Raw genomic sequence first — 55223 nt, 5'->3', positions numbered from 1 at the left:
CCATCTACGCCTTTTAAGCTTTAAAAAGCATGGCTTGCCACGTAAAGGAAAGTCTCTCACCGAAATCTCATCGAAAAAACCTTTTGATCTCAGTTTTTGACCACTAAACTCTATTGGTGCAATATTCTTTTCTTTCAGATAGATATAATAAGAATCTGTTATCGTCTCTACTTTATCCAGTTCAAAGTAGTCGCTAAGCCCCTCAGGAAGTATTATTGATAGTAATGTAGAGTCCAAAATATTGTCTTTCTACAAAAATAATTAAAAAATATTCCTCCCCAACTTTTACGCTTGATCCGTTATTTTTATAAAAACAGAAATAATGAGCAAAAAAAATCCTGTTTATCATTTGATAAACAGGATTTTAATAATTTAAAGAATAAAATTATTTGCTAAATGATGCTAATACAGCATTATTTTTTACCACTTGGCTATGTTTAGGTTCTTGAGAACGACTTCCATTTTCAATGTTAGTAGCATTCTTAAGAAATTGTACTTCCAAGCGTGAAACTGTTTTATTTCTTCTGTCTTTTCTTTTTAAACGAGTTACTGCCATGACTTTTTCTTTTTTTAAATTTTTAAACGAGGTCGAGAGCGGATTCGAACCGCTGTAGAAGGTTTTGCAGACCTCTGCCTAGCCACTCGGCCACTCGACCCTTGTTTTAAGGAACGCAAAAATAGTAAAATTTTAATATCAGGCAATTATTTAAGTGTATTTCTTTTAATTTCGGCACAACAGATAGCCGCAGAAATTCCCACATTTAAGGATTCTGTTTGTCCAGAGCCAGGAATAGTGACCGGATGAGTAATTAAATCAAGAATATCTGAAGAAATTCCTTTACCCTCACTTCCAAAAATTAAGAACCCTTCTTTAGGCCAATTAATATTAAAAACATTTTCTCCATTTAAAAGTGTTCCATATTTAGGAAGCGTACTGTTTTTTAGAACAGCTATTAAAGGTTGATAGCTGATATTTACCCGAGCTAAAGAACCCATGGTAGCTTGTATAACTTTAGGGTTGTAAACATCAACAGTGTTTTCAGAACAAATTATTTCTCTAAAGCCAAACCAATCTGCAGTTCTAATAATAGTTCCTAAGTTTCCTGGATCTTGCACTCCGTCTAAAACAATAATAATATCTTTGTGCTTAGTAATCTGAAAATGAGGGATTTCTAAAATAGCTAAAATTCCTTGAGGGGTTTGTAAAGTGCTTATTTTTTCTAATTCATTTACAGTAACTTCAAAAACTTTTTGCTTATGAATTGATTTCGGCAAATTTGAAATCATATCTTTAACGCAATAAACAGAATGAATAACATAATTAGAGTTTATAAACTCTGATATTGCCTTAAATCCTTCTACTAAAAAAAGCTGATGCTCTTTTCGGTACTTTTTTTGATAAAGAGATTTAATTAAACTTATTTGAGACTTTGAAAGCATATAGATCTTATCCTTTTACAATTATAATCTTTTTTACAATTATAGTGTTGGGCTGTCGCTCTACCAAAAGATTAAAAGAAAATGAATCATTGGTTACAAAGCTTACCGTTAACGGAATTGATGATAGATTTTCTGAACAAGCAAAATCTTATGTTTCTTTAGATATCAGACCAAATTCGCCTTTTAACTTATGGGTTTATAATAATTTTAATAAAAAAGGAAAGAAAAAATTAGGAGAGCCACCTCATTTATTAGATAGCTCATTGGTAGAAGCTTCAAGAAAACAGATAGAAGGTTTTTTAAATATCAAAGGTTTTTTAAATGCTAAAGTAAGCAGCGACATAAAAATTAAAGATAAAAAAGCCGAAATAACTTATAACACAAATGCGGGTACCGAGTTTAAATTCAGGAATTTAACTTTTGACATCCCAGACTCGGCTGTAAAAGCTATTTATTTGGCTAACAGAGAAACCTTTACCCATATAGACTCTGGTGCAAGGTATGATGCTGATAGTTTATCTTATGAGCGTGAGAAAATTCACACCTTAATGAAGCAAAATGGCTACTATGATTTTGTGCGCCAATATGTGAGACCTACCGTTGATACTAATTTTAATAAAGGAGTTGCTGATGTTAAGTTGGGAATTATTAACCCGCCAAACGGAGGCAAGCATCAGGTTTATACTTTAGCCAATACCATTATAAGGATTCAACCTAGTAGTAATATTATTTTAAGTGAAATGGTTCCCGATACCATGGTGGTAGATTCACAATATAAGTTTTACGATTATTCACATTTTTTTAAGCCTAAAAAAATCACTCCATATATATTTCTGAAAGAGGGAGAGCAATACGATATTGATAAAGCAGAACTTACTACACAGCGCTTTTTTGATTTAAATGTTTTTAGAAATGTAAATATTGATTTTAGAAAACTAGCAGATAGTACAAACAGGTTACTTGGCTTAATTGATATTATTCCTTTAAAGAAAAAATCGAATAGAATTGATGGAGAATTTACCTTTAATTCGAGTATTACAGGGGTGAATTTAGGTTTAACCTATCAAAACAGAAATATTTTTGGCGGAGCCGAATTGTTTGAGGTAAAACTTAGAGGTGGGCTTCAGTTTGATAAAAACAAAACAGGAAACTTAGCAGACAGGTTATTGAGTAGAGATTATCAAATTGGAGTAAGCTTAACCATTCCTAAGCTGTTATTGCCATTTGAAATTCCATCTTTGGGAAAAAATGGAGTACCAAGAACAAGAATTAGCACCAGTTTTCAAACTTATAAACTAACAGATACCTATTTAAGAAAAAGTTTAGGAACCAACATCACCTATGAGTGGGTTGAAACTAAATATAAACTCCATTCTTTAACACCGGTTAACATACAGTATTCTCAAGGAGATATTAGTCCTATTTTACAAAAACAGCTTCAAGATCAGGGAGATGCTTTTTTTGTAGCTACGCTTAGATCTCAACTTATTTCAAGCAGTTACTATAATTATACTTTAAACTTAGCTAAACTAAATTCTTTAGGTAATTTTATATTTTTTTCTGGTAATGCAGAGCTTGGTGGTAATACTGCTGCCATGCTTGCTAATATTAGTAAAAAAGAAAAAGACGGCTCTAAAGTGCTTTTTGGTGTGCCATATTACCAATTTGCTAAAGCAATTGCAGATGTAAGATTTTACAAATTTTTAGGTGGAGAAAAACAGTTTATTGCTCGTATAAATCCAGGAATAGGCTATGCTTATGGCAATGGGCAAACGTTACCTTTTGATAAACAGTTTTTTGCCGGGGGATCTTCTGGGGTAAGAGCTTGGCAAGCCAGAACGCTTGGGCCGGGTAATTACAATAGAGCTTCATTACCTTCAGATTCGGCTAGAAACAACCTTAGAAATTTAGATCAGGTGGGGGATATTAAATTTGAGGGAAACCTAGAGTATAGATTTAAGTTATTAGATAATTTTATTGGCGCAAAGCTAAAAGGAGCTGCTTTTGTTGATTTTGGAAATATTTGGCAGCTTAGAGATAACGGCTTGGAAGGGTCTACTATTAAACTTAATAAACTATTTCAACAAACGGCAATAGGTACTGGTTTTGGGTTAAGGTTTGATGTATCTTTCTTTGTTTTTAGGTTAGATGCAGGCTTTAAATTTAAAGATCCGCAGTTTACAGGTTCAGATCAGTATGTTGTTAAATATTGGTTTGATAAGGCCGGTAAAAAAGTAATTAAAGATAGGTATGCCTTTAATAATTCACCTGATAAATACTCCCTTACGCAAATACAGTTTGGTGTAGGTTTGCCCTTCTAAAAAATATTTTTTAGACCATCAAAAACTGACTCAAAAAAAGTTGGAGCAGAGAGGCCTTTACTGTAGTTAAAATAAACTAAAGCAATTAAAATAAATACCATTAAGCCTATTAGTTTTCTAAACATATAGCCAATAAGAACCAGCCCAATAGGTAAGGCTAAAAGCAAATACCAGCTAATTTTGTAAGGTTTTAAATCATTGTTTTGCTTTTGTACAAAATATAAATTAGAGTGGCTACCAAACTCATTAATATGTTTGATAAATACAAACGCCGATTTTTCTATCTGAAGTGGGCAAATAGCTACTCCATTATTAAAGGTTAATTCTTGTTTAAAGCCATTTACAGAAAAATTAAAAGTACCATTTATGCTTTCTAAGGGATTATTTAGAGAATCTGAAGCGATAATGGCGAGTTTTTCATTTTTTAATAGGTTTTCTTTTACCACAAAATAATTAATAGTTTGTGTACTTGTTTGGCCAAATAAGTTTTGGACTATTAAGAAGCATAAAATTGTAAAAAGGTATTTCATTATTCGGTTGCTCTTTTGTTATAAATTAGATATCCAATATGGAAAAAAACACCAAATCTTTTTGCTTGGTCATCATAATAATTAAAATTTAAACCCACCGGTCCAATAGGGGTATGGTACACTAAAGCGCCATTTCCAATAAACCTTCTTTTAGCAAAATACGTTCCTGTTTGATTTTGTTGATTGTTGGTTTTGTAGGGTTGAAAAAGATAAGCTTCCAGTCTCAAATCAAAATTTTTCTTTATATTAAAAACATTTCTTAATCCTCCGGCTAAAAAATTATCAGCTCTTAAATTTTCTAAAAATAGTGTTTTAGAATCTTGTAAAGGATAAAAAGCGGTGGTGTTTAAGAGATTATTTTTAAAAGTACTAAAGATGGGTTTATTACTAAAAACACCTTCAAACAAATATCCTAAAGAAAATTTAGGGCCAAGTGGAAAATATTTTTCAGACTTTATTTTTACTCTATACCATTGTCTAAATTTTTCTGAAGGTTGGATAGAAGGATATGAGGGGTCGTTTCTAAGAATATTTCCAGGCTCATATTCTTCAATACCTTCAAAATGAGTTAATCCAATGCTTAACATATAGCCTTTAGAAGCATATTGTTTACGATTTAGTTGATAACGTTCATAATACATTCCCAAAATTAAACCCTCAAAAATAGATTGATCTAGGATATCTCCGGTGGTAAAATTATCAGTTGGGCTATAGGTGTTTCCGGTGTGAATATAGCCCGCAATCAGCTCAATTTTTGAGTTTCTGCCGGTTGATAAGCCTGTTTTTAGCGCTAACTTTCTGTCAAATTGTTTAATAAAAACAGGCTTATTATTTTCTAAAAAAATCTCACTCGATTCAAAATAATTCCAGTTGTTATAAGTGAATTCAGATTCTACATAAAAAGGTTTTTTCTTTGGAATATCAATCCTAAAGGTTCCTTGTACAGATTCATGAAATCTGCCAGAATAAAAGTTGGCACCAACAGTGTAGGAGTTTTTACTCAAAAAATTATATTGTAAACCAATATATGCGTTGCTAACAGGTCTGCTAGCTATACTTCCTCCAAAGTTTATTTTGAAATTTTTTTCGGGTTGTACAATCAATTCAAATTCATAAGCATTTTCTGCAGGTAGGTAATTAAATCTGGGATAAACGGTTTCAAAATTATCATCACCTAATAACTTATAATAACCTTCTTTTATATCTTTTAAATTAAGTTCTGTTTTTCCATAGCTGAATACATTTCTTACATAAGCTTTTTTTCTATCATCAACACCAGAAACTTTGATGTTTTTAAACGTGAGGTAAGGATTTTTATCAATAAATGCTTTTCGTTTATTACTTACAGTTAAGGGATCTACCCTTCGTTTTATTTTTTCTTCTATTTTAGACAGCTCTAAAATGGTAGCATCATAGCCCTGTTTTATCAGTTCTTTTACCGGAGAAAAATTTATAATGTTATAGTCTTGAAGGTTAGGCTGAATGTAAATTCCGTTTTCTCCCAAAGAAGTGGAATCAGATTTACTTAAAAAAAGGTAAATCAAAAACTTACTCATCAATTTTTCATCATTACTTTTTGGATAAGTATTAAAGTTTTTAGAAGAAACATTAGACCCAATAATTATATCTGGGGCAAATTCTGTTTTCATTACATCAACTGGGAAATTGTCATACAATCCGCCATCAAAAACATATTTATCATTCACTTTTATGGGTCTGTAAACCAATGGTACAGTAAAAGTTCCTCTAACGGCTTCTGCTAAATTCCCATTTTTCATCGGAATCATTGTTTGAGAAAGAACATCAGAGACTATGCATCTGTAAGGAATAAAAAGTTGGTCGAAATTGTCTTTTGCATTTGCAGATGCTTGTGCTAATAATTCAATTAAAGCAAAGTTTAAAGGAATATCATTAATCAGGTTTGATCTAAATTTGATGTAAAAGCTAGTGTCAATTTGTAATTTAGCAGTAACAAATGAAGGGTTTTCAGGTTTCTTCTGAAAGAAATAGCTGTAATCACTATCGTATTTTCCGCTAACCCAATCCTGAAAATCAGAACTTAAAGCTATATACTCTATTTCTTTTGGAGAATATCCGGCCGCATACATTGCGCCTACCACACCGCCCATAGAAGTGCCGGTAATGTAGTCTATTGGGATGTTGTTTTCTTCTAAAGCTTTAAGAACGCCTATATGAGCTAAGCCTTTTGCACCACCGCCGCTTAATACCAAGCCCACCTTTTGCGCACTACACACAAAAGAAAAAGTAATAAAGCTTAAGCAAAGGATTAATTTTTTCAAGTAATTAAAATTAAGCTTTTATTCTGTTTAAGGGAAGAACATTATTTTTCAAAAGTGGAAGGAGTAAGATTTTAAATTTTAAGGCATAAAAAAAGGCTGTCTTTTGAACAGCCTCTTCTTTGAATTTTTTAAACAATGCTTAGAAAGCGTAACCTACAGAGAATGATAATACTCTGTTGTTTTGTTCAACATTTGTTGTGCTTGTGCTTGTTGGTCTTAAGTTAGTTAAACCCAATCCGTATCCTGCTCCAAAGTTTAAACCAGAATTTAATTGGTAACCTGCTAAAAAGTTAACTCCAAAATCTAATGCTTTTAAATCATCACCACTGTTATCTCCAATACTCAACTTTCTTTCGCTTGTTGTACCAGAAATAGTTTCTCTTTGAGCAGAAACATTAAAACCAGCGTATGGGCCACCACCTATAAAAAGATGACCAGGACCTGCAGGTAAATTTGCTAACAAGTTTACCGGAACTTCTATTGCCAATACATTGTCTTCTACTTGGGTAGTTCCGTTGTCAAAATACTTTGCTCCTTTACCTTGAATAGAAATTCCAGGCTGGATCGAAAATAAATTAGAAACAGGTACATCAGCATAGCCGGTTAAATGGAAGTTGGTAGTGGTTTCTGTTTCGTCAGAAGTGTTAGCATCATCATTAACATACTTGTACTTTGGTAAACTTAAACCACCTTTTAAACCAAATCTTGATTTTACTGAAGATGAAGTTGTTGTTGTTTGCGCAAATGTTGCTCCGCCAATTACTAAGGCAAATGCAACTAAAAATATTTTTTTCATAATCGTTCAATTTTATTCACCAATTTTAAATGGTTAGAACGCCTTATTCAATCATTAGTCCAAGATTGGTGAAATGAGGAGGAAATAGCATCAAAAATCTCATAAAGAGCTATTTAATGTAAATTACACCTGTTTTATGCAATGTATAAGGCTATAAAAAACTGTAGTTTAATGGCTACAAAAGTCTGATAATCTCATCAAATTGGTGAGAATTAAAGACGAAGCGTTACTTTGGTTAATAAAAAATTAAGCTTTAAGAGGCTTTATTAATGGGAGTTTTATAAAAAAAATGGAGCCTGATGGGGAAGAGGTAAAGCCAATTTCTCCGTTATGTAATGCAATAATTTGTTGGCAAATTGATAAACCCATTCCAAAAGATTTTTCACCAACTGTACCTTTTCTTTTAGTTACTGCAAAAGGTTTGAAAATCTCGCTTTGTAAATGCTCTGGAATTCCAATTCCTTGATCTTCAATACTTATAATTATATGCTGGTTTTCTATCTTAGCATTTACATAAATTAGAGTTTCTGTGTGACTAAATTTACTTGCATTAACAATCAGGTTAGAAACTACTCTTGAGATTTTTTCTCTGTTTGCAAAAATGAAAACATCTTCATCGGGTTTGTTTAAAACAATAGTTTGTTTTTTCTCGTCTGTTTTAAATTTAAGAAGAGCAACAGAAGTACTTAATATTTGCTGAACACTAGTTTTTTCAAATGGTATTTTATTGTTTCCATCTTCTGTAAATTCAAGAATTTCACTAATCAGTAAAAGGGCATCATTAGAAGCGCTTTCTATCATATCAACCATTTCTAGTTCAGAACTATCTAAATCTTCCATCTTCATTAATCTGCTAATAGAGCAAATTCCACCAATCGGATTTCTTAGGTCATGAGCAACTATTCTAAGTATTTGATCTTTTTCTAGGTTTTTAAGTTTTAATTCTTGCGACTGTTTATTTATTTTTTCATTAAGTTCACTTAATATTTTAACAGTTTTTTTAGATTTTTTCCAATAAAAGTATATCAATACAATTATGGCCAACGTCATGGTGAAAAGAATAATAGCCGTTGTTAAGTAAATAGATTTTAAGCTCTCTGTTTTCTTTAATGCGGTGTAATTATCTTGATTTTCAATGTAGTTTAATTGTTCATTGATGTTGATTTGGTTAAGCGCTTTATCTTGTTTCTGCAATTTCTCATTTAAGCGATAATAGCTTCTTAAGTTTTGATAAGCTTTTGCAGTATCTTTTCTAAGTAAATAATAATCAGAAGTGATTTTGTAAAAGTTTGATTGGGATTTAATTCTTTTCAGTGTATCTAAACCGGGGATGATATTTTTAGATAATATTTCAAATTGATTGAGCTTATTAGCGTTTACATAGGCTTTTGCTAAATTAATTTTTTGTAAAAAAGCATCTTCTTGGTCGTTCCCTTTTTGATCATTTATAGCAATGCTAGATTGTAACAGCTGAATAGCTAAATCAAAGTTTCCTTTTGCATTCTCGGCCTGTCCCATATTGCCAAAAACAACACCTTTTGCTACTTTGAAATAGTTTTTTTGAGGTTTAAATCTTTCTTCATTGTCTAATAAAAGATTAATAACTTTATCATAATAGAACAAGGCAGAGTCAATTTCCCCGGCTTTAAAATAGCTAAATGCGGCATCATTTAAAATTTCTTGTCGCCTGTAAAAAGATCTGAAGTTTGAATCACAATTAGCAGATTGCTTAAATGACTCTAGAAATGTTTTAGCCGCTTCTTTGTAATTTTCTTGGTTAAAAAATACGATACCAATTCTATAATTAAATTGGGCCATATCACAAATGTTCAAGTTCTTATCTGCAATTTGCCTACCTAAGTAAAGCCATTTATAGGCTTCTAAATAATTTTTTCTGGCAAAATAAATATCATTAAGTAAAAAATAGGCTTTGGCGTATTCCTTAGGTATTTCATCAACTGTGGCGGTATTATATAAAATAGGCACAACCTGATCTATATAAAACTTAGCAGAGTCTAATTTTCCTGTGGCTAAATAAGAGTTAGCTAAAAACTCTAACCTAATAATTTGAGATATTTCGCCAGCTTCAGGATCATTCTTTTGTATAGAATCTAAAAAGGCAAAAGATTTGCTATCTCCCTCTTTACCTTGAACAAGGAATGCTGAGGATTCAATTTCATTAAAATATTTAATTTTTTGATGAATTTTAGCTTCTTTGTTTTCACACGAAGAAAAAACAATTATTACAGCTAATAAGAGCAGTAAAATAGGCGTGGATAAGAATTTATTAGATTTCTCTCTGGGTAAAAGTAAAATCATTTTTGATGAATGAATTAATTTTAATTCACTCTAAAGATATTCAAAATATTAATAGGCAGAGAGAAAACTATTTTATTTAAGCAATGTTTAGTGCACCCGACAGGAATCGAACCTGTACCGTAAGAACCGGAATCTTACATTCTATCCATTAAACTACGGATGCAATATTTAAATATAAGGTTTAAACGTTAAACCTAAAGTGCATAATGTCGCCATCTTCCACCACATAAGTTTTACCTTCAACACCTAATTTACCCACTTCTTTACAAGCATTTTCTGATCCGTATTGTACAAAATCAGCATATTTGATGACTTCCGCTCTGATAAAACCTTTTTCAAAATCTGAGTGAATAACTCCAGCGGCTTGTGGTGCTGTAAATCCTTTGGTGATGGTCCAAGCTCTAACTTCTTGCACACCAGCAGTAAAATAGGTGTATAAATCTAGCAATCTGTAAGCTGCAATAATTAATTTGGCTACGCCAGATTCTGCTAAACCTAAATCTTCTAAGAAAATTTTACGTTCTTCATAATCTTCTAATTCGGCAATTTCAGATTCTATTTTAGCAGATATAATTAAAACCTCGGCATTTTCATTTTTTACCGCTTCTTTCACTAAATCCACATATTTATTACCTGTATTTACTGATGCTTCATCAACATTACAAACATATAATACTGGCTTAACAGTCAATAAACTTAAATCTTCAATAAACTCAAAATCTTCTGAAGAAATAGGCGCAGTACGGGCAGCATTTCCTGTTTCTAAATGCGTTTTAACAATGCTAAGCACTTCGTAAGTTTTCTTAGCGTCTTTATCTCCACCAGTTTTAGCCATTTTCTCCACTTTCTGGATTCTTTTGCTAACGGTATCTAAATCTTTAAGTTGTAATTCAGTATCAATAATTTCTTTATCTCTTATAGGATCAACAGATCCATCAACATGAATTACGTTTCCATCATCAAAACATCTTAAAACATGTATAATGGCATTAGTAGCTCTAATGTTTCCTAAAAATTGATTGCCTAAACCTTCACCTTTTGAAGCTCCTTTTACTAAACCAGCAATATCTACAATTTCAATATTATTAGGTACAACTCTTTGAGGTTTTACCAATTCAGATAATTTATTCAATCTTTCATCCGGAACAGTGATTACTCCAATATTTGGTTCGATGGTGCAAAACGGAAAGTTAGCCGCCTGAGCCTTTGCATTAGATAAACAATTAAATAAAGTAGATTTTCCCACATTTGGTAATCCAACAATTCCGCACTGTAATGCCATATAATATGATTTGAAGATTTGAAAATTTAATAATTTGAAAATAATTTAAGATTTAACTTAACAGTCCTTAATTAAATAACAGACTAAATAAAATAAACTAAATACCACCAAATTTGCGCAAAGATAATATTTCAACTTATAAATATGGAGATAAATAAGAAAGGAGAAATTTTCAAATAATAGAAAAATATTTATATTCAACTATTATTTAACTTAAAAAACATAAAATGGAACAAAATGAAATTACCTCTTCAATCCCTCAAGAAGAACCAAAACAATTAATTATTGATAGTCAGTTAAAATTCTTTTTAAAAGAAACTGCAAAATGGGGTAAATTCCTAAGTATTGTGGGCTTTGTTTTATGCGGAATTATAGCTTTAGTGGCCGTTTTTATGATGTTTTTAGGTGGAGCCATTTCTACTGTGATGAGTAAAATGGGTGTAATGGGCAGCATGATGAGTGGATTTATAGGGTTTATTTATTTATTGATGGCTCTACTTTATTATTTCCCATCTAAATATTTGTTTGATTTTTCTGTTTACATTAAACAAGCGCTGCTTCTTAATGACCAAGAATCGCTTACTTATGCATTTTCCAGAATGAAATCTTTATATCGTTTTTGGGGAATATTGATGATTATATTACTATCATTTTATGCAATAATTATTTTATTTGCAGTATTGGTAGGCGGTTTTGCCGCCTCACAATTGCAAGGCGTTTAAATTATTCCGTATAACGAAGCTCCTTTTTTGCCCAAAAGATTAACCTTATCATCCACTTTTTCATCTGCAATTAGGGGAGGTGCATGGTGAGGTTTTATTCTTGCATCTATAATTAAAGGACCCTTACATCCCCAGTGTTTGTGTTGAGTAAAACTGTTGATACCATAAATATCATGCGATGGATTACTTCTTGTAAAAGTTACCCAAACAAAATTATTCATGGTTTTTGCTGTAAAATCAGCATCGTCACACAATATTAAAAGTGGTAAACCATTTAAATCTTGATCTTTTAAATAATCGTTTAAAAGATCAATTTCTTTTTGCGTAGTAACTTCATCAATATATTTTGGAGATTCTACCGCTAAAACTCCTGGCATCACCATTTTGTAATTCTCAAATGGTCTTGGTGTAGAGAAATTTGCAGGTAATTCGGCAAATAATTTTCTTTTAATTTCTCCGGCAACGGTAATAGCAACTTTAGACCCTGCATTTAAATCAGAACCACTATAATCTAAAGTATCAATAGTTGTTTTGGTATGGAAATGCAAATCTCTGCTTAAATCAACACGTTCTAAAATGTGTTTAATATAGCTTTCAATATCATGAATATCTAAATCAGGATTATCTTCTTTGGCACAAATAAATAAGTATTTAGCCAAGCTGAGCTGGTTTTTCCCAAAAATATGATTGGCAATAGTAATAATTTCCTGCGGTTTACGCTCTTTTAAATAAGGCGTATATCTTTCGCTGCCCATAGCAAACAGAAGTGGATGCACACCCGCAGCATCAACCGCATTTACGGCATGTAAACCGGGAATTTCTTTTGGAATAGCTGCTCCAGTAATATCATGAATCAATTCACCAAAACTGGTGTCTTCTTGCGGAGGCCTGCCAACAACCGTAAAACTCCAAATAGGGTCTTTTTTATGATAAACATTATGGACTTTTAATAAGGGAAAAGGATGTTTTAAGCTGTAATAGCCTAAATGATCTCCAAACGGACCTTCAGGTTTATTAGCCATCGGTTCTACCGTTCCAGTAATTACAAAATCAGCATCAGCAGAAATGCAAAAACCTTCTGCATCATAAAAATAACGGAAACGCCTGTTGCCTAAAGCGCCAGCAAAAGTCATTTCAGATAAACCTTCTGGTAGCGGCATTACCGCAGCCAAAGGGTGGGATGGAGGGCCGCCTACAAAAATACTCACCTTTAAAGGTTGTTCTTTTGCATTGGCTTTGGTTTGGTGTACACCAATTCCACGGTGTAACTGGTAATGCAATCCAATTTCTTCATTTAAAATATAATCATTGCCGCCTAGCTGAATACGGTACATACCTAAATTGGCATTCATAATACCAGGCTGGTCAATATCTTCGGTATAAACCTGTGGCATAGTCACAAATGGACCGCCATCCATAGGCCAATTTACAATTTGCGGAATATCGCTTATTTTACATTTAGCAAAATTTACAGGAGCAAAGTTTTTACCCACTTTCATAGGCAAGGCCGAAAGCGCTGTTAAAGAAACTTTAGCATATTTTAATGGACTTTTAACTGCTTTTATAGGGTCGTTTTTAAGCTCTACTAAGGTTTTAATGTTATCTAACGTATCTCTAAACATAAATTTGCTACGCTCAATGGTGCCAAATAAATTAGAAACAGCAGGAAAATTGCTTCCCTTTATATTTTCAAAATACAAAGCCGGACCTTGCTTCTCATACACTTTTAAATGAATAGCGGCAGCCTCTAAATAAGGATCAACTTCTTCTTTAATTCTAATGAGATGACCATGTTTTTCAAGGTCGTTAACGCAATCTCTTAAACTTTTATAACCCATACTTCACAAATATCATATTATGAAAATTGTTTTGGCAATTTATTATTTTAATTGTTCGAAGAGCAAGGTTCGATATATTTTTAAATTTTGTTTTGCGTTGTTATCTGCTGCGAGAGAGGAATTCTTTCATTCTTCAAAAAAATACTGATTCAATTCTGTCTAATAAATATTCAAAAGATAGATTAATCTCTTAATTATCCGAAACAAAAAAGGTCACTCATAGAGTAACCATTTTTTATATAAATTAGAAAGTCTTACTTTTTATTCAATAAAAATCAAGATTAAATTATTGTTTTTTATATTTCAAACTGTCTTTGCTAACCGTTACTTTAGTTGATTTAGTGCCTACAGATACACCATTTCCATCTACACTAATTGAAGTTGAAGGTTCTTTAGAACTTTCTTTAATAGTAGTGGTTGTATTTTTCTCGATAACAACCGTATCTTTTTCCACAACAACTGTATCTGTTTTATCATCAGCTGTTTGGGTGTTATTACAAGCTGTTCCTATAGTTACAGCAAACATAATTGTATAAAGGATTTTTCTTTTCATTTTATATATTTTAATTATAAATACAAAATCGATGCCAATAATCTTTTAAAAGAACTTTTTCCATGGCTCTGTGGATTAAAATTCACATTTGTTCTGTGATGATAAAGACCAAGTTAAAGCGGTTTCTTAAAGAAATTACTTGCTATTGTAATTATTCGAAGAGCATGTTACTCCGCATCTTTTACGTTTGTTCCGGCTATGCACTATACTCCTCACCCAAAAGAAAAATTTGGGTTGCGGGGTGTCGTTGCTATCCGGTCTAAAATTTAGAACTATACAAAACAATTAACAACAAAAATGAGGCAGGTTAATTAATAGCCCACGGGTTTAATTTGCGAGCTATTTGATGGTAAAATCAACATAAAAAGAGGGTAAGTTTTTATGCTTTCTTAACAAATTCCGATTTTAAATTCATTGCACCAAATCCATCAATTTTGCAGGAAATGTTATGGTCACCGTCAGTAAGACGAATGTTTTTCACCTTGGTTCCGGCTTTTAAAGGTTTAGGTGCGCCTTTAACCGGTAGATCTTTAATTACAATCACAGAATCCCCATCTTTCAACTCATTACCGTTTGAGTCAAGTATTTTCAAGGCGTTGTCGGTTTCAACTATTTCATCATTTGGCACCCACTCATTAAAACATTGCGAACAAACCATTTTATCTTGGTCAGCGTAGGTAAATTCTGAATTACATTTTGGGCAAAGAATCTGATCACTCATTTTAATATGTATTTATAATGCCCAAAGATAGATAAATGATTAGTTTAACCAGATAAGAAAGAATATGTTAATCAAATACAAAAAACATAACTCAACAAAAAAGCCATTGCTTTTGGCAATGGCTTTAATGACTTTTAAATGTGATTATATTAAGAGACCTGCTTAAGCAAGTTTAACATTCACTGCATTTAATCCTTTTTTTCCGTCTTGTAGGTCGAAAGTTACTTCGTCATTTTCTCTGATTTCGTCAACCAGACCCGAAACGTGTACAAAATATTCTTTGTTTGTTCCGTCTTCTTTAATAAAACCAAATCCTTTGGTTGAATTAAAGAACTTTACTGTTCCATTATTCATTGTGTTGTAATTTAATATTTATACAAATATATGTATAAATATTAAAAATGATAATTTTATAATAAAATTTTGACTATCAATATATTTAACAAAAAAAAGAGTCAGATTTTTAACAAATCTGACTCTAAATTATAATTTTGAAATATTTTAAATATCAAAAGAAAAATCATCATCCGTTTTAACGGGTGCACCTTCTGGATTAAATTCGTATCTTTTCTCCACAACTTCTTGGTGAGTTTTAATATATTCTACAGTTTCTGTCAATCCTTCAGCAAATTTCTCGAAATCTTCCTTATAAAGAAAAATTTTATGCTTAATGAAAACACCGTCTTCTAATCTTTTCTTACTTTCTGTTACTGTAATATAGTAATCGTTAGATCTAGTTGCTTTTACATCAAAAAAGTAAGTTCTTTTACCCGCTCTAACCTTCTTTGAAAAGACTTCTTCTCTTTCTTTGTTGTCGTAATCTCCCATTGCTGTGATAAGTGTTTATGATTTGATAGGATAAATAAAGAAAGAAATTATTGAAGTTCCAAATTATAGTTCCAAACTTTATGTTAATTGCTGTTCTTCCAGTAATTGTTTTTCATAAAGTTCAAAATAAGTGCCTTTTTTGTCCATTAAAAACTCATGTGTTCCTTGTTCTGCAATTTCACCTTTATCTAAAACAATAATTTTATCAGCATTTTTAATGGTTGATACCCTATGTGCTATTAAAACACTGGTTTTACCTTGCATTACTTTACCTAAATTACTTAAAATTTCTTCTTCTGTTTTAGTATCAACAGCAGAAAGGCAATCATCAAAAATTAAAATTTGAGGTGATTTTATAATGGCTCTGGCAATAGATACTCGTTGTTTCTGTCCGCCAGATAAGGTAATGCCTCTTTCTCCAATAAAAGTTTCAAATTGTTGATCAAACTCCATGATATTTTTATAAACAGCGGCATCTTTTGCTGCTTGTTCTATTATAGGCATGTTTAAAGTATCTTGTCCAAATGCAATGTTTCTGGCAATGGTATCAGAAAATAAAAACACTTCTTGCGGTACAAAACCAGTTTGGCTTCTATAAGCTTCTAAATTTATGTGTCTGATATCATTTCCATCTATTTTAATGCTTCCTGCATCTACATCATACATGCGCATCATTAAGTTAGCGATGGTAGATTTTCCAGATCCTGTTCTTCCAATAATGGCTAATAATTCTCCTTCTTTTATTTCAAAGGAGACATTTTTTAAAGCTTGAATTCCCGTATCAGGATAGTTAAAACTTACATTATCAAACTTTATAGTGCCTTTCAGTTCTAATTGATTAGGATTTGGATTAATAATTTCTGGTGTGGTTTTAAGAAATTCATTGATCCTTTTTTGGGAAGCTGCCGCCCTTTGTATTAATGAAGTTACCCAACCTAATGAAGTCACCGGAAAAGTTAATTGATTTACATAAACTATAAATTCGGCAATGTTACCCGAGCTTATTTTTCCGTCCATAACTTCTAAACCGCCTATATAAATGGTAATAATGGTACTTAAGCCAACCATTAGTAACATAATGGGATAAAAATAGGCTTGCACTTTAACTAAAGATAAAGACTCGTTTTTATAGCTTTCGCTTTCCAATTCAAAACCTTTTCTAATGCTATCTTCCTTTACATAAGATTTTACCACCCTAATTCCCGAGAAGGTTTCTTGTACAAAAGAGGAAAGAGAGCTTAAACGTTGTTGTATTTTTTCGCTTTTTAAATTGATAATGCTATTCACATAATAAATGGTAATGGCTAAAACAGGAAGCGGCAAAAGGCAATAAATAGCTAATTTTAAGTTTACGCTTACCATAGCCACAATAATTAAAATGAATAAAACAATGGTGTTAATGGTGTACATAATAGCGGGGCCCATGTACATTCGTACCCTACTCACATCCTCGGTTACCCTATTCATTAAATCTCCAGTATTGTTTTTTCTATAAAAGGCTAGTGATAGTTTTTGGTAATGATGATAAATTTCATTTTTAAGATCAAATTCTATATGGCGAGAGGTAAGGATAATGGTTTGCCTCATGAAAAATAAAAATAATCCTCTAACCAAGGCCAACACTAAAACTAAAATCCCAAAGAAAAGTAAGCTAGTTCCAAAAACCTTCAGTATCATTTCTTGTCTTTCAAAACCATTAAAAAGCCTATAAAGTGCGATGTTTTCGTTCACTAAATCAAAAGCTATTCTGATAATTTGAGCGGGTAAAACCGCAAAAAAGTTAGATACAATTACAAAAATTACTCCTGGCAGTAATTTCCATCGATATTTAAAAAAGAATTTATTTAAGTACGCAAGTTCTTTCATCTGTGTGTACAAATGTAGGGTTTTGTTTTTTCTTTTGATATTACAGCAGTCGTTTAGCTATTCAATTTAAGGTTTGAATTTAAAACAGAAACCGTAAAAATTAACAATTGACCTTTTAGAAGTCCATATATTTGAAAAAAAACAGCTACTTTTGTGACTTATCTGCGATTTCATTATTTGGTATATATGTCGATAATTCAATTAGAAGAGAGCTCCATATTCAATCAACTCAGTATTTTTGGACACCAAAAAGTAGTGTTTTGTAAAGACGATGATACCGGTTTAAGAGCAATTATTGCTATACACGATACCACTTTAGGGCCGGCAGTTGGAGGGACAAGAATGTGGTCTTATGCTACAGAAGCTGATGCTTTAAATGATGTTTTACGATTGTCTCAAGCGATGACTTATAAAGCTGCCATTACAGGTTTAAACCTGGGTGGAGGAAAAGCGGTGATTATTGGTGATAGCCGTACAGATAAATCTGAAGCTTTAATGCGCAGGTATGGTAAGTTTATCCAAAACCTAAATGGTTCTTTTATCACTGCGGAAGATGTAGGTACGAGTCCAAAAGATATGGAATACATTAGAATGGAAACCAAATACGTAACTGGTGTGCCCGAATCTATTGGTGGAAGTGGAGATCCCTCTCCGGTAACGGCAAAAGGTGTTTTTATGGGAATTAAAGCTTGTGTTAAAGAGCTTTATGGAACTGATAATTTAGCAGGAAGAACAGTAGCTGTACAGGGTACCGGGCAAGTTGGAGAAAATTTGGTGAGCTTGTTAAGAGCCGAAAATGCGAAGGTTTTTGTAAGTGATATTAATGAAGAGCGTTTAGGCCGAGTAGCTAAAAAATATGGCGCCGAAGCGGTAAATAATAATAATCTTTTTGATTTAGATTTTGATATTTATGCCCCTTGTGCTTTGGGTGCAACTGTAAATTCAGAAACCATTGCCAGAATGAAATGTATGATTATAGCAGGTTCGGCAAATAATCAATTGGCTGATGAGCAATCAGATGGTCAACTTTTATTAGATAAAGGAATTTTATATGCGCCTGATTATTTAATTAATGCAGGAGGTTTGATAAATGTATATTCTGAATTAGCAGGATATACTAAGAAAAGAACCATGCAGCTGGCCGAGAATATTTATGAAGCCACCAGAGAAGTTTTAAAGAAATCTAAAACAGAAAAAATTCCAACAAATATTGCTGCAAATAGAATTGCCGAAAAACGTATTGCTGATATTAGAAAAATAAAGGCATCGTTTTAATAAAGAAACATCAAATCACAAATAAATAATAAATCGGTTTTATAGCCACTCGTTCTTTAAAATATATGTTAAATAGAAGGCACCTGAGAGTAAAAGTAATGCAAGTATTATATGCATTTCAACAGTCAGACGTAAAAGATATCAGGTTACAGGAGAAAAATTTGATTGCCAGCATTGATAAGGTTTTTGAAATGTATATCAGTTTGTTGGCTTTAATTAATGACGTGGTTCAATATGCAGAAATTGATGCTATTGACAGAGCAAATAAACACCTTCCATCTGAAGATGATTTAAATGCTAACGTTAAAATATTAGACAATCTGTTTATTAAACTTTTGCTTAATAACAGTGAGTATTTGCAATCAGTAAAAAAATATAAAACATCTTGGGATTTTGATCCAGAATTGGCTAGATCCCTATTTACAAGCTTAAAAGCAACAGAAGAGTATAAAGCATATCTTCAAAATCCAGAACAGGATTTACATTCAGATAAAGATCTTATCAAATTTATTTTCAAAAAAATTATTCTAAAATCTACCTTAGCACAACAAGCTTTTGAAGAAAAGCATTTAAATTGGCAGGTAGATCAAGATGTTTTGCAAGCAATGATTGCTAAAACATTAAAGAATTTTTCTGATGCTTCTAGCGAACAAAAATTAGCTCAAGTAAGCGCAAACTGGAATGAAGATAGAGAGTTTGTTTTAGATCTTTATCATAAAACTATAGCCAATGATAAAGCCTATCAGGAAATGATTGTTGGTAAAACCCAAAACTGGGATGCTGATAGAATTGCACTGATGGATATTCTTTTAATGAAGATGGCTTTAGCAGAAATGATTTATTTTACCAGTATTCCCGTTAAAGTAACCATTAATGAATACCTTGAAGTAGCAAAAGAATTTAGTACACCTAAGAGTAATTCATTCATAAATGGTATTTTAGACAAAATTTTAGACGATTTAAAGGCTGACGGAAAAATAAGAAAATACGGCAGAGGCTTAATGTAAATAATATGAAATATAAAATTTTAAGTGTAGTGGCATTATTTGCTATTGCCGCTTGCAACAATCCTAAGACAGAAAGTACAGATCAAGCTGTAGAAAATTCAGGAGTTACTGCCACTAGTGATACCACCATGGTTTCTGCGGAAGGCGCACCTGCAATGAAATTTGAAACAGATTCTTATGATTTCGGAAAAATAAAAGACGGAGAAAAAGTATCGTACGATTTCTTTTTTACCAATACTGGTAAAACGCCATTGATTATTAGTGATGCATCTGCCACATGTGGTTGTACAGTTCCCGAAATACCAAAAGAGCCAATAGCGCCAGGAGCAAAAAGTAAAATTAGTGTAGTATTTGATAGTGCAGGAAAAAACGGTTTGCAAGATAAAGTGGTGACCGTTACGGCTAATACCATACCAGCACAAACGCAAATACACTTAATTGGTGAAGTAATTAAATAATCAAATAAATAGATAAATAATATGTTAAATTTTGTTTTGTTGCAAATTCCAGAAGGGGTAATGAATTTTTTACCCATGATTTTAATTGTGGTTGTTTTTTACTTTTTCATGATCAGACCTCAAATGAAAAAAGCTAAAGACCATAAAAAGTTTATTGCCGAATTGAAAAAAGGAGATAAAGTAATTACTACAGCTGGTATACACGGTAAAATTGCCGATATGAATGAAACTACTATTTTGGTAGAGACAGAAGGGGGTGGTAAAATTCGTTTCGAGAAATCAGCAGTTTCTTTAGATTCTTCAAAAACTTTAAATAGTTAAGCACTATTTTAATGAAATATGAAATGCCGTTTTCTTAACGAAACGGCATTTTTTTTATAAATTTACTTTTTAACCGTCATTAAAAATTAAATAGAGGCAACATGGCTATCATAAAGTTAACGGCTGTAGAAAGAAGGAAACTGAGTATTTTTTTTACTTGTGTTTTTTTAGCGGTAGTTGCTTGGCTTTTTTTTTCGCTCTCTAATAAGTATGAATATGAGGTTAAAACGGTTGTAAACTTCAGAAATTTACCCGTTAACAAAGCTTTTAATCCTTTACAATCTGATACCGTTTTATTAACAGTGCAAGGTAGCGGCTGGCAATTGCTTTTTACCAGAATGAGAATTTACCCTCGAGATGTGAGGGTAGATTTAAAATCGTTAGAAAAGCGAAATTTTGTCACCTTCTCCGAACAAATAAATAGCATCAATAATTACTATTCATCAGATCAAAAAATAATCAACATACAGCCAGATACACTTTATTTTGATTTTACTACTCGTAAAGTGAAAAAGGTGCCTGTTAAACTATTAAATGATCTTGTTTTTGTAAAGCAGTTTGGGCAATCGGCAAAAACTATTTTAAAGCCAGACGAAGTAACCATTACAGGTCCTCAAGATCAACTTGATAAAATTAGCTTTTGGCTTACTGATACTTTTAAAAGAAAAGGAATTAAGAGCAGGATAACAGATAAGATAAGCCTGCAAAAACCTAAGGAAGCAAATATCAGCATATTTCCATCTTCTACAGAAATTCAGATTCCGGTTGAAGAATTCACCGAAAAGGAACTATTTGTGCCTATTAAAGTAATTCATAACCAGCAATATTATAATGTAAAGTTGGTTCCTGATAAAGTTAAAATCACTTTAATGGTTTCTTTATCTGATTTTGCCAACGTTACCGAAGAAAACTTTGAGGCTGTAGTAGATTTAAATCTTTGGAAAAATGAAAATGCAAACGAATTGCCTGTTCAGATTATAAAAAAGAAGGCTTTCTCTCGAATCCGAAAAATTGAACCTTTACAAGTTAACTTCATTATCAAAAAATAATGCTCAGAATAGGAATAACCGGAGGGATAGGAAGTGGTAAAACTACGGTTTGCAAAGTGTTTGAATTATTGGGTATCCCGGTTTTTTATGCTGATGATGTGGCCAAAGAATTGATGATAAAAGACGCTATTCTTATCCAACAAATTAAAGCAACATTTGGTGAAGAGGCCTATTTTGCAGATCAAACTTTAAATAGAAAATATATTTCTGATCAAGTTTTTAAGCAGCCAGATCAACTTAAAAAGCTCAATAGCTTTGTTCATCCTGCTGTATTTAGAGCATTTGACAATTGGTACACTCAACAAAAAGCGCCTTACGTTTTAAAAGAAGCCGCTTTACTTTTTGAAAGTGGTTCATACCAACAAAACGATTATAACATTTTGGTTTCTTGTCCATTAGCATTAAGAATACAAAGAGTAATGCAAAGAGATAAAGTAACCAAAGAAAAGGTAATGGAAAGGATAGCGGCTCAACTCCCCGAAGAAACCAAGCAATCTTTAGCCAATTATCAAATTCAAAATAACGAACAAGAATTTATCATTACCCAGGTATTGCAGCTTCATTCGCAGCTCCTGAAGAAAGCATTTTAAATGAAAGATGATTTTTTAGTGCAAACGCCGCAAGGTTTATATTGCCCTTACGGAGATTTTCACCTCGATCCACTTTTACCTGTCAATAACGCAGTAATTTCTCACGCTCATGGAGACCATGCCCGCCCAGGTAACCAAAAGGTGTTTTGCACTCCGGCTACGCATAAAATTATGCAATTACGCTTAAAGAAAAACGCAGGGAAAGACTTTAATACTTATAGTTATCATCAAACTTTTAAAATAGAAAAGGTGAGCATCACTTTTTTATCAGCCGGCCATATTTTAGGATCAGCAATGGTGAAAATGGAATTTGAGAATACCGTTTACTTATTTACCGGAGATTATAAATTACAAGCAGATGAAACCTGTCAACCCGTAGAATTTTGCCAAGCAAATGTTTTAATTACCGAAACTACTTTTGCTAATCCAGCGGTTAAACATCCAAATCCCGAACAAGAAATAGATAAATTAAATGAGATAGAAGGCAATATTCTTTTAGGAGTTTATGGCTTAGGCAAAGCGCAAAGAATTACCCAACTTATTCATAAAATTTGCCCTCAAAAAAATGTGTTGCTACACTATTCTATTTATCCAATCCATCAACTTTACAAAAATGAAGGAATAGATTTAGGTAATTATCAACATTATGATCGAAAAATCATGAAACAGCAAACCAAAAATCAAGTTTACATGGTTCCGCCTTTAACCTTTAACAGCTACAGTAAAGCACCCAATGTGGTTAAAATATTTGCATCTGGATGGGAAAATTTACAAAAAGGGAACGATCAAAGCCTTTATATCTCAGATCATGCAGATTGGGATGATATCCTCAAAACCATCTCTATGGTTAATCCGCAAGAAGTGTGGACAATTCATGGCGACGGAAATTTATTAAAAACTTATTTTAGTGATTCTTTAAAAGTAAAGATTCTTTAATGTTAGTTGAGCAAATAGATTATTATATCAATGAAGATGGTAATTTTGTTTTTAAAGAAAAATATCATTTACAAAGAGGCTATTGCTGCAAAAATCAGTGTAAACATTGCCCTTGGAATTTTAAAAAAGGGAAAAGCAAAAAAGAAAATAATCAATTAAAATAAACCCAATTTATCAATAAAATTATGGATTTAGAGAAAGAAATATTTAGCACAAAATTTGTTAATAGCTACCAAAAAGCCTCTGTAAACGTAATTTTCACCTATAATTGGTTAAATAATTTGATCAAATCTGAATTAGATAAATACAATATCACCAATCAGCAATTTAATATTTTAAGAATATTAAGAGGTCAGTACCCTCATCCGGCAACGGTAAATATCTTAAAAGAAAGAATGTTAGATAAAATGTGTGATGCCTCAAGAATTGTAGACAGGTTGGTCCAAAAAGAATTGGTTACCAGAACCATCAATAAAAAAGACCGTAGGGCGGTAGATATTCTTATTACCGAGAAAGGTTTAGAAGTTTTAGATGGGATACAAATGGAAGACGCCATGATTGATAACTTGAAGAACAACATTTCTGAAGAAGAAGCCAAAATGCTTTCTAACCTTTTAGATAAGTTTAGAGGATAATTTTTTTGGAAAAGCCATTTCAGTAATTTTTAATAACCGCTAGTCCGGCTATTCTCTACAAGTTTTGCCCCAAAACACACCGCCAACTTCGCAAAAGCTTTCCGTTGCTATCCGGTTTATTTTACTTCTCTCGGTGCAATTAAAACCTAGTGACCAATAAAAAAACCTGCTAATGCAAGAGCCACACCAATTAAAACAGCTACAGTTTTTTTGATACTAAATTTATGATCTACTGTAGATTCAAATAAAATAGTGGTAGATATATGTAAGAAAATTCCAATTACAATACCCATAATATAAGGGTAATAACTTCCCAAGCTATTGATATCTCCTTTGCTTAATAAAAAGCTAAAAGCATAACCTAAAGGAGACATGGCTGCAAAAATAACCAGATAAACTATAGCTAAATTTTTACGAATGTGCTGTCCTAAAAGCACACTTCCTAAGGCAAAAGCAGCGGGAATGTGATGCAATGCAATTCCAAAAACCAATTGATTACTGTCTTTTCCTGTTAAAGGCATTCCTTCTAAAAAAGCATGAAAACACAAACTTAACATCACTCCCCATGGAAAGCTCTTTTGGTGATGATGTAAATGTATGTGACCATGTTCTATCCCTTCAGAAAACTGTTCTAATAAAATTTGTAGAATAAAACCACCTAAAATAAAAAAGCCTATGTTATTACTTTCGGCACTTTTATAAACATCAGGTAAAAGATGTAAAACTGTTATGGCAAAAAGATAGGCTCCGCTAAAAGACAGAATAAGTTTAAGTCTTTTATTATCCTCGTTTTTAACAAAGAAAACAGAAAGACCACCCAAAAGAGCACAACTACCTAATAATAGTATAAAAAATAAGCTCATAGTATTAAACAGCGAATGGTATAAATTTTAAAAATAATTTGGCAAATATAAAACCCACTAAAGATCCAAAAAGCATCCCAAAAGTTACATCAATTGGGAAATGTACCCCAACGTAAACCTGTGCAAAGCAAATGGAAGCTGCCCAAAATAAGCCAACAGGTAAAATTACTTTCCACTTTTTATAGAAAATGGTAATCAGAAATAAGGCAACAGCAAAATGATCAGAAGCATGTGTAGAAGGAAAGCTTTTTCCAGAACCACAAGGAACTCTAGAAATTAGATTGGCTTGTACAGAAACATCATTACAAGGCCTGGTTCTGTTAAAAGTAGGTTTTAAGATGCTCGCACTTCCAAAATCTGCTAAACCAACCGCTCCGGCAAGAAATAATACCAAGTAAAAGCCCTTTAATTTGTAGGTTTTTATCGCTGCGGCAATAATGATAATATAAAGAGGAATCCAGGTGTATTTGTTTCTTAAAATTGGCATTATCCAATCAAAAAAAACATTGCTGCATCCAGAATTAATGGCATAAAAAAGTTGATGATCAATTTTTACTAATTCTTCAATCATGCTGCTTTCTTACAAATAAAAATTAACCTGTCAGAATGATTAATGTCAAATTCATTCAAATTATAATCGCCAAAAACTTGGGTAATATTTAACCCAGCTGCGTGAAACAGACGCTCAAAATCAGCCAATTTAAAATCCTTAACTTCTTCTTTAAAAGCAAAATGTTTGTTTTTATGTTCAAAATCAATGGTTTTAACAATTTTTCCATTTTCAACCATTCTACTCATATGAAAAGTAATACCATCTACCTCTTTAGATTCTCTGGTAACCAAATGATTAATAATTTTTTGGCTATTCATATAATCTAAAACCAAAATACCATCTTTTTTTAAAGATTTTCTAAAAGATTTTAAAGCATTAATGTGCTCATTTTCTTTCTCAAAATAACCAAAACTGGTAAACAGGTTAAAGGCAAAATCAAAGTAGTTGATATAGAATAAATGTCTCATATCGTGTACTAAAAAATGGAGCTTTTTGTTCTCAAACGGCTGCGCAAATTTGATGCTCGAAAAAGAAAGATCAATGCCAGTTACGTCATATTCTTTTTTGTTGAGGTAAATGGCATGTCTGCCTCGTCCGCAAGCAATATCTAACATTCTTGATTGAATGCCCGGTTTTAAAAAACTACAAAGATTATCAATAAATAACTCAGCTTCTTCCTCGTCTCTCTTTTTATAAAGAATATGATAATAAGGGGAATTGAACCAGTTATGAAACCACTTTTTGGGCATAAATTTTATTTTAATCGCAAATATAGCTATTTAACACCTTTAAGGGAATGTTTAAAACATCATTAAGAAATAGTATTTTAATATGTTTATTTTTGCCGATTCTAAAATAACGCAAAGTGACTTTAATTAAATCAATCTCAGGAATAAGAGGAACAATTGGAGGGAAAGCAGGCGATGCTTTTACACCTTCAGATATTATAAAATTCACATCGGCTTTTGGTCTTTGGGTAATTCAGCAAACCGGTAAAAAGAAAATTATTATAGGTAGAGACGCCCGTTTATCTGGCGAGATGGTGAGAAATTTAGTGGTAGGCACACTTCAAGGATTAGGGATTGATGTTGTTGATTTAGGCCTTTCTACCACGCCAACAGTAGAAATTGCCGTACCAGATGAAGATGCAGGTGGTGGAATTATTATTACAGCCAGTCATAACCCTAAACAGTGGAATGCTTTAAAATTATTGAATCATAAGGGTGAATTTATCAATGATGAAGAAGGTAAAAAAGTATTAGAAATTGCTGAAGATGCCAACATCAGCTATGCCGAAGTAAACGACTTAGGTAAAGTGCGCATGGATGAAACCTACATGCAAAAGCATATTGATAAAATTTTAGCGCTTCCTTTAGTTGATGTTGAGGCTATTAAAGCAGCAAACTTTAAAATAGCCATAGATTGTGTAAATTCCTCAGGTGGGATTTTTGTACCCGCTTTGTTGAAGGCTTTAGGAGTTGAAACCGTTTATGAGTTATTTTGCGAGCCAGACGGAAAATTCCCTCACAATCCAGAGCCATTGCCAGAAAACCTGACTGCTTTATCTCAAGAAGTACTGAGTAAAGGTGCTGATTTAGGCATAGCCGTAGACCCAGATGTAGACAGATTATGCTTTGTTTGTGAAGATGGAAACATGTTTGGAGAAGAATATACTTTAGTTGCCGTAGCAGATTATATCCTTAAAAATAAAAAAGGAAATACGGTTTCTAATTTATCTTCAACCAGGGCGTTAAGAGATGTAACAGAACAAGCAGGAGGCGAATATCATGCTTCAGCAGTAGGCGAGGTAAACGTTGTTAATTTAATGAAATCGTCTAATGCGGTTATTGGTGGAGAAGGAAACGGAGGTGTAATTTATCCAGAACTTCATTACGGAAGAGATGCTTTAGTAGGAATTGCGCTGTTTTTAACGCATTTGGCTAAATATGGAAAAACCATTTCGAGGTTAAAAGCATCTTACCCATCTTACTTTATTTCAAAAAATAAAATCACTTTAACACCAGAAATGGATATAGATCATTTGCTGCTTAAAGTAGAAGAAAAATACAAAACTCAACCTCACTCTACTATAGATGGGTTAAAAATTGAATTTGATAAGCAATGGGTTCATTTAAGAAGATCAAATACAGAACCTATTATAAGAATTTATTCGGAAGGAAGTACAGAAACTGTTGCCGAAAGTCTAGCTAACAAAATTATAACAGACATTAAAGAAATATTAACGATTTGAAGATTTGGAAATTAATCTTTTTGAAGATGAAAATTAGATTCGTTTAGGATTCATCTTTATATTTCAAATCATTAACTCATCAAATTAAAATTATGCAAAGAATATACCTCGATAACGCAGCAACTACTCAAATAGATAAAGAAGTAATGCAAATAATGGTTTCTGTAATGGAAAATCATTATGGCAATCCTTCATCTATTCACGCTCATGGCAGAGAGGTAAGAACTTTAGTTGAAAAAGCCAGAAAAACCGTTGCAGGGTTAATGAACACGGCTCCGGCTAACATCTTTTTCACATCTGGCGGAACCGAAGCTGATAATACAGCCATTAAATGTGCAATATATGATCATCAAATTAAGCATGCCATTACTTCAAAGATAGAGCATCATGCGGTAGGTCATACCTTAGAAATGATGGAAAAACAAGGGCAAATTAAGTTGAGCTATGTAGATATTGATGAAAAAGGGAATATAAATTATCAGCATTTAGAAGAACTATTGATAAATAACGATAGAAGCTTTGTTTCCTTAATGCATGCTAATAATGAGATAGGAACGCTTACTGATATTGATAGAGTTGGTGAACTCTGCGAAACTTATCAAGCTATTTTTCATAGTGATACAGTACAAACGATGGGGCATTACCCTCATGATTTAAGCAAATTGAAAGCTCATTTTGTAGTTTGCGCTGCTCATAAGCTGCATGGACCAAAAGGTGTTGGTTTTTTGTACGTAAATCCTCAAATCAAAATCAATCCAATGATTTTGGGAGGTGCACAAGAAAGAAATATGCGTGGAGGTACAGAAAATGTTTATGGAATTGTAGGCTTATCAAAAGCTTTAGAGATAGCATATCAGGAAATGGATATTCATCAACAACATATTCAAGCCTTAAAAACTTATATGAAAGTTGAATTAAAAAAGGCCGTTCCAGAGATTGAGTTTAATGGCGAGGTGGAGGATAGCAAAAGCTTGTACACTGTTTTAAATGTGCGTTTCCCTAAAATGAATATGGCTGATATGCTATTATTTAATTTGGATATTAATGGAATTTCTGCATCAGGCGGTAGTGCTTGTTCTTCGGGCTCTAATATTGGCTCTCATGTGCTTACTGCTTTAGGGGTCGACCCTGAAAGACCTTCAGTTAGGTTTTCTTTCTCGAAATATAATACTAAGGTGGAAATTGATGAAGTAATAAAAGCACTTAAAAAGGTTTTTTAAGTGCTTATAAAAATGACATTAGAAAACGGATAGTGGCATATTTATTGATCCTTTTTAGGTAATTAATGTAATTAATTTAAAGAAGGAGGCGTTATGCCAAAGAGTCCGGTGGAGCGATTAAATGAGATTAAAGAGAAAATATTAGAGAAAAAGGAACAGCAAAAAGCTGATGGCGAAATTATAAAAGACCCTGATAGGGGAGCTCTAATAAGTAGAAAAAGTTCTTATACCCAAAACTCGGGAGACAAAGCAAGAACTAATAAAAGGCCAATCGGTATTGATAGAGATCCTGGTTTGTAAAATAGTCAGATCAAAAGAGGCGAAACGTTAAATTTCGCCTCTTTTATTTTGTTAAATTTCTTTTAGCAAACTATTTATTCTTAAGCTTGTTAAGTCAAAAAAATTATATAATGAAAAGGAGAAATTTTTTATTGGGTGGAGGGTTAACCTTGAGCGCATTGGCTTTAGGCAGATTCACCTCTTTTGCGTCTAATTTAGATTTTGCTGCTGCATTTAATATTAAAATGCTAACAGACAAGGTTGGGATTTTTACAGAACAAGGTGGAACCATCATGTTTATGTTATCAAAATCGGGTATTGTTGTAGTTGATTCTCAATTTCCAGATCCTGCTAAGCATTTAATTGATGAGCTTAAAAAAGCAAATGAAATGCCTTTTGATTTATTAATCAATACGCACCATCATGGAGATCATAGCGGAGGAAATATTGCATTTAAAGGATTGGTAAATCATGTGGTAGCACATCAAAACTCGGCTCTTAACCAAAAAAGAGTAATTGAAGAAGCTATAAAAGCAGGTAGAAAAGTAAACGAACAATATTATCCAGATCAGGTTTTTAACAAAAAATGGAAATATAAAATTGACGGAGAACATATAAAAGCACATTATTTTGGAGCAGGGCATACTAATGGTGATGCCATGATTCACTTTGAAGATCAAAATGTGGTACACATGGGCGATTTAGTGTTTAATCGCAGATATCCATTTATTGATAGGGCTGGCGGAGCTAATATTAGCAGTTGGATAAAAGTTTTAGATAAAGGAATGGATACGTTTGGTACTAAAACTCAATATGTTTTTGGTCATGCATTTGATTCTGAAAAAATTGTAGGAACTAGAGATGATGTGAGAGCTTTTCAAGATTATTTAGAGAAGCTATTAGCCCATGTGAGTTCAGAAATTAAAGCTGGAAAATCTAAAGAAGATATTATGAAGACTACTTCAATTCCAGGTGTTACAGAATGGAAAGGCGATGGAATTGGTAGAGGAATTGATGCGGCATATCAAGAATTAACATCCAAATAATCTTTCTATTTTTGATAAATATGATACAAGTTAAAAACGTTACAGCTCAAACAGATTTAGATAAGGTTTTTGAGATTAGAAGAATAGTTTTTGTTGGAGAGCAAAACTGTCCTCCTGAATTAGAGTGGGAAAATGAGGATGTTTCGCATCATTTTTTAGCGACTTATAATGATACACCAGCAGGTGCTTGCCGTTGGAGAAAAACCAATTATGGCTATAAATTAGAACGTTTTTGCGTTAAACAAGAGTTTAGAGGAAAAGGAATTGCACAAAAAATGGTTCAAACTGTTCTGGATAATTTACCAGAAGATGCAGATTACATTTATTTAAACGCCCAATTAGACGCGATGCCTTTGTATAGTAAGTTCAATTTCATAGCAGAAGGTCCACAGTTTGAAGAAGCAGGAATTCAGCATTTTAAAATGGTTTTACAGAAAGCATAGTTTTAAATCATCATGATTAAAAGAAGAGATTTTTTAAGAAACACTTCAATAGCGAGTTTAATGGCTTTTAGTTTACCTCAAATTGTAGAAGCTGCAATGCCAAAAGCACCAAGTTTAAAGTTGAGCAAAGATGATATCATTCTTTTTCAAGGAGATTCTATTACAGATGCTGGTAGAAAAAAAGAGGATAACTTATTTAACAACCCTGCAAGTTTAGGAACTGGTTATGTGGTACAAGCAGCTGCAGAAATGTTGCTTTCTCAAGCTGATAAAGATTTAAAAATTTATAACAAAGGGATTAGCGGAAACAAGGTTTTTCAGTTGGCTAACAGATGGGAAAAAGATTGTTTAGACATTAAGCCAGATATATTAAGCATTTTAATTGGTGTGAATGATTATTGGCATAAGCATGATGGTAAATATGATGGTACTGTGGAAGTTTATCGAAATGATTTAAAAGCACTTTTGCAAAGAACATTACAAGTTTTGCCAAACGTAAAATTAGTGATTGGAGAACCATTTGCAGTAAAAGGTATAAAAGCGGTAGATGATACTTGGTATCCAGAGTTTGATACTTATAGAGTAGCCGCAAAAGAAATTGCCAAAGAATTTAATGCCGTGTTTGTGCCTTATCAAAAAGTTTTTGATGAAGCCCAAAAAGTTGCTCCGGGTGCTTACTGGACCGGAGATGGAGTTCATCCTACGTTAGCTGGTGCAAAACTAATGGCTAGTGCTTGGTTAAAGGCCGTAAAAGGATAGTTCTAATTTGAAACAAACAGATACTAGAAAATTTTTGACGAGAACAGTAAAGCTTCTTGCCAAGCATCGTGGTTTAACTTTAAAGTTTCTGGGTTATCTTTAAAGTATCGTATTACGTTTTCTGTAGCAATGTTACCAGTAAGTTTATCTGTTGCCATAGGGCAACCTCCAAAACCTTTTAATGCGGTGTCAAATCGGGTACAGCCAGTTTCAAAAGCAGCTTCTATTTTTTGGAGACTACTTTCTGGTGTGGCATGTAAATGCATTCCCCATTCAACGTTTTTGTATTGTTGTAGTAGGTAAGGATAAATTTCTTTGATTTTTTCTACTGATGAAACTCCTGTAGTATCAGCTAATGATAAAATTTTAATGCCTTTAGCAATTAATTCTTCCGTCCATTTACTTAAAATATCTATATTCCAAGGATCACCGTATGGATTTCCAAAGCCCATAGAAAGATATACTACAGCAGTTTTATGGTGTTTTTCACAAAGGTTTTGAATCTCATCTACTCTTGATAATGATTCTGTAATACTAGAGTTGGTGTTTCTTTGCTGAAAAGTTTCTGAGATGGAAAATGGGAAACCCAAGTAATTAATTTCTTCAAAATTACAAGCTTCTTTTGCACCTCTTTCATTAGCTACAATGGCTAATAATTTTGTTTTTGTATTACTTAAATCTAGTTTTTTAACCAGCTCGGCAGTGTCTTTCATTTGTGGTATGGCTTTCGCCGATACAAAACTCCCGAAATCGAGCGTATCAAATCCTACTTTTAAAAGCAGGTTGATATACTCGGCTTTTAATGCTGTTGGGATAAATTCATGTATTCCCTGCATGGCGTCACGAGGGCATTCTACTAATTTAATAGCTGACATTTTAGATGATTAAGATTGGGGGCAAATTACGAAATTGCTGCGAAATTGCGAACGTTGTTAACGAGTGCTTATCTTGGTTTCTCGACTTTGTCGATATTGAGTAAACAGCAAAAGCCTAAGTAAGCTAAACGGGATTGCAGTGGAAATCCTTTATCCCTTTTTTGGGGATAAAGATTGTAACAAAAAGCCCGACTAGCCTTTGTTATTGACTAGTGCGGGTGCTTTTCAAAAAATTATATAATTTATTTTGCTTGTGCTTCTTCCATCATAGATTGACGGTTAAATTTTCTAATAATTACTCTTGTGCCTCTGTCGTAACTAAAGTAGTTTACAATCCAGTTCATTAAGGTTACTAATTTATTTCTAAAGCCAACTAAGAACAGCAAATGGATAAACATCCAAGTAAGCCAAGCAAAAAATCCCTGAAATTTCCAGTATTTTAAGTCTACTACGGCTTTATTTCTACCAATGGTAGCCATAGAGCCTTTATCGAAATAATCAAAAGGATGAGGTTTTTCATTATTCAAAATGCGGAGGAAGTTAAGTGCCAGCTGCTGACCTTGTTGTATGGCCACTTGTGCCACTCCGGGATGGCCATTTGGAAAATCTTCTGTTTCCATATAAGCCAAATCTCCGATGGCAAAAATGTTATTGTAACCGTTTACCAAATTGTAGTTGGTGGTTTTTAAGCGTCCGCCTCGGGCTAATTCTGCGTTTTCTAAACCCGGAATTAAAGCTCCTTTTACCCCGGCGCTCCAAATTACCGCTTTAGTGAAAATTGTTTCGGTGTCATTATTATAAGTGATTTTATCACCGTCATAATGGTTTACTCTGGTTTTTACCAATACATTTACACCCATGTTTTCCAAGAAATCTTTGGCTTTGGTAGATGCTTCTATAGAAAAAGGAGAAAGCACTCTTTCATCACTTTCTATGAGGTAAATTTTCATGTTTTTGATGTCTAACTCTGGATAATCATTCACCAAAACATGATTTTTTAATTCGGCTAAAGCACCCGCAGTTTCTACGCCGGTTGGACCGCCACCAACAACTATAAAAGTCATTAAGGCTTCTTTTCTAACGGCATCTTTTTCCATTAATGCTTCTTCAAAATTTTGAAGAATTAAGGAACGTAAATTTAAGGCTTCGGGAACTGTTTTCATGGGCATAGAGAAGTGTTCAATTTCTTTTTGTCCAAAAAAGTTAGTTTCAGAACCTGTGGCTAATACTAAATAATCATAGCTGTATTCACCTATATCTGTAATTACTTTATTTTCTGTTGGGATGATTTGTTGAACATCCGCTACTCTAAAGTTGAAGTTTTTTTGGTGTTTAAAAACTTTACGAAGAGGGAAAGCAATAGAATCTGGCTCCAAACCACCGGTAGCCACTTGGTAAAGTAGCGGTTGAAAAGTATGATAATTATGCCTATCGAGCATTAAAACATCTGCTTCTTTGTTTTTTAGTTTTTTTGCGAGTTGTATTCCTCCAAAACCACCACCTATAATGATCACTTTTGGGAATTGATTTTGCTTGCTTTCCATATTTTAAATGTTGATGATTATAAGATATCGCCTCTGATTTTTATGACAATACCTTCTAATTGTTCGTTAACCTTCAATTGACATGCCAGCCTGCTTTCTGATGTGGCGTCAGGCAAAGTATCTAACATATCTAGTTCAGCATCTTGTGGTTCGGGGAGTTGATTTAAGCCTTCTAAAACTTGAACATGGCAAGTTGCGCAAAGTGCCATGCCGCCACAAGTGGCTAAAATATTATATTCAGATGCTTTTAAAACCTCCATTAAGTTGAGGTTAATTCCTTCGGGAATTTCTATTTCTTGAGCACTGTCGTCTCTGTCTATTACAGTTAATTTTATCATGTTAAAAGCTGTTTACACCATAAACGGTGGTGTATTTGAAAGATAATTTTTGATCGGGATAAACAAATTTGAACGCACTTTGAACCATTAAAGCTGCTTCATGGAAACCACTTAAAATTAATTTTAGTTTGCCTGGATAAGTATTGATATCGCCAATAGCATAAATGCGCTCTACATTGGTAGAATAATCTTCTGTATTAACAGAAATAGCTGATTTTTCTATGTTTAAACCCCATTCGGCAATTGGACCTAATTTAGGACTCAAACCAAAAAGAGGAATCAAGTAATCTGTTTTTAAAATGCGTTCTTCTTTATCTTTTCCAACAATATGTACTTCTTCTAAGTGTTGGTTTCCATCAATTTTGGTGAGATGAGAAGATAATACCAGGTTGATTTTACCCATTTCTGCCAATTGAAAGACTTTTTCTGCAGAGTCTGGGGCGCCTCTAAAAGTATCACCACGATGAATTAAAGTCACTTCTTTAGCAATATTGGCCAAAAAGATGGTCCAATCTAAGGCAGAATCTCCACCACCGGCTAGTATTATTTTTTTATCGCGGTAAACTTCTGGATTTTTAACCATGTAGCTCACCCCTTTACCTTCAAAAAGTTCTAGATTTTGAATATCTGGTTTACGAGGCTCAAAGCAACCTAATCCGCCTGCAATTACAACTGCTTTGCAATGAATTTCTGTTTTATCGCTGGTGCTGATGATAAAACTTCCATCTTCTTGTTTTTGTAAATTTTCTACCCTTTCACCTAATGTAAATCCTGGATCAAAAGGTTTAATTTGAGCCATTAAGTTATCTACCAATTCTTGCGCTTTAATTTCTGGATAACCAGGGATATCATAAATTGGTTTATGCGGATAGATTTCTGATAATTGCCCGCCAACTTGAGGCAAGGCATCCACTAAATGGCAACGCATTTTTAATAAACCGGCTTCAAAAACTGCAAATAGGCCAACGGGGCCAGCGCCAATAATGCATAAATCTGTATGAATGATGGTATGATTGCTCATGATAATGTTTGGTATATGGTGTTTAAAATTCTTTTTAAATCTTCGTAATCTTTTTCGCTTAGGTTTTCCCAGGCCTTAGTCCTAATTTCTGATACTTTTGGGGCCCATTCATTTTGTTTTTGGATACCGTATTCGGTAAGGTGAATGATAAAACTTCGTCGGTCTCCTTCGCTTGCTCTGCGTTCTACTAAGTTTTTCTTACACAAAAGATCTAGAATTCTGGTGAGGGTAGGATGATCTTTACCTGTAAGTTCTGCCAATTGACTTTGATTTTGATCATTATGTAAACTCAGGTTTTTTAGAATTAACCATTGATCAACGGTGATGTCAAAGTTTTCCTCTTTAAATTTGTTTTGAGCGTATTGTTTGATCTTTCTGTTGGTGCGATCAAGCAAATAAGAATAAGTACTAAATTTTTCTGTTGTCATATTAATAGTTAGTATGACAAATATAATTATAAATTGTTTGGTTTTTTTATAAAAAGAAAGAGCTACCAAATTCTTGATAGCTCTTTAAAATAATTTATTGATTATAAATCGACAGGTGGAATAGCTTTTGGCTCTTTTTCTACTGTCTTGAGTTTTGATACTTTTTTTGTTTTGAGTTTTGGGACTGTCTCATTCTCAGATTCTTCCGCTGTTTCGGGTTCTGATAATTGTGGTGTCTTGAGTTTTGATACTTTCTTTGTCTTAGGTTTTAGCGCCGCCTCAGTCTCAGATTCTACTACTAAATTGGATTCTAATACTTCCTCTGTCTTAACTTTTGAAACTTTTTTTGCCTTAGGTTTTGGTACTATCTCAGTCTTGGTTTCTTCTACTGTTTCGGGTACTGGCTCTGTATCTAGTACTTCTAAAGTCTCAGGTTTTATTACTTTCTCTTCATCGGGTTCTGGAGCTACCACAATATCAATTTCTTTCTGGACTTTCTTTTTAGCCATCCATTGTGTTTGCTCTTCTGGCGTATGAAAAGACCAAGCTAAAATTCTACTTGTTTTATTCCCTTGCCCCATTGAAATAGTTCTTACATCAACAGCTTCTACCTTTTCTAATTGATTGTAAGCGATTTTTAGATGAGCTTGATTAGAAATTAAGGAGGTAAACCAAAGACAAGATTTTGCAAATTCTTTACTTTGAGTGATCATATCGCTCACAAATTTCCCTTCTCCACCGTGGCACCATAATTCTCTATTTTGTCCACCAAAGTTTAAGCTTGCTTCGGTTACTTTATGATCGCTTAGGTTATTTAGTTTTCTTAATGTACCAGCAGTTGCTTCTGCCAGTGAAGCATGAAAAGGAGGGTTGCAAATAGAAACTTCAAAACGTTCTGTTTTTTCTAAAACACCAGGGAAAATATTTCTATGATTTGGTTGCAATCTAAATTTAATACTTGCTTTTAAATGAGAATTAGCATTTACAATTGCTGTTGCAGATTCAATGGAGGTTGGATCAATATCTGAACCCATAAAATTCCATTTATATTCATGGTTTCCAATAAGCGGATAAACGCAATTGGCACCCACTCCAATGTCTAAACATTTTATTTGATTTCCTTTTATTATTTCTCCGTGATTACTGGATGCTAATAAATCGGCTATATGATGAATATAATCTGCCCTGCCAGGTATTGGTGGACATAAATATCCTGCTGGAATATCCCAATTCTTTACCTCGTAATAATGCTCTAAAAGTGCCTTATTTAGTGTTTTTACGGCTTCTGGATTTGCAAAATCTATGGTTTCATTTTGATACTCTTCATATTCATTAATGATGATGAAAGGAGCTAAAGCTGGGCAGGTTACCATTAACTCTTTCAAATTATATCTGCCTTGATGCTTATTTCTTGGATGAAGTTTTCCTTTTTCTTTTGGATTTCTTTTCTTTTGTTTCTTTTTAGCCATTAAAATATGGGGATTTTGATGCGCAATTTACGAATAAGCAATTGAATTTGTTTAAGATATATTGCTTAGTGTGATTTGAATAAGCTATCTCATTTGATTAAGTTTGCTCAATGGCTTCCTATAGATTAGATAGAACAAAATTTAAAGGACAAAAGCTGAAGAAGCAGCTGACCATGCTAGTTATTATGGTACATTGACGCGGCAGGAAAGATGTCGTATTTCAAATTATCTTAATAGTATTGCTTATAATTTCCCAGAGGATAAGCCACCCAGATTAGATAGAACAAAATTTAAAGCCAGATCAAGAAGCTAGATTGGTTCTCGTAGTCTAAATTCTTTTACAGAACTATATTACCTGTAGTGTTCTAAATTAAATAAACGGTATTGAAATGGATACCGGCCTGTGAATAAGGCCTGAAGGCGTATGAATGCAAAGCCCGACTGCCTTTGTTTTGTAAGTGAACAGCACCTTTTCAAATAGTTTTAAAAGAAAAAAGGCTTCCAGAATAAATCTGAAAGCCTATATGTATTGGTTAGTTTAAGGGCTTAATTATTTTTGATCTTTATCTTTATCATTTTTTCTGATGAACTCTACAACAAATGGTGTTGCAACGAAAAGAGAAGAGTATGTACCAAAAATTACTCCGATTAACATCGCAAAAGAGAATCCTCTTAAAATTTCACCACCAAATATGAACAAGATGATTAATACAAATATGGTTGACATACCTGTTACCACAGTTCTACTTAAGGTACTGTTTAATGCGTTGTTTACAATGGTAGGTAAGGTTTCTTTCTTGTTTCTATCATCGTTTAAGTATTCTCTCACCCTGTCAAATACAACCACGGTATCATTAATGGAGTAACCCATTACGGTAAGTACTGCTGCAATAAATGCTTGGTCAATATCTAAAGAGAAAGGAACAAACCCGTTTAATAAAGAGAATATGGCTAAAAGTACCAAAACATCATGTAGCAGCGCAACCACGGCTGCTGCACCAAATTCCCATTTACGGAAACGAACTACGATGTAGATGAATACGGCCAAAATAGCCAAGATTACGGCGTAAATAGCTGATGTTTTAATGTCATTAGCTACCGTTGGTCCAACTTTTTGAGCATCTTTTATTTCATATTTAACGCCTAGTTTTTGTAAACCTTCATTCAGTTTACCTTCAACAATGGTTTCAACGTTATCAGAATTATCATTAATTAAATAATCTGTGGTAATTCTAACGCCATTACCATAACTTTTTACTTCTGGCGCATCGTTTTCAAAAGCATTTGTTAATGCTTTTCTTACATCAACAGTACTTACTTCTGTTTGGAAATCTACCACATAGGTTCTTCCACCTTGAAAATCTACACCTAAACTAAAGCCTCTGGTAAAGATAGAGATAATACCAGCAATGATAATTACTGAAGAAAGAATATAAAATTTACGACGACCTTTTACGAAATCAAAATTAGAGCCTTTAAAAAGTTTGGCTGTAAAAGAGGTAGAGAAAGAAATAGTTTTATTGTTTTTTATTGATCTTTCTAAAATTAATCTACTGATGAATATAGCAGTAAACATAGATACAATAATACCTATTACCAATGTGGTTGCAAAACCTAAAATTGGACCTGAACCCATTACCATTAAAATCACACCTGTAATTAATGTGGTAACGTTTGAATCTATAATAGCAGAATAAGCATTGCTAAAACCATCTGCAACGGCAAGTTTAAGAGATTTTCCTAACTCTAGTTCTTCTTTAATTCTTTCGTAAATTAATACGTTAGCATCTACGGCCATACCAATGGTTAATACTAAACCGGCAATACCTGGCAATGTCCAAACAGCTCCAATAGAAGCCATAATACCTAATAAGAAAAACAAGTTAGCTAGTAAGGCTAAGTTTGCGATGTAGCCGGCTTTGCTATAATAGAATAACATAAATAGCAATACTACAACCAATCCAGCGATAGAAGATACTAAACCTTTATCAATAGATTCTTTACCTAAAGTTGGTCCAACTACATATTCACCTACAATTTTAGCAGGAGCAGGAAGTTTACCGGCTTTTAATACGTTGGCTAAATCTTTAGTTTCATCTACAGTGAAATTACCAGAGATGGAAGAAATACCGTTAGGAATTTCACCAGAAACTCTTGGAGCTGTATAAACTGAATTATCTAAAACAATGGCAATTGATTTATTATCATCTTCACTTTGAGGAGAACCTGCCGCTAAAGCAGTAATTCTTTTCCACTCACGAGCACCGTCAGATTTCATCACCATAACCACTTCTGGGTTGCCGCGTTGATCAAAATCTTCACGGGCGTTAGATATTACATCTCCTGCCAAAGCGGGTTCGCCATTAACACCTGTTGGTTTTACTGCGTATAATTCAAATACTTTATTTTCTGTAGAGATGGCTTTAACTCCCCAATACAATTTTACGTTTGCTGGGATCAATGCTTTTACATCTTCTTGAGCAAAAATGGCGTTGATTTTTGCAGTATCACTTTGGTTTGCATAACCTACTGTTGGGCCCGGACGTAAGCTTTGCTGTCCGTTTGCACCTTGGAATGTTGCAGGAGATAAAATGGCAAATAAAGGGTTTGTTTTTGCAAGCGCATCAATTGAAGAAGAGTCTTTTTTTGTAGTGTCTTTTTTTGCACTTAAAAGAGCTGGCTTATCTTTTGAAATAGGAGTGCTATCTTGTGTTGCAACAGCTTTGGTTTCAGTTTTTGGCTGTTTAGCTGCTAAAATGTTATTTACATTTTGTAAAATAGGGAAGATTTCTTGATTATCATAAGTTTCATAAAACTCTAATTGAGCCGAACCTTGTAATAATTTACGAACACGTTCTTTATCTGTAACGCCTGGAAGTTCTACTAAAATTCTGTTAGAACCTTCTTGTAATTGAATGTTAGGTTGTGTAACACCAAATTTATCTATACGAGTTCTTAAAATGTTAAAAGATCTTTCTACCGCAGAGTTTGCTTGTTTATCTAAAAACGATTTAACTTCTGAATTGCTAGCATCTAGTTTAATTTCTGATGCATTTTCTTTTGTAGAATAAAAAATAGCAAGTTTACCAGTTGGACTTAGTTTCTCATATTCTTCGACAAATAAGGCTACTAAATTTTTCTTTGAACTTGTTAGATTGTTTTGAGCATTTTTTAATGCTTGGTTAAATGTGGCGTCTGATGGATTGTTGGCTAAACTTTTTATCAAAGCGGTAAGCTCAATTTCCATAGTTACGTTCATTCCACCTTTTAAATCTAGTCCTAATTGGATTTCACGTTGCTTCACATACTGATAAGTATGATTTAATAACGGATAAACCGGTTGGTTAGAAATGGAGTCTAAATACCTTCTTTCTTTAGAAAGATCTCCTTTTGCATACTCTTTAGCATCGTTTTCTACCTTGTTTGTGACGAAAGTGAAAGAAAGCGCATATAAACTTAATAGTGTTAATACAATTGCTGCAAACTTAATAATTCCCTTGTTTTGCATTTTAGTTTAATTGATTTGTGTAATTATGCTGTTTTTATTCAAGATGGCAAAGCTAATTAAATTTTTAATTTATAAAATCCTTAAATATTAATTTATTAGCAAAGATTTAACGTCTATCCAATATCACAAATGAATAGTCATATTGGTGTTTTTCATCCTTAAAATGATCTTCTTCGAAGGTTACTTGCCAGTCTTTGGCTTCTAACATTGGAAAAAAAGTATCGGCATCAAATTCATGGTGCACTTTTGTGAGGTAAATTTTTTGTGTTTTTGGTAAGGCTTGCTTGTAAATTTCCCCACCGCCAATGATAAATACTTCTTTTTCATCGGTGCAAGCCTCTAAAGCAGCATCCAAATTAGGGTAAACTTCTACTCCTTCTATTTTAAATTCTGGCTGGCGACTGATCACAATATTCCTTCTGTTTGGTAATGCTTTGCCAATAGAATCAAAAGTTTTGCGTCCCATAATAATGGTATGCCCAGAAGTTGTTCTTTTAAAAAACTTTAAATCTTCCGGTAAATGCCATAGTAATTGGTTGTTTTTGCCGATGCCGTTTTCGGTGTCGGTGGCTACAATAAGAGATAGACCCCTAAATCCCCCAAGGGGGACTTGATTGTCCTGATGGATATTCATGGTGTAAATGTGTTATTTGTTTTGATATTTAATCAATTTGTTTTGATATCGGTTTATTTCTAAACAGCAACAGCTCCTTTAATATGTGGATGTGGATCGTAATTTTCTAAGGTGAAATCCTCAAATTTAAAACCAAAAATATCTTTTACTTCTTTATTGATTTTCATGGTCGGTAAAGCTTTTGGTTCGCGGCTTAACTGCAATTTAGTTTGCTCTAAATGGTTGTTGTATAAATGCGCATCGCCCAAAGTATGGATAAAATCTCCCAGTTGTAAATCACAAACCTGAGCCACCATCATGGTTAATAAAGCGTATGAAGCAATATTAAAAGGAACGCCTAAAAATATATCAGCACTGCGTTGGTACAATTGACAGCTTAATTTTGATTTTTTTTCTCCCTTGAGGGGGTCGGGGGGTGCTACGTAAAACTGAAAAAAACTATGGCATGGCGGTAAAGCCATGTTTTCAATTTCGGCTACATTCCATGCCGAAACAATAATTCTTCTAGAATCGGGATTGTTTTTGATTTGTTGGATGATGTTTGAGATCTGATCAATGTGTTTTCCATCTGGCGTAGGCCATGATCTCCATTGCGAACCATAAACTGGACCTAAATTTCCGTTTTCATCAGCCCATTCGTCCCAAATTTTTACTCCATTTTCTTTAAGGTATCTTATATTGGTATCGCCACTTAAAAACCATATCAGCTCATGTATGATAGATTTAAGGTGTAATTTTTTGGTGGTGACCAAAGGGAAACCTTCGGCTAAATTAAATCGCATTTGATAACCAAAAACGCTTATGGTGCCAGTTCCTGTTCTGTCGTGTTTTTGAGTTCCGTTTTCTAGAACATGTTGCATTAAATTTAAATATTGTTTCATTTTTATTTATCTGGATATAAAAATATTTTTTAACGTGTGATATGAATGCGTTAACGATAGGAGCGGTAGCTCCCGATTTTTTATCGGGACTTTAGCGTATAGCGTGTTAAAACGCCCAAATCATTATTTGAAATTGTAAATTGACTTATTTATTCCTGCAAATTAAATTAATCTATATTTGCAATCCTATTAATGTGCAAAACTCCTAATTGTTAATATTGATGATTACTTTTCCATCAGCCAAAATCAATATCGGTTTAAATATCATCAGCAAGCGAAGCGATGGCTATCATAACCTCGAAACTATATTTTATCCTATTCAAATTAAAGATGCTTTAGAAGTTATTGAAGCGAATGAAATGGGTTTTGAAACTTCAGGAATTGAAATCCCTGGTGATGCCAGCAATAATTTGTGTTTAAAGGCTTATGAGTTATTGCGAAAAGATTTTGATGTTCCTCCTATCAAAATTCATTTACACAAACATATTCCAATTGGCGCAGGTTTGGGCGGTGGCTCTGCCGATGCTGCTTTTTTTATTAAGTTGGTGAATGAGAAATTTAAGTTGGGATTAACAGTTGATAAGATGCAAGATTACTGTCGCTTATTAGGTGCAGATTGTGCTTTTTTTATCGAGAATAAACCTGTTTTTGCATTTGATAAAGGTGATGTTTTTGAGTCTGTTATCCTAGATCTTTCTGCGTATCATTTAGCATTAGTGATGCCTCCGGTTCATGTTTCTACTGCCGAAGCTTATAGCGGAGTTAAGCCAAGTCAAGCTCAGCAATCATTAAAAGAATTAATTGAGTTACCTGTAGAACAATGGCAAGGGAAAATTAAAAATGGTTTTGAGGAACATATTTTGAAGAATCATACGCAAATACAAAAAGTAAAAGACTCACTTTTAGAGGCCGGAGCTTTATTTGCTTTAATGAGTGGGAGCGGAGCAGCTGTTTATGGGATTTTTAAAGAACCTGTAGATTTAATTGAGTTAGAGAAAGAGAATTTAGTTTTTAGCGGAATTTAAGGATTTACATTTTTTTATGCTCTGATTCTTAAAAAGAGGAGAGCGTATATTATTTATCATTACAAAAAGAAAAAAATTGAGAGTTATTCAACAAGTATTAATTATTGGCACCGTTTGGCCAGAACCTAATTCATCTGCTGCGGGTAGTAGAATGATGCAATTGATTAAAAGCTTTGTAAAAAAAGGTTGGAAAATTACGTTTGCTAGTGCCGCAGCCGATAGTGATTTTATGGTTGATTTAACTACTGATGGCATAGAAAAAGTAAGTATTAAATTAAACGATGCCAGTTTTGATGAATTTATAAAAGCTCTAAAACCAGATTTGGTTTTGTTTGATAGGTTTATGACCGAAGAGCAATTTGGTTGGAGAGTGTCTGAAAATTGCCCACATGCTTTAAAAGTTTTAGATACCGAGGATTTACATTGTTTAAGAACTGCCCGACAGAAAGCCTGGAAAATAAAAAAGGATTTTAAGTTAGAAGATTTGTTGGATGAGGATGTTGCTAAGAGAGAAATTGCCAGCATTTTAAGATGCGATTTATCATTAATTATCTCAACTTATGAGATGAAGGTTTTGGTAGATTTATTTAATGTTGATGAAACTCTATTGATGTATTTACCTTTTATGCTTCCGCAGATTGTTGACGCCGACCGAGAAAATTGGTTAGCTTTTGAGGAGCGAGAGCATTTTATAACCATTGGTAATTTTTTACATGAGCCTAATTATCAAGCGGTAATTTTCTTGAAAAATGAAATCTGGCCTACTATCAGAAAAAAGTTGCCCGAAGCACAGATGCATATTTACGGTGCTTATCCGTCAGAAAAAGTGAATCAACTAAATAATCCTAAAGATGGATTTTTAGTGAAAGGCAGGGTAAGAAATGTGAAAGATGTGATGGTGAAAGCCAAGGTTTGTTTAGCTCCATTGGTATTTGGTGCAGGTTTAAAAGGGAAACTAATTGACGCCATGCAAAGCGGAACACCAAATGTGACCACTCATATTGGTGCCGAAGCCATGCATAATGGTTTGCCTTGGGGAGGTTACATTGCTAACCAGCCAAAAGATTTTGCTGATGATGCCGTTAAATTATACACTAATGAAACTGTTTGGACTAAATTTCAGCAGAATGGAGTGGAGGTGATTAACCAAATATTTGACGAAAAACATTGGGATAAAGAACTGATTGAAACTTTAAATCATGTGAAAGAAAATATTTTGGAACATAGGAAGGCCAATTTTATGGGCGCTATTTTACAACATCATACTTTAATGAGTACTAAATATATGTCTAAGTGGATAGAAGAGAAGAATAAGTAAAATTCTAATACAATCTGTTTTATTTTATCTGAAAGCCAAACTTTAAACCAGCTTGCACAGCGTAGCCATTAAAATTAAAACCATAAGCATATTCATTATAGTTTCGGCTAAATTCTACTTCATTGTTTTTGGTAGAAGTTTTATAACCAAAACCTAGGTAAGCATCTAAAAGCATGGTGGTTTTCCAAACTTTGTGATAACCTAGGTTTCCGTAAAACAAAGCCGAATTAATAGGATAATCTTTTTCTACAGGTCCGTAAGTATAATACTCTACACCATCTTGTTCAAAAGTATAAAATCCTTCTCCTTTTAAGGTAAGTTTAAAGTTTCTGAGGGTAACGCCGGGCGAAAAATAAAAGCTGGTAAGCTTCTCTGATTTTTGAAATTTGAGCTTATAGGCTAAGTTTAACCCAATTCCATTAATTCTATCCTCGTTGTTTGTTTCATCCAAGTTTGATTCTTGTGGGTAGAGTATAGTAATTTTACCTGTATAAACTTCTAAACCGCCAATAAAAGCACCAGTTTTTTCTTTTTGTTGCATTTCTAAATCCACTTTTAATGCGTTATTGAGCAAAAAAATTGGCTGAAAACTTACACTAATTGGGTAATTACTTTTGGCTATTTCATCATAAGATACTTTGCGTAGTTGCGCAAATAAGTGAATAGAAATGAAAAAGCATAAGATGAATAAGGTAAAACGTTTCATTTAATTATTCCCTATTTTAATTTCGCTTAAAAAAACAGGATTTGCACCGCTGTAATCATATTGACTAAGGCCTTTTTCTCCAATTAACATTAAAGTTTTATTAATTGCAATAGCATCATGAGCTTTTATATTGATGATTCCTTTTTGGACTAAATCAGGACTATTAGTAGCATCAAACCATTTTACCTGATCATCACAAACAAATAAATCATTTCCATTTAAGGCCAATCCTTCTGGATTGCTCATTTGATATATTTTTGAAACTTTTGGTTGTTTTTTATTGGATATATCAATTACTTCTAACTGATTTAACCCTCGTGAGCAGCGAGTAGCGCCAGAACTTAAAGTAACATAAGCAAATTGCTGATTGGCCACTACAGGGTCGCAGCTTAAAATATGGCGGTACATACTTTCTAACTTTGGACTTAGCGGATTGTTGATATCATAGATATACATTCCTTGTGAACTACCAATAAATAATGTGTTTCCTAAAGGGAAAATAGTTTCTATTCCAAAACCAAAAGGCTGATCTACCTTAAAAATAGGATCACTTGCATTTTGAATATCAAAAATTTTAACGTTTGTGCTGGTTACTGTGTATAAATTATCACCAACAATTGCAAAGCGAGCCATTGAGCCAGAAACTCCGGTAGAACTTCCTGAATTTGAATCGGAATAAGAACTGCCGTCTTTACTGCAAGAGTAAAGTGTGAATACAAAAATAGAACAGATTAGAATTAAGTTTTTCATGTTTAGTTGTTTTTCCATCCAATAATGATGGTATTTTTAGGTCTGTTTGTAGTGTTAAATTTGGAAGGAATTACACCTCCATCTGGAGGGAAAACTTCAGGGAATACATTTTCTATTCTTTTTAGTACCACAAGGTTACCTTTTTCAACTTCGGTAAGGTTAATGGCAATTAAATCTACAGCGTTATCTACATAAAGAATATTGTTTTTTATAGCCATATCTACACAGCCAGGTATTGCAATGTAACCTTTGTTTACTGGCGCTTTAGGGTTGGTATTATCTATAATATGAACTCCTTTAAAACGCTCACTAATAAAAATGTAATTGTCTTTGTAATAGATTTTTGCGGCATCACCAATATTAGTGACCGGTTTGATACTTACCGATTGTGCTAAATTACTTCTGGTAATAAGTATAGGGCTGTATGTTGTATAAACAACAGGCGTACTGTTAAAGTCAACGCAGCCTACAGCTAATAACAAAGGAAGGGAGAGCAGCCAAATTTTCTTAGTTGTTTTCATTGATAGTTTTTTAAGTATAAATTTTTGATCTGTTTATAATGCCTTACGTTGAGTAAGTTATGAAATGATACAGGTTAGAGGAAATTTAATATTAGGTTAACAAGGGAAAGTTAAGTTATTGAATAAACTAGGTTAATAATGTTTTTAAGATTTAAAAGGGATTGAGAGAATTTAATCTAACAGTGATCTAATTCTGATTATTCTTTCTTTTAAAATTGGCAGGTCATTTTTAATAATTTCCCAAACCAAAATTAAATCTACACCGAAGTATTCGTGTACAAAAATGTTTCTCATACCAATGATTTGAGTCCATTCAATATCTGAAAATTGGTTTTTAATTTCCTCTGAAATATGATTACTGGCTTCGCCTATAATTTCCATTTGTTTTATGCAGGCAAACCGCATCATAGAATTATTAAGAAAAGTGTTAAAATCAATTTCAATTAAGTAAGTTTCTATCTCCTCAAGAGCTTCTAAAATATGATGAATACGAGCTTTATCACCTAATTTACCTCGCATAAATCAATTCTTTTTCATGATCAACAATTGGTTTTAGGTGTGGAGATAAAGCTTGAGAAGAAACTAAGTCAACTTTTATATTTAGAATTTCTTGGAGGTCTAATTGCATTTTTATAAATCCTAAACCTATTTTTTGTGAATAGTCTAGATCTACTAAAATGTCTATATCGCTATTATAATCTGCTTGTTTGCGAACGTAGGAGCCAAATAGGTAAGCTTTCAATACCGGTTGGTTACTGAAATAAGCTTTTATTGATTCTATTTTATCTGTTTCTAAGCGCATTACCCAAATATAAGGAATTCGTTTCTACTCTAATTATTTAAAAATCATTAGTCTGATGGGCATTTAAAAAGCACCTCACTTTGTAAAATAAACGGGGGTGAAGCGGTATCCCAGCCTAAACTGGACGGGCAGGCTTTTTGGCTTTGGGTTTTGGTTTGGGCTGCCAAAAAGATTTAGCAAAACACCCGACTGGCGTAATTTATTTTTACAGGTTTTGCTTTTCTAAAACTTATTTTAACTGGTATTTATAAACTGTTCTACCAATGTTTCCGCCGTTATCTAAGCCTTCTACAACTACTCTGTAAAGCCCTTTTGCATCACTGTTGAAGAATTCAAAAGAGGCATTTCCGTCTTTGTCTGTGTTTACAGCCGGATTCCAATAAATTGTGGTTCGGTAATCTTCTCTTTGCAAACTGTTACGCGGACCGCTATATTTTGGTACGTAAAACTGGCGTTCGGTTGTGAAACCTTTTGGCTTGTAAGTGAGTACATTAGTTGGCGGAAAAAGGGCTTTAAATTGATTAACACTCATGGCTGTATTTTTTATTTCTCTCATATTAACCACCAAAACGCCGCTGGTATTAGATAATCTGTTAATTCCGCTTAAACCGTCATTAAAAAAAACCTCTAATGATTCTACGTTGCTTACTTCTACTCCAAAAAGATAATTAACATCTACGGGCATCCCATTTGCATAAATTTCTATGGGTACTTTTAAACCTTGATTGTAATTTCTGGTTAAGAATAATTGCTGATCAATAAAGGTTAACCCTGCAGCTGCAAGACAATCTATAAGCCTTTTGCAGCCTTTTAATTGGCTATTAGGAATTTCTCTATCTGCCATCTGACTAAGTCCGCTAAGGGCACTATAATCTGCATGACTTGGTTTTTTTATCGGAGCACTTTTTACCACTACTTCACGCAATAAAAAAGCACTTTGATGCTCTATTCGGCTGTTTTTAAGATAAATACCCAAAGTGCTATCTATGTTTAATAGCTCGTCGGGAGCGTTTACATTGCTGTAAATAGATGGAAATGCCTCTCCGTCTAATATTATTCTAAGGTCTTTAGAATTTACGTTATTTCTGGCGTTAACAATCACTTCAGAAGAATCTTTGAAAATTAAATTATTGAAAACAAATTTTCCTTCTTTATCTGTAGTGCCGGTAGTATTAAATTGTTTGCTGGGGATTTGAAACAATAATCTGCCGTTTTCTAAGGGCATGCCATTACTTTTTCTAATGGTGCCGGATACGGTCATAGATTGCTCTGGAAAAAAAGATATTTTTGGCTGAACGTCTGCGGCTAAATCTTTATAAAGGAAGCGACGGTAGCCTTGGGTGAGCAATAAAATATCTAGATCGGCTAGTTTTTGATCATCGGTTTTGTTGAAATAATAATTGGGTTGTTCTATATAGCCTTCCAAATCAGCACTTAACAGGAGGTTACTTTTAATAGTGATTTCCTCGTTTTCGTTTACCGGAACTTTAGCGTCATTTACCACCGAAACAGAGTAACTTCCTTCAGTAGGGTTAAAACCATCACTGGTTTTGATACTCATTTTTATTTTTTGGCGACCAGTGTATGTGGGTAAATCTGTTTTTACATTTATTTTTACATCGTCTTTTCTTTGAATAAAAACCAATCGCTCACTTAATGGTAAGCCACTGGTATTAAGTAAAGCTAATTGTAAAATACCCGTTGGAAACTGGTTATGAGGTATTTTTACTGAATAATTTGTTTGTCTTAAACCTGTTTGTGCGGCATAGAAAAAAACACCATCATTTTGCGCAACAATATAAATTACCTGATTTTGATTTTTTTGAAGATAAGCGTCATTTACATTGATGTTTACCCATAAACTATCGCCAACGCTTTTTGCTGATAAGCTGATGCATTCTTCTTTAACAGGAGGAAGGCTAAAGTTTTTTTGAGTTTGATCTGCAAAGGTGATGCTGGCAGTATATTTTTTATTTTTTTGTGGGATAAAAGAGAAGCTACCCATCCCTAAATGCTGCGAGGCAAAAGAAACGATTTCTTTTCCTTGCTCATCTAAAATTTTACCTTTTAAATTTACGCCTAATCCGTTTGAAGCGATGGCTTTAAAAGCTACTTTTTTGTCCATTCCATCAATCAGTTCTCCTCCTTCTGGAAAAAACTGGATGTCGTTTTCAAGAATTGCTGTTTTTAAAGAGAAAGATGAATTCAGTATGCGGCGATCACTGGTTTCTAACGCCGTATTAAGCACTCCTCTGTTGATGGAAACTTTTGTTGAACCGCTAAAATCTAAAGTAATATAGCCTTTAGCATCAGTAGTTGCTTTGCCTCTGGCAATTTTTTCATCATCGGCTATTACTTCCCAACTTACTTTTTTATCAGCCAATGGTTTGCCTAATTCGTCTTTATAAGAAATTGTGCTACTTACTTTTTGTGCTTTATCTGTAATGCTTCCGTTAAAAGTAATGTTTGTTATTAATTCTTTATTAAGCGCATTGCCTACATAAATATTTTTTTTGAAGAAATAGCTTTGGTTAAAATTCAGCATCCATTTGGTGTAAGCTCTTAAATGGTAGGTGCCTTCTTTAAAATCGGGGTAAGCCAAAACCATATTACCATTGGCAACGCTATTATTGGCTGGTATTTTTAATGTTTGTATCAGCGAATCTTTATTATTGAGCAAATCAACATAAACAATTTTACTTAAAGGCGATGGTAAATGCTGCTGAATGGTGATATAGGTTTTAAACCAAATGGTATCTCCAACGGCATAATAAGGCTTATCAAAATGTAAATAAACACTTTCAAATGGGTGATTGTAACTTAACTTTTCTTTTCTTTCTACCAGTGTTTTGAGCGGGACAGTTGCCGTGTTAGTTTGGGCATTAACCACATCTAAACTAAAAGTGTAGATTAAAAACAGAATAAAAAGTGATTTTTGATATTTCATAAATTGCTTTGAGCACTAAAGCTCTAATGTAATTTTTTAATTTGTAGACCTTGTGTTAAAAATTAATTTTAACATTTTTTTACAATCAATTTATTCTTTTTTACATTGATTTTACCAACGTTGATGCACATCAGCTTTGATATATTTATTATAAATTGTTTCAATAGCATTCATTTCTGCCGGGGATAAATCTGCTATTTCTTGGGTTTTTAAATTGCTTTTTAGCTGTTCTATTTTAGAAGCACCAGGTATTACGCAACTAATTTCTGGCGATTTTAAAATCCATTTTAAGGCAATTAAAGGCAAATCAGCATTTGGGAAAAGTTTTTTGAGTTCTTCTACAGCGTTTAACCCTTTATCATAATCTACTCCAGCAAAAGTTTCGCCTTTATCAAAAGCAGCGCCATCTCTGTTAAAATTACGATGATCATCTTTACTAAAAGCAGTATTTTTAGAGAACTTCCCGGTTAATAAGCCGCTGGCTAAGGGTACTCTGGCAATTAAGCCAACATTATTTTTTTTAGCCAGCTCAAATAAAAGTTCATTAGGGCGTTGTCTAAAAATATTATAAATCAACTGAATGCTGCAAACATTTGGGTATTCCATGGCTTTAATGCCTTCTTCTACTTTTTCTATACTTACTCCTAAATGTCTTATTTTTCCTTCGTCTTTTAATCGGTCAAAAAGTTCAAAAATTTCTGGTCGGTAGTAAACTTCGGTAGGTGGGCAATGTAACTGAATAAGGTCTAAAGTTTCTAAACCCATGTTTTTTAAACTATCCTCTACACAGTTTCTTAAAGCTTTTGTGGTGTAGCTTTCATTAACATGCGGATTTAATCTTCGGCCACATTTTGTAGCTACATAAATACGCTCCGACCTTGATTTCACCAATTTACCTACCGCTTTTTCACTTTCTCCGTCACTATAAACATCAGCCGTATCAATAAAATTTATGCCCTGATCTACCGCAACATTTAAAATTTTATCGGCATTTTGATGATCAAAAGCATCGCCCCATTTACCACCCACTTGCCAGGTTCCTAAGCTAATTTCTGAGATTTTAAAATCGGTTTTTCCTAATGTTCTAAAGTTCATGTATGTAAATTGAATTTCAAAGATAGCAGAATTGGTAATTTCCTAAGACCTTAAATGTTCATATAACACAAATCTATTTTCATAAACATAAAGGGTTTTTCTAAATAATTATCTGAAAATTCATTTAACTTCGATTTTTAAAAAAGGAAATATCCAAAGCATGCAAGCCAGAAACAATAGACCCTCACAAGCAAAAGTATTAAGAGTATTTAGAAAAGTACATCGACAAACTGGAGCTTTACTTTTTGTGTTTTTCTTTGTGATATCTATTTCTGGTTTGTTTTTAGGATGGAAAAAACATAGCGGAGATCTTATTTTAGCTAAAACTCAAAAAGGCACTTCCACTGATTTAAAACAATGGTTAAGTATAGATAGCTTACATCAAACTGCCGTTTTGTTATTTAAGGATTCTATTTCTAACACACTTTCTTCTGAGGTAGACCGTATAGATATCAGGAAAGATAAAGGGATGGTGAAGTTTGTTTTTAAGACGGATTATTGGGGAATACAATTAGATGGAGCTACAGGTAAGCTTTTAAAAATTGAAAAAAGACGATCTGATTTTATAGAAAACATTCATGATGGTTCTATCCTTGATGCTTATTTTAACACTAGCAACGGACAAATAAAATTGGTTTACACCTCTATAATGGGTATTGCACTACTGATATTTACCATTACCGGTTTTTGGTTATGGTATGGTCCAAAAAGAATGAGAAGAAATGCCTCACAGTAGTTGGCTTTAATTAAAAGGACGTATAATTTTCACAAAACGACCCAAATAATATTTATTTAGAGGCGTAATGGTTACGCTATACGCTTTGCCAGAGGTAGAGTGAATAAATTGAACATTATTTACATGATCAGTAATAATGCCCATGTGGCCAATTTCTCGTTTAGTACTATCTGTTCCGGTAAATAAAATTAAATCACCCGGCTTACATTCCGAAACAGGTATTGTGATGCCCACATTTGCAAAGTCTCTAGAACTTCTGGGTACAGCTATTTGGAAATGATTAAATACATAGGTGATAAACCCCGAGCAATCAAAGCCTTTATTTGGGTTAACAGAACCGTATAAATAAGGAATGCCTACTAATGTTTTAGCAAATGAAACGAGTTCTTCTGGTGTAGTGTTTTTTGTATCTATAAGCGATTTTGGAGATAAAACCGCTACTTTTTCCACGCTATCTTTTGTGAAATTAGTGATGTTTGTTGTTGACGAAATGTTGGTTTCTGATGATTTTTTTTGATCTTCAAAACTGCTTTTGTTACCACAAGAGCTAAAACATAAGGCAAGAAGCAAAAGTTGAATTGTATTTAATAACATAGTCTCTTTAAACGTACAAAAAATCAAGATGTTTCTTTAATGCAAAAAGCTTTTTTGTGCTTACTCACTTAAATAGTTAAAAAGAAAGGTTTCCTTTTAGTAGAGATCTAAAGAAAGATATTTTGGTATTAAACCAAGGTGAAATTTCTTAGTTTAATTGGCTGCTTTTTTCGTCTTCCATCAGTAATTGTTTAGCCATAGACCAAAACAATTTAATGGCTGGAGTGGGTTTATCTGCTAATTCAGATAAGGCAATAAAATTATTAGCAAATAATTTTTGACTCATTTTTTTTCGATCATCATCACTAAGTTCATGATAAGCCATGCTCCAACTTTTAAATTCACGTTCTTCTTTTTCTCCTTCACTTAAAAGAGTAACATCATAATGCCTGTCATCAGCCCAAATATTTGCGTATAAATCTTTAACAATTTTTTTATCGCCCTCCAGTATCTGAATAAACTCCTGATTATGGTATAACAAACAACCTGTTACATTATTTCTCTGATTAAAATCTATAGCAGTTTCTAAAATATTATTTATGTCATCAGCAGTTAAACCGGGTTTAGCCTTAGAAATATAAATTAGCTCAAACATCTCAATTTTTTTAATGTAAACTTATGATAATAAACGTAATAGTTTTTGTTTTAGATTTAAAAGTTATGTGTTTTTTACATCATTTTATATGATGTAAAATAGGTTTAATTTAACTTCGTCTAAATATAAGTTAATTAAAATTTTTTTGTTTTAATGAGGAGGGAAAATAATAGGTAAAGTCTTTTTAAAATCACTAGTTGAGTTTCATTTTATCGACTTTATAAAATGAAATCAGCCTAAATTTTTAAGATTGTTTATTCTTCATAGCATAACTTTTATCACCATTAAAAATATTAAAATGAAAAGTAAAACGCACATAATTTAAATAAGGGTTATGCTTAAAAATTTTATCTAATTCGCTTTTTTGTACAGGAGTTTCTAAGGTGATACCTGGCATTTTTCCAAATTCAAAACCTGTTACTGCACCCATTTGGTCCCATTGCCAGCCAATTCTATAACCTAATGGTTCTTGTTTAGCATTATCAATTTTATAGGTTTGATTGTTGTAAACTATGTCATCTATTTTGGTAGAACCAATTAATACTTGAGCATAAAATTTTGTAGAATAGAAAACTCTGTAATTCCATTTTTCGCTATTTACAACAGCTTTCTTAATTTTTCTATGAACTATGCCTGCGTATAAACCATTACTATTTTGACTAAAGTGAGTAAAGTTACCGTCTGATGCTTTTATATCTTGTCCGCCAGAAATAATATAGGTTGAAGAGTCGCTATTGATGTATTTTGGACGTATATTTTTCATTAAACCTCCGCTAAAAGCCCAATAGCTGCGAACATCACAATCAGCCAAAAAATATTTTTCTTGAAAAGTGTTGAGGCCATCAAAACTTAGAGATGAAGTTACTTTTACCTTACCCGCTTTAATTTTATCGCTAAAAGGATAATCTACCCCGGTTTCAAAAACAGTTCCTTTACTTTCTTTTTGGGTGGTCAATAATTTATCTGGGGCGATGGTGAAATCTCTGATATAACCCTGTCTAAACTGCATGTTATAAAACAGTTTATCTTTCAACTGTCCTTCCATCAAAATCCCTGCGGTAATTGGGGTAAGTATGTTTTCAAAATTGAGAAATGATATACTCACCTTAACAGGAGAAAGTTGGTGAGTGTAATTTTGTGTTTTATAGTTTATTTGTGCTATTACAGGAGTACTTAAAAAGACTGCTAAAACAATCATTTTAATAATAGGGTAAAGTTTAGCAAAAGTAAATAGGTTTTTCATACGTTTGGTTTAAGCAATTTGCTTATCAAACATACTCAGTCATCAGCCCTTTATCAATTACACTTTAGTGGTATAATTAGGATGTTAAAAATTGTTTTTCCAAATTTTATCAGCGTCTTTTAAATATTGAGGTAAAGCAGCAGAACCATACCAAGGATAAACCTCGGGTTTTAAAAGTTTGGCTTTAATGGCCGGATCTGTTTCTAATAACTCGTTGGCTTCTTCAATAGAGGCTGCATTTAAAATGAAAAGACCTCTAAAATCATTTTGATTATCTCCAAAAGGCCCAGCAACTACCAATTTGTTCAATTTTTCTAATCTTACCATGTTAGTCATGTGTCCGGCAAATAAGCTGTCTTTTGTTGTTTTACTTACATTGGTATTGCTGCCTGATTTTAAAATCACCAACATATACATTTTCATCCCATAATCATCAGCACCTAAAGATTTGGCTAGTGGTTCATCATAATTAGGGTTTTTTGTTTGCCCATTAGAATAAAGTGTTAAAAACAAAAACATTAAAAAAAGTACTGTTTTCAAAACAATAGATTTTAAAGGATTATTAGTTTTCATAATCATCATTTAGGTTAAATAAACAGCAATTTTTTAGCTTAGGGATTCTCACTTTATTTTAATTTTGTAAGCTATCTTTTCTTTTAAAAATAACGCTTTTATATTCTACACGTTCTCCATCTAAGTAAAAATGGATGCCTGTTTCATATTCAGTAAGTACAGTGTAATCGTTTAAAAAAATAGTTTTTACCTTTTCATAATCTAATAGCCAGCAAGGATAAGAAGCATCATAAGCCACAGGATCTACTTTTTGAATACAAATACGATCATAAGGTTGATAATTATAATAAGTACTTTCTAAAATAATGTACTCAAATGAAAACTTAAGCAGGTAATCTAATAACTCATAAGGTTTTTCTATATAAGGCAACACACAACTCAGCAACAAAACTTGGTGTTCTCCTTTGTTTTGAATGGCT

At 33.1% G+C, this 55223-nt stretch carries 58 protein-coding genes and 2 tRNA genes (1 of these 60 only partly in view); 20 read left to right on the top strand and 40 right to left on the bottom strand.

Annotated features, from left to right (window positions below):
* The 4 genes from FA046_RS17425 to FA046_RS16570 form a co-directional block, all read right to left on the bottom strand.
* The coding region (locus tag FA046_RS17425; protein WP_205943678.1) for an ISAon1 family transposase N-terminal region protein at nucleotides 1-237 on the bottom strand (237 nt) is incomplete at its 3' end.
* A 148-nt stretch (nucleotides 238-385) separates the two neighbouring features.
* On the bottom strand, nucleotides 386-556 hold the full coding sequence (locus FA046_RS16580) for a spore protein (protein WP_136827658.1): 171 nt from the start codon (nucleotides 554-556) through the stop codon (nucleotides 386-388).
* A 29-nt stretch (nucleotides 557-585) separates the two neighbouring features.
* Nucleotides 586-656 (bottom strand) — tRNA-Cys (locus tag FA046_RS16575).
* A 46-nt stretch (nucleotides 657-702) separates the two neighbouring features.
* A complete protein-coding gene (locus FA046_RS16570; RefSeq protein ID WP_136827657.1) occupies nucleotides 703-1440 on the bottom strand; it encodes a TrmH family RNA methyltransferase in 738 nt (245 codons plus the stop codon).
* Here FA046_RS16570 and tamL point away from each other — a divergent pair.
* On the top strand, nucleotides 1431-3761 hold the full coding sequence (gene tamL, locus FA046_RS16565; protein ID WP_225870943.1) for a translocation and assembly module lipoprotein TamL: 2331 nt from the start codon (nucleotides 1431-1433) through the stop codon (nucleotides 3759-3761). The genes FA046_RS16570 and tamL overlap by 10 nt on opposite strands.
* On the opposite strand, the gene FA046_RS16560 is transcribed toward tamL, so the two are convergent.
* The 6 genes from FA046_RS16560 to ychF form a co-directional block, all read right to left on the bottom strand.
* On the bottom strand, nucleotides 3758-4291 hold the full coding sequence (locus FA046_RS16560; RefSeq protein ID WP_136827656.1) for a hypothetical protein: 534 nt from the start codon (nucleotides 4289-4291) through the stop codon (nucleotides 3758-3760). The genes tamL and FA046_RS16560 overlap by 4 nt on opposite strands.
* On the bottom strand, nucleotides 4291-6591 hold the full coding sequence (locus FA046_RS16555) for a patatin-like phospholipase family protein (RefSeq protein ID WP_136827655.1): 2301 nt from the start codon (nucleotides 6589-6591) through the stop codon (nucleotides 4291-4293). Before FA046_RS16555 ends, FA046_RS16560 begins: the two co-directional genes overlap by 1 nt.
* Before the next feature lie 139 nt (nucleotides 6592-6730).
* The gene (locus FA046_RS16550) at nucleotides 6731-7387 is read right to left on the bottom strand and encodes an outer membrane beta-barrel protein (protein WP_136827654.1); all 657 of its coding nucleotides are present in this window, start codon (nucleotides 7385-7387) and stop codon (nucleotides 6731-6733) included.
* A gap of 246 nt (nucleotides 7388-7633) precedes the next feature.
* Complete coding sequence (locus tag FA046_RS16545; RefSeq protein ID WP_136827653.1) at nucleotides 7634-9706, bottom strand: tetratricopeptide repeat-containing sensor histidine kinase; 2073 nt, start codon at nucleotides 9704-9706, stop codon at nucleotides 7634-7636.
* A gap of 91 nt (nucleotides 9707-9797) precedes the next feature.
* A tRNA-Arg gene (locus FA046_RS16540) sits at nucleotides 9798-9869 on the bottom strand.
* Nucleotides 9870-9887: 18 nt separating this feature from the next.
* On the bottom strand, nucleotides 9888-10988 hold the full coding sequence (gene ychF / locus FA046_RS16535) for a redox-regulated ATPase YchF (RefSeq protein WP_136827652.1): 1101 nt from the start codon (nucleotides 10986-10988) through the stop codon (nucleotides 9888-9890).
* A 227-nt stretch (nucleotides 10989-11215) separates the two neighbouring features.
* Between ychF and FA046_RS16530 the strand changes: the two genes are divergently transcribed.
* Nucleotides 11216-11710, top strand: coding sequence for a hypothetical protein (locus FA046_RS16530; protein WP_136827651.1), 495 nt, complete (start codon nucleotides 11216-11218; stop codon nucleotides 11708-11710).
* On the opposite strand, the gene FA046_RS16525 is transcribed toward FA046_RS16530, so the two are convergent.
* The 6 genes from FA046_RS16525 to FA046_RS16500 all read right to left on the bottom strand — a co-directional run bounded on the left by FA046_RS16525 (nucleotide 11707) and on the right by FA046_RS16500 (nucleotide 17516).
* A complete protein-coding gene (locus tag FA046_RS16525) occupies nucleotides 11707-13548 on the bottom strand; it encodes a UbiD family decarboxylase (protein WP_136827650.1) in 1842 nt (613 codons plus the stop codon). The two genes, FA046_RS16530 and FA046_RS16525, sit on opposite strands and share 4 nt — an antisense overlap.
* A 286-nt stretch (nucleotides 13549-13834) precedes the next feature.
* Nucleotides 13835-14101 (bottom strand): hypothetical protein, encoded by a 267-nt coding sequence (locus tag FA046_RS16520; RefSeq protein ID WP_136827649.1) that lies wholly within the window; start codon nucleotides 14099-14101, stop codon nucleotides 13835-13837.
* Between the two features lie 379 nt (nucleotides 14102-14480).
* A complete protein-coding gene (locus tag FA046_RS16515) occupies nucleotides 14481-14822 on the bottom strand; it encodes a zinc ribbon domain-containing protein YjdM (protein WP_136827648.1) in 342 nt (113 codons plus the stop codon).
* Between the two features lie 162 nt (nucleotides 14823-14984).
* Nucleotides 14985-15176, bottom strand: a complete 192-nt coding sequence (locus FA046_RS16510; RefSeq protein WP_017259446.1) for a cold-shock protein — start codon at nucleotides 15174-15176, stop codon at nucleotides 14985-14987.
* Between the two features lie 147 nt (nucleotides 15177-15323).
* Nucleotides 15324-15650, bottom strand: coding sequence for a DUF3276 family protein (locus FA046_RS16505; RefSeq protein WP_136827647.1), 327 nt, complete (start codon nucleotides 15648-15650; stop codon nucleotides 15324-15326).
* Between the two features lie 78 nt (nucleotides 15651-15728).
* Nucleotides 15729-17516 (bottom strand): ABC transporter ATP-binding protein, encoded by a 1788-nt coding sequence (locus FA046_RS16500; RefSeq protein WP_136827646.1) that lies wholly within the window; start codon nucleotides 17514-17516, stop codon nucleotides 15729-15731.
* A 186-nt stretch (nucleotides 17517-17702) separates the two neighbouring features.
* On the opposite strand from FA046_RS16500, the gene FA046_RS16495 reads away from it, so the two are divergent.
* From FA046_RS16495 to FA046_RS16460, 9 genes are all read left to right on the top strand, one after another.
* Nucleotides 17703-18791: a Glu/Leu/Phe/Val family dehydrogenase gene (locus FA046_RS16495; RefSeq protein ID WP_136827645.1), complete on the top strand. Its 1089-nt coding sequence runs from the start codon at nucleotides 17703-17705 to the stop codon at nucleotides 18789-18791.
* A 98-nt stretch (nucleotides 18792-18889) separates the two neighbouring features.
* On the top strand, nucleotides 18890-19798 hold the full coding sequence (gene nusB, locus FA046_RS16490; RefSeq protein WP_225870942.1) for a transcription antitermination factor NusB: 909 nt from the start codon (nucleotides 18890-18892) through the stop codon (nucleotides 19796-19798).
* Nucleotides 19799-19803: 5 nt separating this feature from the next.
* Nucleotides 19804-20256 (top strand): DUF1573 domain-containing protein, encoded by a 453-nt coding sequence (locus FA046_RS16485; RefSeq protein WP_136827643.1) that lies wholly within the window; start codon nucleotides 19804-19806, stop codon nucleotides 20254-20256.
* A 21-nt stretch (nucleotides 20257-20277) separates the two neighbouring features.
* Nucleotides 20278-20577: a preprotein translocase subunit YajC gene (gene yajC, locus FA046_RS16480; RefSeq protein ID WP_136827642.1), complete on the top strand. Its 300-nt coding sequence runs from the start codon at nucleotides 20278-20280 to the stop codon at nucleotides 20575-20577.
* Nucleotides 20578-20678: 101 nt separating this feature from the next.
* Nucleotides 20679-21626, top strand: a complete 948-nt coding sequence (locus FA046_RS16475; protein WP_136827641.1) for a CdaR family protein — start codon at nucleotides 20679-20681, stop codon at nucleotides 21624-21626.
* On the top strand, nucleotides 21626-22216 hold the full coding sequence (gene coaE / locus FA046_RS16470; RefSeq protein ID WP_136827640.1) for a dephospho-CoA kinase: 591 nt from the start codon (nucleotides 21626-21628) through the stop codon (nucleotides 22214-22216). Before FA046_RS16475 ends, coaE begins: the two co-directional genes overlap by 1 nt.
* Nucleotides 22217-23152: an MBL fold metallo-hydrolase RNA specificity domain-containing protein gene (locus FA046_RS16465; protein ID WP_136827639.1), complete on the top strand. Its 936-nt coding sequence runs from the start codon at nucleotides 22217-22219 to the stop codon at nucleotides 23150-23152.
* On the top strand, nucleotides 23152-23316 hold the full coding sequence (locus FA046_RS17360) for a DUF5522 domain-containing protein (RefSeq protein WP_169303405.1): 165 nt from the start codon (nucleotides 23152-23154) through the stop codon (nucleotides 23314-23316). Before FA046_RS16465 ends, FA046_RS17360 begins: the two co-directional genes overlap by 1 nt.
* A gap of 21 nt (nucleotides 23317-23337) precedes the next feature.
* Complete coding sequence (locus FA046_RS16460) at nucleotides 23338-23787, top strand: MarR family winged helix-turn-helix transcriptional regulator (protein WP_136827638.1); 450 nt, start codon at nucleotides 23338-23340, stop codon at nucleotides 23785-23787.
* A gap of 146 nt (nucleotides 23788-23933) precedes the next feature.
* Here the strand turns inward: FA046_RS16460 and FA046_RS16455 are convergent, their stop codons facing one another.
* From FA046_RS16455 to FA046_RS16445, 3 genes are read right to left on the bottom strand one after another with little or no spacing between them, the layout of a single operon-like run.
* Nucleotides 23934-24650 carry a ZIP family metal transporter gene (locus FA046_RS16455; protein ID WP_136827637.1) on the bottom strand — a complete coding sequence of 239 codons (717 nt, stop codon included), beginning with the start codon at nucleotides 24648-24650 and terminating at the stop codon, nucleotides 23934-23936.
* Between the two features lie 4 nt (nucleotides 24651-24654).
* On the bottom strand, nucleotides 24655-25221 hold the full coding sequence (locus FA046_RS16450) for a phosphatase PAP2 family protein (protein WP_136827636.1): 567 nt from the start codon (nucleotides 25219-25221) through the stop codon (nucleotides 24655-24657).
* Complete coding sequence (locus FA046_RS16445) at nucleotides 25218-25952, bottom strand: SAM-dependent methyltransferase (RefSeq protein ID WP_136827635.1); 735 nt, start codon at nucleotides 25950-25952, stop codon at nucleotides 25218-25220. The genes FA046_RS16450 and FA046_RS16445 overlap by 4 nt, the downstream gene beginning before the upstream one ends.
* 116 nt (nucleotides 25953-26068) lie before the next feature.
* On the opposite strand from FA046_RS16445, the gene glmM reads away from it, so the two are divergent.
* From glmM to FA046_RS16415, 6 genes are all read left to right on the top strand, one after another.
* Nucleotides 26069-27454: a phosphoglucosamine mutase gene (glmM, locus tag FA046_RS16440; RefSeq protein WP_136827634.1), complete on the top strand. Its 1386-nt coding sequence runs from the start codon at nucleotides 26069-26071 to the stop codon at nucleotides 27452-27454.
* A 92-nt stretch (nucleotides 27455-27546) separates the two neighbouring features.
* A complete protein-coding gene (locus tag FA046_RS16435) occupies nucleotides 27547-28674 on the top strand; it encodes a cysteine desulfurase family protein (protein WP_136827633.1) in 1128 nt (375 codons plus the stop codon).
* Nucleotides 28675-28767: 93 nt separating this feature from the next.
* Entirely contained in the window at nucleotides 28768-28974 is a 207-nt protein-coding gene (locus FA046_RS16430; RefSeq protein WP_136827632.1) for a hypothetical protein, read from the top strand.
* 110 nt (nucleotides 28975-29084) lie between these two features.
* Nucleotides 29085-29999 (top strand): MBL fold metallo-hydrolase, encoded by a 915-nt coding sequence (locus FA046_RS16425; RefSeq protein WP_136827631.1) that lies wholly within the window; start codon nucleotides 29085-29087, stop codon nucleotides 29997-29999.
* A 20-nt stretch (nucleotides 30000-30019) separates the two neighbouring features.
* Nucleotides 30020-30442 carry a GNAT family N-acetyltransferase gene (locus FA046_RS16420; RefSeq protein ID WP_136827630.1) on the top strand — a complete coding sequence of 141 codons (423 nt, stop codon included), beginning with the start codon at nucleotides 30020-30022 and terminating at the stop codon, nucleotides 30440-30442.
* A gap of 12 nt (nucleotides 30443-30454) precedes the next feature.
* Complete coding sequence (locus FA046_RS16415; protein WP_136827629.1) at nucleotides 30455-31201, top strand: SGNH/GDSL hydrolase family protein; 747 nt, start codon at nucleotides 30455-30457, stop codon at nucleotides 31199-31201.
* Nucleotides 31202-31224: 23 nt separating this feature from the next.
* Here the strand turns inward: FA046_RS16415 and FA046_RS16410 are convergent, their stop codons facing one another.
* The 9 genes from FA046_RS16410 to FA046_RS16370 all read right to left on the bottom strand — a co-directional run bounded on the left by FA046_RS16410 (nucleotide 31225) and on the right by FA046_RS16370 (nucleotide 41899).
* Nucleotides 31225-32076, bottom strand: coding sequence for a beta/alpha barrel domain-containing protein (locus FA046_RS16410; protein ID WP_136827628.1), 852 nt, complete (start codon nucleotides 32074-32076; stop codon nucleotides 31225-31227).
* 242 nt (nucleotides 32077-32318) lie between these two features.
* A complete protein-coding gene (locus FA046_RS16405) occupies nucleotides 32319-33620 on the bottom strand; it encodes an NAD(P)/FAD-dependent oxidoreductase (protein ID WP_136827627.1) in 1302 nt (433 codons plus the stop codon).
* A gap of 17 nt (nucleotides 33621-33637) precedes the next feature.
* Nucleotides 33638-33958, bottom strand: coding sequence for a 2Fe-2S iron-sulfur cluster-binding protein (locus FA046_RS16400; RefSeq protein ID WP_136827626.1), 321 nt, complete (start codon nucleotides 33956-33958; stop codon nucleotides 33638-33640).
* A 1-nt stretch (nucleotide 33959) separates the two neighbouring features.
* Nucleotides 33960-34964, bottom strand: a complete 1005-nt coding sequence (locus FA046_RS16395; RefSeq protein ID WP_136827660.1) for an NAD(P)/FAD-dependent oxidoreductase — start codon at nucleotides 34962-34964, stop codon at nucleotides 33960-33962.
* An 11-nt stretch (nucleotides 34965-34975) separates the two neighbouring features.
* On the bottom strand, nucleotides 34976-35407 hold the full coding sequence (locus FA046_RS16390) for a MarR family winged helix-turn-helix transcriptional regulator (protein WP_136827625.1): 432 nt from the start codon (nucleotides 35405-35407) through the stop codon (nucleotides 34976-34978).
* A gap of 101 nt (nucleotides 35408-35508) precedes the next feature.
* Nucleotides 35509-36876: a 23S rRNA (adenine(1618)-N(6))-methyltransferase RlmF gene (gene rlmF, locus FA046_RS16385; protein ID WP_136827624.1), complete on the bottom strand. Its 1368-nt coding sequence runs from the start codon at nucleotides 36874-36876 to the stop codon at nucleotides 35509-35511.
* A 550-nt stretch (nucleotides 36877-37426) separates the two neighbouring features.
* Nucleotides 37427-40384 (bottom strand): protein translocase subunit SecDF, encoded by a 2958-nt coding sequence (secDF, locus tag FA046_RS16380; protein WP_136827623.1) that lies wholly within the window; start codon nucleotides 40382-40384, stop codon nucleotides 37427-37429.
* A gap of 106 nt (nucleotides 40385-40490) precedes the next feature.
* Entirely contained in the window at nucleotides 40491-41018 is a 528-nt protein-coding gene (locus FA046_RS16375; RefSeq protein WP_136827622.1) for a dihydrofolate reductase, read from the bottom strand.
* Nucleotides 41019-41077: 59 nt separating this feature from the next.
* Nucleotides 41078-41899, bottom strand: a complete 822-nt coding sequence (locus FA046_RS16370) for a thymidylate synthase (RefSeq protein WP_136827621.1) — start codon at nucleotides 41897-41899, stop codon at nucleotides 41078-41080.
* A 221-nt stretch (nucleotides 41900-42120) separates the two neighbouring features.
* Between FA046_RS16370 and ispE the strand changes: the two genes are divergently transcribed.
* On the top strand, nucleotides 42121-42924 hold the full coding sequence (gene ispE / locus FA046_RS16365) for a 4-(cytidine 5'-diphospho)-2-C-methyl-D-erythritol kinase (RefSeq protein ID WP_136827620.1): 804 nt from the start codon (nucleotides 42121-42123) through the stop codon (nucleotides 42922-42924).
* 76 nt (nucleotides 42925-43000) lie between these two features.
* Nucleotides 43001-44242 carry a glycosyltransferase family 4 protein gene (locus FA046_RS16360; RefSeq protein WP_136827619.1) on the top strand — a complete coding sequence of 414 codons (1242 nt, stop codon included), beginning with the start codon at nucleotides 43001-43003 and terminating at the stop codon, nucleotides 44240-44242.
* A 19-nt stretch (nucleotides 44243-44261) separates the two neighbouring features.
* Here the strand turns inward: FA046_RS16360 and FA046_RS16355 are convergent, their stop codons facing one another.
* From FA046_RS16355 to FA046_RS16325, 7 genes are all read right to left on the bottom strand, one after another.
* Entirely contained in the window at nucleotides 44262-44948 is a 687-nt protein-coding gene (locus tag FA046_RS16355; protein WP_136827618.1) for a hypothetical protein, read from the bottom strand.
* Nucleotides 44949-45698, bottom strand: coding sequence for an LVIVD repeat-containing protein (locus FA046_RS16350; RefSeq protein ID WP_169303404.1), 750 nt, complete (start codon nucleotides 45696-45698; stop codon nucleotides 44949-44951).
* 2 nt (nucleotides 45699-45700) lie between these two features.
* Nucleotides 45701-46219, bottom strand: coding sequence for a hypothetical protein (locus tag FA046_RS16345; protein ID WP_136827616.1), 519 nt, complete (start codon nucleotides 46217-46219; stop codon nucleotides 45701-45703).
* A gap of 171 nt (nucleotides 46220-46390) precedes the next feature.
* Nucleotides 46391-46738, bottom strand: coding sequence for a HepT-like ribonuclease domain-containing protein (locus FA046_RS16340; protein WP_136827615.1), 348 nt, complete (start codon nucleotides 46736-46738; stop codon nucleotides 46391-46393).
* Entirely contained in the window at nucleotides 46728-47021 is a 294-nt protein-coding gene (locus FA046_RS16335) for a nucleotidyltransferase family protein (RefSeq protein ID WP_136827614.1), read from the bottom strand. Before FA046_RS16335 ends, FA046_RS16340 begins: the two co-directional genes overlap by 11 nt.
* Before the next feature lie 229 nt (nucleotides 47022-47250).
* Nucleotides 47251-49968 (bottom strand): carboxypeptidase-like regulatory domain-containing protein, encoded by a 2718-nt coding sequence (locus tag FA046_RS16330; protein ID WP_136827613.1) that lies wholly within the window; start codon nucleotides 49966-49968, stop codon nucleotides 47251-47253.
* 111 nt (nucleotides 49969-50079) lie between these two features.
* Nucleotides 50080-51063 carry an aldo/keto reductase gene (locus tag FA046_RS16325; RefSeq protein WP_136827612.1) on the bottom strand — a complete coding sequence of 328 codons (984 nt, stop codon included), beginning with the start codon at nucleotides 51061-51063 and terminating at the stop codon, nucleotides 50080-50082.
* 160 nt (nucleotides 51064-51223) lie between these two features.
* Here FA046_RS16325 and FA046_RS16320 point away from each other — a divergent pair, with 160 nt between their 5' ends.
* Entirely contained in the window at nucleotides 51224-51799 is a 576-nt protein-coding gene (locus FA046_RS16320) for a PepSY domain-containing protein (RefSeq protein ID WP_136827611.1), read from the top strand.
* A gap of 6 nt (nucleotides 51800-51805) precedes the next feature.
* On the opposite strand, the gene FA046_RS16315 is transcribed toward FA046_RS16320, so the two are convergent.
* The 5 genes from FA046_RS16315 to FA046_RS16295 all read right to left on the bottom strand — a co-directional run.
* On the bottom strand, nucleotides 51806-52393 hold the full coding sequence (locus FA046_RS16315; RefSeq protein WP_136827610.1) for a C40 family peptidase: 588 nt from the start codon (nucleotides 52391-52393) through the stop codon (nucleotides 51806-51808).
* Nucleotides 52394-52541: 148 nt separating this feature from the next.
* Nucleotides 52542-52988: a BLUF domain-containing protein gene (locus FA046_RS16310; RefSeq protein WP_136827609.1), complete on the bottom strand. Its 447-nt coding sequence runs from the start codon at nucleotides 52986-52988 to the stop codon at nucleotides 52542-52544.
* 244 nt (nucleotides 52989-53232) lie between these two features.
* A complete protein-coding gene (locus FA046_RS16305) occupies nucleotides 53233-54231 on the bottom strand; it encodes a hypothetical protein (RefSeq protein WP_136827608.1) in 999 nt (332 codons plus the stop codon).
* Nucleotides 54232-54315: 84 nt separating this feature from the next.
* The gene (locus FA046_RS16300; protein ID WP_205943690.1) at nucleotides 54316-54804 is read right to left on the bottom strand and encodes a YciI family protein; all 489 of its coding nucleotides are present in this window, start codon (nucleotides 54802-54804) and stop codon (nucleotides 54316-54318) included.
* 58 nt (nucleotides 54805-54862) lie between these two features.
* A protein-coding gene (locus tag FA046_RS16295) for a methyltransferase, TIGR04325 family (protein WP_169303403.1) crosses the window boundary here: on the bottom strand, nucleotides 54863-55223 show its 3' end. Its footprint extends 440 nt past the window's final position; the window shows 361 of its 801 coding nt (coding positions 441-801); its start codon lies off the right edge, out of view; its stop codon occupies nucleotides 54863-54865.

Origin of the sequence: Pedobacter cryophilus (assembly GCF_005116455.1) — a bacterium.
Taxonomy (GTDB): Bacteria; Bacteroidota; Bacteroidia; order Sphingobacteriales; family Sphingobacteriaceae; genus Pseudopedobacter; species Pseudopedobacter cryophilum.
The sequence above is the reverse complement of the archived record's forward strand: the minus strand, read 5'-3'. Positions and strand labels throughout refer to the sequence as shown.

Excerpts from the sequence above, each read along its gene's own strand:
- FA046_RS16300 (WP_205943690.1), bottom strand. The coding sequence starts at position 54,804 with ATGAAAACTAATAATCCTTTAAAATCTATTGTTTTGAAAACAGTACTT.
- FA046_RS16525 (WP_136827650.1), bottom strand. The coding sequence starts at position 13,548 with ATGGGTTATAAAAGTTTAAGAGATTGCGTTAACGACCTTGAAAAACAT.
- FA046_RS16375 (WP_136827622.1), bottom strand. The coding sequence starts at position 41,018 with ATGAATATCCATCAGGACAATCAAGTCCCCCTTGGGGGATTTAGGGGT.
- FA046_RS16430 (WP_136827632.1), top strand. The coding sequence starts at position 28,768 with ATGCCAAAGAGTCCGGTGGAGCGATTAAATGAGATTAAAGAGAAAATA.
- FA046_RS16320 (WP_136827611.1), top strand. The coding sequence starts at position 51,224 with ATGCAAGCCAGAAACAATAGACCCTCACAAGCAAAAGTATTAAGAGTA.
- FA046_RS16330 (WP_136827613.1), bottom strand. The coding sequence starts at position 49,968 with ATGAAATATCAAAAATCACTTTTTATTCTGTTTTTAATCTACACTTTT.
- FA046_RS16545 (WP_136827653.1), bottom strand. The coding sequence starts at position 9,706 with ATGATTTTACTTTTACCCAGAGAGAAATCTAATAAATTCTTATCCACG.
- yajC (WP_136827642.1), top strand. The coding sequence starts at position 20,278 with ATGTTAAATTTTGTTTTGTTGCAAATTCCAGAAGGGGTAATGAATTTT.
- FA046_RS16580 (WP_136827658.1), bottom strand. The coding sequence starts at position 556 with ATGGCAGTAACTCGTTTAAAAAGAAAAGACAGAAGAAATAAAACAGTT.
- FA046_RS17360 (WP_169303405.1), top strand. The coding sequence starts at position 23,152 with ATGTTAGTTGAGCAAATAGATTATTATATCAATGAAGATGGTAATTTT.
- FA046_RS16405 (WP_136827627.1), bottom strand. The coding sequence starts at position 33,620 with ATGGAAAGCAAGCAAAATCAATTCCCAAAAGTGATCATTATAGGTGGT.
- FA046_RS16515 (WP_136827648.1), bottom strand. The coding sequence starts at position 14,822 with ATGAGTGATCAGATTCTTTGCCCAAAATGTAATTCAGAATTTACCTAC.
- FA046_RS16390 (WP_136827625.1), bottom strand. The coding sequence starts at position 35,407 with ATGACAACAGAAAAATTTAGTACTTATTCTTATTTGCTTGATCGCACC.
- FA046_RS16475 (WP_136827641.1), top strand. The coding sequence starts at position 20,679 with ATGGCTATCATAAAGTTAACGGCTGTAGAAAGAAGGAAACTGAGTATT.
- secDF (WP_136827623.1), bottom strand. The coding sequence starts at position 40,384 with ATGCAAAACAAGGGAATTATTAAGTTTGCAGCAATTGTATTAACACTA.
- ispE (WP_136827620.1), top strand. The coding sequence starts at position 42,121 with ATGATTACTTTTCCATCAGCCAAAATCAATATCGGTTTAAATATCATC.
- FA046_RS16305 (WP_136827608.1), bottom strand. The coding sequence starts at position 54,231 with ATGAAAAACCTATTTACTTTTGCTAAACTTTACCCTATTATTAAAATG.
- FA046_RS16325 (WP_136827612.1), bottom strand. The coding sequence starts at position 51,063 with ATGAACTTTAGAACATTAGGAAAAACCGATTTTAAAATCTCAGAAATT.
- FA046_RS16465 (WP_136827639.1), top strand. The coding sequence starts at position 22,217 with ATGAAAGATGATTTTTTAGTGCAAACGCCGCAAGGTTTATATTGCCCT.
- FA046_RS16495 (WP_136827645.1), top strand. The coding sequence starts at position 17,703 with ATGTCGATAATTCAATTAGAAGAGAGCTCCATATTCAATCAACTCAGT.
- nusB (WP_225870942.1), top strand. The coding sequence starts at position 18,890 with ATGCAAGTATTATATGCATTTCAACAGTCAGACGTAAAAGATATCAGG.
- FA046_RS16485 (WP_136827643.1), top strand. The coding sequence starts at position 19,804 with ATGAAATATAAAATTTTAAGTGTAGTGGCATTATTTGCTATTGCCGCT.
- FA046_RS16355 (WP_136827618.1), bottom strand. The coding sequence starts at position 44,948 with ATGAAACGTTTTACCTTATTCATCTTATGCTTTTTCATTTCTATTCAC.
- FA046_RS16570 (WP_136827657.1), bottom strand. The coding sequence starts at position 1,440 with ATGCTTTCAAAGTCTCAAATAAGTTTAATTAAATCTCTTTATCAAAAA.
- FA046_RS16505 (WP_136827647.1), bottom strand. The coding sequence starts at position 15,650 with ATGGGAGATTACGACAACAAAGAAAGAGAAGAAGTCTTTTCAAAGAAG.
- FA046_RS16435 (WP_136827633.1), top strand. The coding sequence starts at position 27,547 with ATGCAAAGAATATACCTCGATAACGCAGCAACTACTCAAATAGATAAA.
- FA046_RS16415 (WP_136827629.1), top strand. The coding sequence starts at position 30,455 with ATGATTAAAAGAAGAGATTTTTTAAGAAACACTTCAATAGCGAGTTTA.
- FA046_RS16420 (WP_136827630.1), top strand. The coding sequence starts at position 30,020 with ATGATACAAGTTAAAAACGTTACAGCTCAAACAGATTTAGATAAGGTT.
- FA046_RS16345 (WP_136827616.1), bottom strand. The coding sequence starts at position 46,219 with ATGAAAACAACTAAGAAAATTTGGCTGCTCTCCCTTCCTTTGTTATTA.
- rlmF (WP_136827624.1), bottom strand. The coding sequence starts at position 36,876 with ATGGCTAAAAAGAAACAAAAGAAAAGAAATCCAAAAGAAAAAGGAAAA.
- FA046_RS16410 (WP_136827628.1), bottom strand. The coding sequence starts at position 32,076 with ATGTCAGCTATTAAATTAGTAGAATGCCCTCGTGACGCCATGCAGGGA.
- FA046_RS16530 (WP_136827651.1), top strand. The coding sequence starts at position 11,216 with ATGGAACAAAATGAAATTACCTCTTCAATCCCTCAAGAAGAACCAAAA.
- FA046_RS16550 (WP_136827654.1), bottom strand. The coding sequence starts at position 7,387 with ATGAAAAAAATATTTTTAGTTGCATTTGCCTTAGTAATTGGCGGAGCA.
- FA046_RS16310 (WP_136827609.1), bottom strand. The coding sequence starts at position 52,988 with ATGTTTGAGCTAATTTATATTTCTAAGGCTAAACCCGGTTTAACTGCT.
- FA046_RS16560 (WP_136827656.1), bottom strand. The coding sequence starts at position 4,291 with ATGAAATACCTTTTTACAATTTTATGCTTCTTAATAGTCCAAAACTTA.
- FA046_RS16315 (WP_136827610.1), bottom strand. The coding sequence starts at position 52,393 with ATGTTATTAAATACAATTCAACTTTTGCTTCTTGCCTTATGTTTTAGC.
- FA046_RS16450 (WP_136827636.1), bottom strand. The coding sequence starts at position 25,221 with ATGATTGAAGAATTAGTAAAAATTGATCATCAACTTTTTTATGCCATT.
- FA046_RS16455 (WP_136827637.1), bottom strand. The coding sequence starts at position 24,650 with ATGAGCTTATTTTTTATACTATTATTAGGTAGTTGTGCTCTTTTGGGT.
- FA046_RS16400 (WP_136827626.1), bottom strand. The coding sequence starts at position 33,958 with ATGATAAAATTAACTGTAATAGACAGAGACGACAGTGCTCAAGAAATA.
- coaE (WP_136827640.1), top strand. The coding sequence starts at position 21,626 with ATGCTCAGAATAGGAATAACCGGAGGGATAGGAAGTGGTAAAACTACG.
- FA046_RS16520 (WP_136827649.1), bottom strand. The coding sequence starts at position 14,101 with ATGAAAAGAAAAATCCTTTATACAATTATGTTTGCTGTAACTATAGGA.
- FA046_RS16340 (WP_136827615.1), bottom strand. The coding sequence starts at position 46,738 with ATGCGAGGTAAATTAGGTGATAAAGCTCGTATTCATCATATTTTAGAA.
- FA046_RS16460 (WP_136827638.1), top strand. The coding sequence starts at position 23,338 with ATGGATTTAGAGAAAGAAATATTTAGCACAAAATTTGTTAATAGCTAC.
- FA046_RS16445 (WP_136827635.1), bottom strand. The coding sequence starts at position 25,952 with ATGCCCAAAAAGTGGTTTCATAACTGGTTCAATTCCCCTTATTATCAT.
- FA046_RS16425 (WP_136827631.1), top strand. The coding sequence starts at position 29,085 with ATGAAAAGGAGAAATTTTTTATTGGGTGGAGGGTTAACCTTGAGCGCA.
- FA046_RS16510 (WP_017259446.1), bottom strand. The coding sequence starts at position 15,176 with ATGAATAATGGAACAGTAAAGTTCTTTAATTCAACCAAAGGATTTGGT.
- ychF (WP_136827652.1), bottom strand. The coding sequence starts at position 10,988 with ATGGCATTACAGTGCGGAATTGTTGGATTACCAAATGTGGGAAAATCT.
- FA046_RS16500 (WP_136827646.1), bottom strand. The coding sequence starts at position 17,516 with ATGAAAGAACTTGCGTACTTAAATAAATTCTTTTTTAAATATCGATGG.
- FA046_RS16350 (WP_169303404.1), bottom strand. The coding sequence starts at position 45,698 with ATGAAAAACTTAATTCTAATCTGTTCTATTTTTGTATTCACACTTTAC.
- FA046_RS16335 (WP_136827614.1), bottom strand. The coding sequence starts at position 47,021 with ATGCGCTTAGAAACAGATAAAATAGAATCAATAAAAGCTTATTTCAGT.
- FA046_RS16370 (WP_136827621.1), bottom strand. The coding sequence starts at position 41,899 with ATGAAACAATATTTAAATTTAATGCAACATGTTCTAGAAAACGGAACT.